The organism is Peribacillus sp. S4 (genome assembly GCF_046715815.1).
In the GTDB taxonomy this organism is placed as follows: Bacteria; Bacillota; Bacilli; order Bacillales; family DSM-1321; genus Peribacillus; species Peribacillus frigoritolerans.
Map to the genome: position 1 here is coordinate 5,124,388 of NZ_CP175708.1, position 56,809 is coordinate 5,181,196.

63 protein-coding genes and 2 riboswitches (2 of these 65 running past the window's edge) are annotated in these 56,809 nt (G+C 42.7%); of the genes, 16 read left to right on the forward strand and 47 right to left on the reverse strand.

Annotated features, from left to right (window positions below; all coding sequences use genetic code 11):
• The 3 genes in view from ACJ9PY_RS24630 to ACJ9PY_RS24640 are tightly spaced (at most 23 nt apart) and all read right to left on the reverse strand, a layout consistent with a single transcriptional unit that may run on beyond the window.
• On the reverse strand, positions 1-30 hold the beginning of the coding sequence (locus ACJ9PY_RS24630) for an FAD-dependent monooxygenase (RefSeq protein ID WP_411739205.1). 1,068 nt of this gene lie to the left of the window's left edge; only the first 30 of its 1,098 coding nucleotides appear in the window; the start codon lies at positions 28-30; the stop codon falls past the left edge of the window.
• A gap of 23 nt (positions 31-53) precedes the next feature.
• Positions 54-1,148: a bifunctional diaminohydroxyphosphoribosylaminopyrimidine deaminase/5-amino-6-(5-phosphoribosylamino)uracil reductase RibD gene (gene ribD / locus ACJ9PY_RS24635; RefSeq protein WP_098864796.1), complete on the reverse strand. Its 1,095-nt coding sequence runs from the start codon at positions 1,146-1,148 to the stop codon at positions 54-56.
• A 14-nt stretch (positions 1,149-1,162) separates the two neighbouring features.
• The gene (locus ACJ9PY_RS24640) at positions 1,163-1,912 is read right to left on the reverse strand and encodes a GTP cyclohydrolase II (RefSeq protein ID WP_057278041.1); all 750 of its coding nucleotides are present in this window, start codon (positions 1,910-1,912) and stop codon (positions 1,163-1,165) included.
• A gap of 255 nt (positions 1,913-2,167) precedes the next feature.
• Here ACJ9PY_RS24640 and ACJ9PY_RS24645 point away from each other — a divergent pair, with 255 nt between their 5' ends.
• Positions 2,168-2,539 (forward strand): hypothetical protein, encoded by a 372-nt coding sequence (locus ACJ9PY_RS24645; protein ID WP_214806988.1) that lies wholly within the window; start codon positions 2,168-2,170, stop codon positions 2,537-2,539.
• A 63-nt stretch (positions 2,540-2,602) separates the two neighbouring features.
• Here ACJ9PY_RS24645 and ACJ9PY_RS24650 read toward each other — a convergent pair whose 3' ends face one another.
• Positions 2,603-4,108 carry a leucyl aminopeptidase gene (locus ACJ9PY_RS24650; RefSeq protein WP_145506548.1) on the reverse strand — a complete coding sequence of 502 codons (1,506 nt, stop codon included), beginning with the start codon at positions 4,106-4,108 and terminating at the stop codon, positions 2,603-2,605.
• Between the two features lie 268 nt (positions 4,109-4,376).
• Here ACJ9PY_RS24650 and ACJ9PY_RS24655 point away from each other — a divergent pair, with 268 nt between their 5' ends.
• Both ACJ9PY_RS24655 and ACJ9PY_RS24660 read left to right on the forward strand, forming a co-directional pair.
• A complete protein-coding gene (locus tag ACJ9PY_RS24655; RefSeq protein ID WP_034310222.1) occupies positions 4,377-4,859 on the forward strand; it encodes a divergent PAP2 family protein in 483 nt (160 codons plus the stop codon).
• A 9-nt stretch (positions 4,860-4,868) separates the two neighbouring features.
• Positions 4,869-5,657 carry a cobalamin-binding protein gene (locus ACJ9PY_RS24660; RefSeq protein WP_063574764.1) on the forward strand — a complete coding sequence of 263 codons (789 nt, stop codon included), beginning with the start codon at positions 4,869-4,871 and terminating at the stop codon, positions 5,655-5,657.
• A 60-nt stretch (positions 5,658-5,717) separates the two neighbouring features.
• Here ACJ9PY_RS24660 and ACJ9PY_RS24665 read toward each other — a convergent pair whose 3' ends face one another.
• From ACJ9PY_RS24665 to ACJ9PY_RS24680, 4 genes are all read right to left on the reverse strand, one after another.
• Positions 5,718-6,410, reverse strand: coding sequence for a 3D domain-containing protein (locus ACJ9PY_RS24665; protein ID WP_048687644.1), 693 nt, complete (start codon positions 6,408-6,410; stop codon positions 5,718-5,720).
• A gap of 355 nt (positions 6,411-6,765) precedes the next feature.
• On the reverse strand, positions 6,766-7,083 hold the full coding sequence (locus ACJ9PY_RS24670) for a YuiB family protein (protein ID WP_034310217.1): 318 nt from the start codon (positions 7,081-7,083) through the stop codon (positions 6,766-6,768).
• A gap of 107 nt (positions 7,084-7,190) precedes the next feature.
• Entirely contained in the window at positions 7,191-7,670 is a 480-nt protein-coding gene (locus ACJ9PY_RS24675; protein WP_053537405.1) for an NUDIX domain-containing protein, read from the reverse strand.
• A 202-nt stretch (positions 7,671-7,872) separates the two neighbouring features.
• The gene (locus ACJ9PY_RS24680) at positions 7,873-9,087 is read right to left on the reverse strand and encodes an NAD(P)/FAD-dependent oxidoreductase (protein ID WP_268591430.1); all 1,215 of its coding nucleotides are present in this window, start codon (positions 9,085-9,087) and stop codon (positions 7,873-7,875) included.
• A gap of 474 nt (positions 9,088-9,561) precedes the next feature.
• On the opposite strand from ACJ9PY_RS24680, the gene ACJ9PY_RS24685 reads away from it, so the two are divergent.
• Together ACJ9PY_RS24685 and ACJ9PY_RS24690 are read left to right on the forward strand one after the other, a co-directional pair.
• Positions 9,562-10,554, forward strand: a complete 993-nt coding sequence (locus ACJ9PY_RS24685) for an NAD(P)/FAD-dependent oxidoreductase (protein ID WP_034310210.1) — start codon at positions 9,562-9,564, stop codon at positions 10,552-10,554.
• Between the two features lie 133 nt (positions 10,555-10,687).
• Positions 10,688-10,996, forward strand: coding sequence for a hypothetical protein (locus ACJ9PY_RS24690; protein WP_411739206.1), 309 nt, complete (start codon positions 10,688-10,690; stop codon positions 10,994-10,996).
• Positions 10,997-11,084: 88 nt separating this feature from the next.
• Here ACJ9PY_RS24690 and ACJ9PY_RS24695 read toward each other — a convergent pair whose 3' ends face one another.
• Positions 11,085-11,447 carry a HesB/IscA family protein gene (locus ACJ9PY_RS24695; RefSeq protein ID WP_063574759.1) on the reverse strand — a complete coding sequence of 121 codons (363 nt, stop codon included), beginning with the start codon at positions 11,445-11,447 and terminating at the stop codon, positions 11,085-11,087.
• Between the two features lie 353 nt (positions 11,448-11,800).
• On the reverse strand, positions 11,801-12,037 hold the full coding sequence (locus tag ACJ9PY_RS24700) for a YuzB family protein (protein ID WP_034310204.1): 237 nt from the start codon (positions 12,035-12,037) through the stop codon (positions 11,801-11,803).
• A 289-nt stretch (positions 12,038-12,326) separates the two neighbouring features.
• On the opposite strand from ACJ9PY_RS24700, the gene ACJ9PY_RS24705 reads away from it, so the two are divergent.
• Positions 12,327-13,394 (forward strand): NAD(P)/FAD-dependent oxidoreductase, encoded by a 1,068-nt coding sequence (locus tag ACJ9PY_RS24705; RefSeq protein ID WP_048687320.1) that lies wholly within the window; start codon positions 12,327-12,329, stop codon positions 13,392-13,394.
• A gap of 71 nt (positions 13,395-13,465) precedes the next feature.
• Here ACJ9PY_RS24705 and ACJ9PY_RS24710 read toward each other — a convergent pair whose 3' ends face one another.
• The gene (locus tag ACJ9PY_RS24710) at positions 13,466-13,795 is read right to left on the reverse strand and encodes a YuzD family protein (RefSeq protein ID WP_411739207.1); all 330 of its coding nucleotides are present in this window, start codon (positions 13,793-13,795) and stop codon (positions 13,466-13,468) included.
• 164 nt (positions 13,796-13,959) lie between these two features.
• Between ACJ9PY_RS24710 and ACJ9PY_RS24715 the strand changes: the two genes are divergently transcribed.
• Positions 13,960-14,196 (forward strand): NifU family protein, encoded by a 237-nt coding sequence (locus tag ACJ9PY_RS24715; RefSeq protein WP_034310199.1) that lies wholly within the window; start codon positions 13,960-13,962, stop codon positions 14,194-14,196.
• Positions 14,197-14,391: 195 nt separating this feature from the next.
• Here ACJ9PY_RS24715 and thrB read toward each other — a convergent pair whose 3' ends face one another.
• From thrB to yutH, 5 genes are all read right to left on the reverse strand, one after another.
• Positions 14,392-15,336: a homoserine kinase gene (gene thrB / locus ACJ9PY_RS24720; RefSeq protein ID WP_095679236.1), complete on the reverse strand. Its 945-nt coding sequence runs from the start codon at positions 15,334-15,336 to the stop codon at positions 14,392-14,394.
• On the reverse strand, positions 15,333-16,394 hold the full coding sequence (thrC, locus tag ACJ9PY_RS24725; protein ID WP_053536744.1) for a threonine synthase: 1,062 nt from the start codon (positions 16,392-16,394) through the stop codon (positions 15,333-15,335). The genes thrB and thrC overlap by 4 nt, the downstream gene beginning before the upstream one ends.
• Positions 16,391-17,689, reverse strand: a complete 1,299-nt coding sequence (locus tag ACJ9PY_RS24730) for a homoserine dehydrogenase (protein ID WP_034310194.1) — start codon at positions 17,687-17,689, stop codon at positions 16,391-16,393. Before ACJ9PY_RS24730 ends, thrC begins: the two co-directional genes overlap by 4 nt.
• Before the next feature lie 191 nt (positions 17,690-17,880).
• Positions 17,881-18,795 carry a L,D-transpeptidase family protein gene (locus ACJ9PY_RS24735; RefSeq protein WP_411739208.1) on the reverse strand — a complete coding sequence of 305 codons (915 nt, stop codon included), beginning with the start codon at positions 18,793-18,795 and terminating at the stop codon, positions 17,881-17,883.
• A 105-nt stretch (positions 18,796-18,900) separates the two neighbouring features.
• The gene (gene yutH, locus ACJ9PY_RS24740; protein ID WP_057278053.1) at positions 18,901-19,902 is read right to left on the reverse strand and encodes a spore coat putative kinase YutH; all 1,002 of its coding nucleotides are present in this window, start codon (positions 19,900-19,902) and stop codon (positions 18,901-18,903) included.
• Positions 19,903-20,108: 206 nt separating this feature from the next.
• On the opposite strand from yutH, the gene ACJ9PY_RS24745 reads away from it, so the two are divergent.
• A complete protein-coding gene (locus ACJ9PY_RS24745; protein WP_034311650.1) occupies positions 20,109-20,606 on the forward strand; it encodes a phosphatidylglycerophosphatase A in 498 nt (165 codons plus the stop codon).
• Positions 20,607-20,667: 61 nt separating this feature from the next.
• On the opposite strand, the gene ACJ9PY_RS24750 is transcribed toward ACJ9PY_RS24745, so the two are convergent.
• The gene (locus tag ACJ9PY_RS24750; protein WP_411739209.1) at positions 20,668-21,435 is read right to left on the reverse strand and encodes a TIGR01457 family HAD-type hydrolase; all 768 of its coding nucleotides are present in this window, start codon (positions 21,433-21,435) and stop codon (positions 20,668-20,670) included.
• A 24-nt stretch (positions 21,436-21,459) separates the two neighbouring features.
• Positions 21,460-21,897 carry a DUF86 domain-containing protein gene (locus ACJ9PY_RS24755; RefSeq protein WP_048688255.1) on the reverse strand — a complete coding sequence of 146 codons (438 nt, stop codon included), beginning with the start codon at positions 21,895-21,897 and terminating at the stop codon, positions 21,460-21,462.
• 345 nt (positions 21,898-22,242) lie between these two features.
• Here ACJ9PY_RS24755 and ACJ9PY_RS24760 point away from each other — a divergent pair, with 345 nt between their 5' ends.
• Positions 22,243-22,509 (forward strand): DUF3055 domain-containing protein, encoded by a 267-nt coding sequence (locus ACJ9PY_RS24760; RefSeq protein ID WP_034310182.1) that lies wholly within the window; start codon positions 22,243-22,245, stop codon positions 22,507-22,509.
• Positions 22,510-22,579: 70 nt separating this feature from the next.
• Positions 22,580-22,867 carry a cytosolic protein gene (locus ACJ9PY_RS24765; RefSeq protein ID WP_170946935.1) on the forward strand — a complete coding sequence of 96 codons (288 nt, stop codon included), beginning with the start codon at positions 22,580-22,582 and terminating at the stop codon, positions 22,865-22,867.
• 30 nt (positions 22,868-22,897) lie between these two features.
• Here the strand turns inward: ACJ9PY_RS24765 and ACJ9PY_RS24770 are convergent, their stop codons facing one another.
• Positions 22,898-23,173 (reverse strand): YutD family protein, encoded by a 276-nt coding sequence (locus ACJ9PY_RS24770; protein ID WP_034310177.1) that lies wholly within the window; start codon positions 23,171-23,173, stop codon positions 22,898-22,900.
• A 113-nt stretch (positions 23,174-23,286) separates the two neighbouring features.
• Here ACJ9PY_RS24770 and ACJ9PY_RS24775 point away from each other — a divergent pair, with 113 nt between their 5' ends.
• Positions 23,287-23,949, forward strand: a complete 663-nt coding sequence (locus tag ACJ9PY_RS24775; RefSeq protein WP_191929980.1) for a YhcN/YlaJ family sporulation lipoprotein — start codon at positions 23,287-23,289, stop codon at positions 23,947-23,949.
• 39 nt (positions 23,950-23,988) lie between these two features.
• Here the strand turns inward: ACJ9PY_RS24775 and lipA are convergent, their stop codons facing one another.
• Positions 23,989-24,903, reverse strand: coding sequence for a lipoyl synthase (lipA, locus tag ACJ9PY_RS24780; RefSeq protein ID WP_034310172.1), 915 nt, complete (start codon positions 24,901-24,903; stop codon positions 23,989-23,991).
• Positions 24,904-25,090: 187 nt separating this feature from the next.
• On the opposite strand from lipA, the gene ACJ9PY_RS24785 reads away from it, so the two are divergent.
• Both ACJ9PY_RS24785 and yunB read left to right on the forward strand, forming a co-directional pair.
• The gene (locus ACJ9PY_RS24785; RefSeq protein ID WP_400450178.1) at positions 25,091-26,077 is read left to right on the forward strand and encodes a M23 family metallopeptidase; all 987 of its coding nucleotides are present in this window, start codon (positions 25,091-25,093) and stop codon (positions 26,075-26,077) included.
• 86 nt (positions 26,078-26,163) lie between these two features.
• A complete protein-coding gene (yunB, locus tag ACJ9PY_RS24790) occupies positions 26,164-26,913 on the forward strand; it encodes a sporulation protein YunB (RefSeq protein WP_063574753.1) in 750 nt (249 codons plus the stop codon).
• Between the two features lie 22 nt (positions 26,914-26,935).
• On the opposite strand, the gene ACJ9PY_RS24795 is transcribed toward yunB, so the two are convergent.
• The 21 genes from ACJ9PY_RS24795 to ACJ9PY_RS24895 all read right to left on the reverse strand — a co-directional run bounded on the left by ACJ9PY_RS24795 (position 26,936) and on the right by ACJ9PY_RS24895 (position 50,381).
• Positions 26,936-28,033: an HD-GYP domain-containing protein gene (locus ACJ9PY_RS24795; protein ID WP_411739210.1), complete on the reverse strand. Its 1,098-nt coding sequence runs from the start codon at positions 28,031-28,033 to the stop codon at positions 26,936-26,938.
• Between the two features lie 171 nt (positions 28,034-28,204).
• On the reverse strand, positions 28,205-28,507 hold the full coding sequence (locus ACJ9PY_RS24800) for a YunC family protein (protein ID WP_034310161.1): 303 nt from the start codon (positions 28,505-28,507) through the stop codon (positions 28,205-28,207).
• Between the two features lie 61 nt (positions 28,508-28,568).
• Positions 28,569-29,957, reverse strand: coding sequence for a bifunctional metallophosphatase/5'-nucleotidase (locus ACJ9PY_RS24805; RefSeq protein WP_411739211.1), 1,389 nt, complete (start codon positions 29,955-29,957; stop codon positions 28,569-28,571).
• A gap of 13 nt (positions 29,958-29,970) precedes the next feature.
• The gene (locus ACJ9PY_RS24810) at positions 29,971-30,798 is read right to left on the reverse strand and encodes a sulfite exporter TauE/SafE family protein (protein ID WP_411739212.1); all 828 of its coding nucleotides are present in this window, start codon (positions 30,796-30,798) and stop codon (positions 29,971-29,973) included.
• Positions 30,799-30,882: 84 nt separating this feature from the next.
• Entirely contained in the window at positions 30,883-31,731 is an 849-nt protein-coding gene (locus tag ACJ9PY_RS24815; RefSeq protein WP_063574749.1) for a DUF72 domain-containing protein, read from the reverse strand.
• A gap of 199 nt (positions 31,732-31,930) precedes the next feature.
• Positions 31,931-33,328: a Fe-S cluster assembly protein SufB gene (sufB, locus tag ACJ9PY_RS24820; RefSeq protein ID WP_053536753.1), complete on the reverse strand. Its 1,398-nt coding sequence runs from the start codon at positions 33,326-33,328 to the stop codon at positions 31,931-31,933.
• A gap of 55 nt (positions 33,329-33,383) precedes the next feature.
• Entirely contained in the window at positions 33,384-33,812 is a 429-nt protein-coding gene (sufU, locus tag ACJ9PY_RS24825) for a Fe-S cluster assembly sulfur transfer protein SufU (protein WP_034310148.1), read from the reverse strand.
• A complete protein-coding gene (locus ACJ9PY_RS24830; RefSeq protein ID WP_048688225.1) occupies positions 33,802-35,031 on the reverse strand; it encodes a cysteine desulfurase in 1,230 nt (409 codons plus the stop codon). The genes sufU and ACJ9PY_RS24830 overlap by 11 nt, the downstream gene beginning before the upstream one ends.
• Positions 35,031-36,332: a Fe-S cluster assembly protein SufD gene (sufD, locus tag ACJ9PY_RS24835; RefSeq protein WP_034310144.1), complete on the reverse strand. Its 1,302-nt coding sequence runs from the start codon at positions 36,330-36,332 to the stop codon at positions 35,031-35,033. The genes ACJ9PY_RS24830 and sufD overlap by 1 nt, the downstream gene beginning before the upstream one ends.
• Positions 36,333-36,347: 15 nt before the next feature.
• Positions 36,348-37,133 carry a Fe-S cluster assembly ATPase SufC gene (gene sufC / locus ACJ9PY_RS24840; protein ID WP_034310141.1) on the reverse strand — a complete coding sequence of 262 codons (786 nt, stop codon included), beginning with the start codon at positions 37,131-37,133 and terminating at the stop codon, positions 36,348-36,350.
• A 1,412-nt stretch (positions 37,134-38,545) separates the two neighbouring features.
• Positions 38,546-39,382, reverse strand: coding sequence for a MetQ/NlpA family ABC transporter substrate-binding protein (locus ACJ9PY_RS24845; RefSeq protein WP_403187630.1), 837 nt, complete (start codon positions 39,380-39,382; stop codon positions 38,546-38,548).
• Between the two features lie 15 nt (positions 39,383-39,397).
• On the reverse strand, positions 39,398-40,066 hold the full coding sequence (locus ACJ9PY_RS24850; protein WP_034310130.1) for a methionine ABC transporter permease: 669 nt from the start codon (positions 40,064-40,066) through the stop codon (positions 39,398-39,400).
• Positions 40,059-41,093: a methionine ABC transporter ATP-binding protein gene (locus ACJ9PY_RS24855; protein ID WP_057278064.1), complete on the reverse strand. Its 1,035-nt coding sequence runs from the start codon at positions 41,091-41,093 to the stop codon at positions 40,059-40,061. Before ACJ9PY_RS24855 ends, ACJ9PY_RS24850 begins: the two co-directional genes overlap by 8 nt.
• Before the next feature lie 153 nt (positions 41,094-41,246).
• A riboswitch (SAM riboswitch) is annotated at positions 41,247-41,359 on the reverse strand.
• A gap of 117 nt (positions 41,360-41,476) precedes the next feature.
• Entirely contained in the window at positions 41,477-42,787 is a 1,311-nt protein-coding gene (locus tag ACJ9PY_RS24860) for an O-acetylhomoserine aminocarboxypropyltransferase/cysteine synthase family protein (RefSeq protein ID WP_239859716.1), read from the reverse strand.
• A gap of 100 nt (positions 42,788-42,887) precedes the next feature.
• A riboswitch (SAM riboswitch) is annotated at positions 42,888-42,995 on the reverse strand.
• A gap of 145 nt (positions 42,996-43,140) precedes the next feature.
• The gene (locus ACJ9PY_RS24865; protein ID WP_411740331.1) at positions 43,141-43,449 is read right to left on the reverse strand and encodes a thioredoxin family protein; all 309 of its coding nucleotides are present in this window, start codon (positions 43,447-43,449) and stop codon (positions 43,141-43,143) included.
• Positions 43,450-43,452: 3 nt separating this feature from the next.
• Positions 43,453-43,818 (reverse strand): toprim domain-containing protein, encoded by a 366-nt coding sequence (locus ACJ9PY_RS24870; RefSeq protein WP_057278065.1) that lies wholly within the window; start codon positions 43,816-43,818, stop codon positions 43,453-43,455.
• Between the two features lie 94 nt (positions 43,819-43,912).
• A complete protein-coding gene (gcvH, locus tag ACJ9PY_RS24875) occupies positions 43,913-44,296 on the reverse strand; it encodes a glycine cleavage system protein GcvH (protein WP_034310122.1) in 384 nt (127 codons plus the stop codon).
• A gap of 95 nt (positions 44,297-44,391) precedes the next feature.
• Positions 44,392-44,748, reverse strand: coding sequence for an arsenate reductase family protein (locus ACJ9PY_RS24880; protein ID WP_034310119.1), 357 nt, complete (start codon positions 44,746-44,748; stop codon positions 44,392-44,394).
• A gap of 141 nt (positions 44,749-44,889) precedes the next feature.
• Positions 44,890-46,677 carry an acyl-CoA dehydrogenase family protein gene (locus tag ACJ9PY_RS24885; RefSeq protein WP_057278067.1) on the reverse strand — a complete coding sequence of 596 codons (1,788 nt, stop codon included), beginning with the start codon at positions 46,675-46,677 and terminating at the stop codon, positions 44,890-44,892.
• Positions 46,678-46,746: 69 nt separating this feature from the next.
• Positions 46,747-47,925, reverse strand: a complete 1,179-nt coding sequence (locus tag ACJ9PY_RS24890; protein WP_048688201.1) for an acetyl-CoA C-acetyltransferase — start codon at positions 47,923-47,925, stop codon at positions 46,747-46,749.
• 71 nt (positions 47,926-47,996) lie between these two features.
• Positions 47,997-50,381, reverse strand: coding sequence for a 3-hydroxyacyl-CoA dehydrogenase/enoyl-CoA hydratase family protein (locus tag ACJ9PY_RS24895; RefSeq protein WP_063574747.1), 2,385 nt, complete (start codon positions 50,379-50,381; stop codon positions 47,997-47,999).
• 208 nt (positions 50,382-50,589) lie between these two features.
• Between ACJ9PY_RS24895 and ACJ9PY_RS24900 the strand changes: the two genes are divergently transcribed.
• Entirely contained in the window at positions 50,590-50,724 is a 135-nt protein-coding gene (locus ACJ9PY_RS24900; protein WP_072273724.1) for a YuzL family protein, read from the forward strand.
• A gap of 49 nt (positions 50,725-50,773) precedes the next feature.
• Here the strand turns inward: ACJ9PY_RS24900 and ACJ9PY_RS24905 are convergent, their stop codons facing one another.
• Positions 50,774-51,691, reverse strand: coding sequence for a proline dehydrogenase (locus ACJ9PY_RS24905; protein WP_328177766.1), 918 nt, complete (start codon positions 51,689-51,691; stop codon positions 50,774-50,776).
• Positions 51,692-51,836: 145 nt separating this feature from the next.
• On the opposite strand from ACJ9PY_RS24905, the gene ACJ9PY_RS24910 reads away from it, so the two are divergent.
• Positions 51,837-52,118 carry a hypothetical protein gene (locus tag ACJ9PY_RS24910; protein ID WP_411739213.1) on the forward strand — a complete coding sequence of 94 codons (282 nt, stop codon included), beginning with the start codon at positions 51,837-51,839 and terminating at the stop codon, positions 52,116-52,118.
• 13 nt (positions 52,119-52,131) lie between these two features.
• Complete coding sequence (locus ACJ9PY_RS24915; protein ID WP_063574745.1) at positions 52,132-52,467, forward strand: spore coat protein; 336 nt, start codon at positions 52,132-52,134, stop codon at positions 52,465-52,467.
• Between the two features lie 84 nt (positions 52,468-52,551).
• Here the strand turns inward: ACJ9PY_RS24915 and ACJ9PY_RS24920 are convergent, their stop codons facing one another.
• The 5 genes from ACJ9PY_RS24920 to ACJ9PY_RS24940 form a co-directional block, all read right to left on the reverse strand.
• Positions 52,552-53,724 (reverse strand): FtsW/RodA/SpoVE family cell cycle protein, encoded by a 1,173-nt coding sequence (locus ACJ9PY_RS24920; RefSeq protein WP_063574744.1) that lies wholly within the window; start codon positions 53,722-53,724, stop codon positions 52,552-52,554.
• A gap of 146 nt (positions 53,725-53,870) precedes the next feature.
• On the reverse strand, positions 53,871-54,752 hold the full coding sequence (locus ACJ9PY_RS24925; RefSeq protein ID WP_034310101.1) for a metal ABC transporter permease: 882 nt from the start codon (positions 54,750-54,752) through the stop codon (positions 53,871-53,873).
• Positions 54,749-55,672, reverse strand: coding sequence for a metal ABC transporter permease (locus tag ACJ9PY_RS24930; RefSeq protein ID WP_411739214.1), 924 nt, complete (start codon positions 55,670-55,672; stop codon positions 54,749-54,751). The genes ACJ9PY_RS24925 and ACJ9PY_RS24930 overlap by 4 nt, the downstream gene beginning before the upstream one ends.
• Positions 55,673-55,682: 10 nt before the next feature.
• Positions 55,683-56,438 (reverse strand): metal ABC transporter ATP-binding protein, encoded by a 756-nt coding sequence (locus tag ACJ9PY_RS24935; RefSeq protein ID WP_336058423.1) that lies wholly within the window; start codon positions 56,436-56,438, stop codon positions 55,683-55,685.
• A gap of 12 nt (positions 56,439-56,450) precedes the next feature.
• A protein-coding gene (locus ACJ9PY_RS24940; RefSeq protein ID WP_098864814.1) for a metal ABC transporter solute-binding protein, Zn/Mn family crosses the window boundary here: on the reverse strand, positions 56,451-56,809 show its end. Its footprint extends 565 nt past the window's final position; only the last 359 of its 924 coding nucleotides appear in the window; the start codon falls outside the window, past its right edge; the stop codon is at positions 56,451-56,453.

A 56,809-nucleotide genomic window follows, 5' to 3' on the forward strand; every position in this document is an offset into this window, starting at 1 on the left:
GACTATGCATACATCTGATTTAACCATCATGCCTCTTCACCTGTTGTCTATTTTTATTTAGGATAAGCCGTGATGCGTATGTCCTCACCAAACGTTTCCACGCCAGAAAAGGAAACATCCATCGCTTCATCCATCGTATCCACATTCATGCCAGTATACGGTGTCAGTGAGTTTCTGCCGCCCAATAGTTTAGGGGCTATATAAATCAAGTATTTATCGATGAGCCCTTCCCTGAGGAATGAGGCATTCACTTCGCTTCCGCCTTCCAGCAAGACATCCGTAATCCCCTTTTTATACAGCTCTTCCATTAATGCCGTTAGATTCAGTCCCGTCTCGTTTTTGGGGACGAAAATGAATTCGATCCCTTTTTCACGTAAAAGGTCCATTTTATCCGCAGGTGCATTTTCCTGCGTTACGATCAAGGTCTTCGCATCTGATACCTCTACAACTTTGGCATCCAATGGAACCCGTAATTCACTGTCTAAAATGATCCGGATCGGATTTTTCCCTCCGCCCTCCGGAAGTCTGGTCGTCAGTGATGGATCATCGGCCAACACAGTCCCGATACCAACTAGGATGGCATCCACCTCATCACGGAGCAAATGAACGGAATGACGTGACTCTTCCCCTGTTATCCACTTTGAATGGCCTGTGTGGGTTGCAAGTTTTCCATCGAGCGTCATCGCATACTTCGATATGACAAATGGACGATCCGTCAGCATATTGTGAATAAAACGCTCATTCAGCCTTTGAGCTTCCTTTTCCAGGACGCCGACTTCAACTTCAATGCCTGCATCCTTTATGATCGATATTCCTCTGCCGGCCACTTCCGGATTCGGATCTTGAGTCGCAACCACGACTCGCCGGACACCTGATTCTTTCACCAAATTTGCACAAGGAGGTGTCTTTCCATAATGGGAACAAGGCTCAAGAGTCACATAAAGCGTTGCACCTTCTGCATACTCACCCGCCATTTTAAAAGCATGTACTTCCGCATGCGGTTCACCCGCTTTACGGTGGATCCCTGTCCCGGCTATCACACCGTCTTTCACTATGACTGCCCCGACCACTGGATTGGGATTCGTCTTTCCTTTAGCACTGGCTGCCAAATCCAGTGCCAGCTTCATGTAATATTGATCATCATTCATTCTATAGCTCTCCTTTATACAATCAAAGTTGGCTTCTTTGTGGGTATATGTCCAGACTTCTTGACCTTTGTATCGAGATAGAAACTATTATCTTCCGTCAAACCGCCCCATAGCGGAATATGGTCCTTTGCCGCAAGTCCATGCTTCATGAGGGCATCCAGCTTTTTGGGGTTGTTCGTGATTAAAGTAACCGGATCCTTACGAAGTTCCCTCAACACGCGAATGGCTCCCTCGTAAGATCGCGTATCGTCTTCGAATCCTAAAGCCTCATTCGCCTCGACCGTGTCATAACCTTCCTGCTGTAGCAAATAGGCAAGAGATTTGGAAAACAGGCCAATCCCTCTTCCTTCATGGTCCGCAAGGTAAAAAATGGCCCCGCACCCATGCTCGGCTATCATCTTCATCGATTGGTGGAGCTGGTAGCCGCAATCACAGCGTTTACTGCCGAAGATATCACCTGTGTGGCAGATGCTATGCATCCGGACAAGTGCATCCTCCGACTTTTCAAAATCACCATAAACCAATACGGAGGATTGCTGTCCAAAAGCGAGGTTCGCTTCCGAAAGCGAATCAAGCACCGTATCCTTGTCATTATCCGCACCGTCAAGCTGAAGCCATGTATACCATTGGAAAACCGTTGAGAAATCTCCTTGTTCAACCGGCAGGTTCACAGGTCCCACAAGGCATATATCAGCTTTACCGGGGGTTTGGATGATATTCATTTTATCTATTAAAAGGTCTTTTGTTTCCTGGGTTATTTTCATGTTAACATCACCTATTTTATAATTTATAGTGTGCCTTCTCCTTACTTTAGGTAAGTAAGTATATTACTATACACTATACCTGTCAATGAAGCAGTTTACAAATAATAGTGTGTCTTTGATCATAATTTTCAAGAAGTTTTTTTGCAGAAAAAGGTCATTCACAAACCGCTATCATATCGGCTGGCCTTTATACATATTTTAACGTATAACGAAAACGTGTCTATAGACAGACCTTAATGAAAGGAAGGAAACCTTTTGGAGGATTTCCCTTATTTTTTATATGATCCCATCCTATTTCCGCCTCACGCCAGGAATCGGACATTGCGTCCCTACTTGGCAACCAATCCAGATCTGCTAGTCAAATCGGCAAATACCTCGCAATCATTGATGCTTGATGTAAAAAAGGTCATGGATACCATAGCCACATCCAAGCCTTTCTCGAACCGGTTGATGACTGCTGCCCAAGCATCGCAAAAAAATGTCGTGATCGATATGATCCGAAAGATAGGAATTAAGAACGAACCTGATATCACGTATAACCCCGATGGGATCCGTTTTGATTTCTATCCTAAAGCAGGAGAAGAAAATTGCCATATCATCGTCAGCTTGAAGTGGAGGGAGGCATAACGTCCGTCCAACACCTTTTTGGTAAAAAAACCGAAGCCTATTTTCGGCTTCGGATATTTGGGTTCATCTTGTTTTCGTTTCAAAGGTTTCAACCAATAGTGCAAGCGTCCGTGCCATGACACCGGTAGCCCCCGATGGGCACAATTCGGAGTTGCTCGAGGTTGTGGAAGTTCCGGCAATATCCAGATGGACCCACGGAGTGTCTTCGGCAAATTCACCGATGAAGGCGCCGCCCATGATCGCATGTCCCGCCCCTCCAGGTGAATTATTCAAATCCGCTATTTTACTATTGCGTACCCGCTCTTTATCCTTTTCCGTAATCGGCAATCTCCAAATGGGCTCCCCGGCCTCCTCTGAGGCTTTGACCACTTGCTCATAGAATTCCGTGTCATTTGTCATTGCACCCGTCATATCCATGCCCAGCGCCGTTATGACACCACCCGTTAAAGTGGCAACGTCAATAAGATAGTCGGCACCATGATGTTTAGCGTATGTCATGGCATCCGCCAAAACCAGACGGCCTTCCGCATCCGTGTTCAATACCTCTATCGTCTTGCCGCTCATGGCAGTGATCACGTCATCGGGCTTGAATGCATCACCGCTGATCATGTTATCAGTGGAAGGAATGACCGCCACGACATTTTGGTCCGGTCCCAATTCGCCGATGATTTCCATTGCACCTAAAACGGCTGCCGCACCGCCCATATCCGTCTTCATTCCAACGATACCAGCCTTCGTTTTCAATGAGTATCCACCCGTATCGAATGTGATCCCTTTACCGACCAACCCGATAACATCCTTCCATTCATCCTTACCTTGATACTTCAGGACGATCATTTTCGGAGGCTCGACCGAACCTTTATTGACAGCAAGGAGTGCGCCCATTCCCAACTTGAGCATGTCCTCCTTCTCGAGGATCTCCACTTCAAACCCATAACGTTCGCCCAAGGCAGATGAATAATCCGCCAAATCCGTGGAAGTCAGCAAATTGCCCGGTGTATTGACCAATGTTCTGGCTGAGTTCGTCGCCCTTCCGAAGATCCTCCCTACATGAAGCGCGGCACCGACCTCTTCTTGATCAAATTCACTGTAAACCGTAATCGATTCAAGGCTTTTTTCGACCTGGTTCGATTTTTGCTTATATCCGTCAAATTTATAGGATGCAAGTTCAAAAGCTTCGGAACAAGCATGCGCTGCATCCAATGCATCCAGATTTTCAGTCGTGAATGTATCCAACGCGATCGAAAGTGTCGTAATCTTTGATTCTTTAATCGTCTTACGCGCTTTTCCCAACGCTTCGCGGAGCGTTTCAAAAGATAGCTCCTTTTCCTTGCCCAACCCTACAAAAATCAATCTCTTTACGCTTAATTTACCTAATGTATGTATTTTGACCACTGATTTTTTCTTGGAAGAGATTTCACCGGCTTTCACCAACTCTGTCAGCTGGCCATCCAATCGTTCATCCGCTTCTTTTCCTATCCCTGTGAACTTTACGGGTCTGTCAAATACGCCTAGAATCAGGCATTCGTCAATCAAATCTATATTTAAGGAATTTTTTACTGTGAACATTCTGATACCTCCTCCATTCTATTACATTCATTATAACGAAATCTTCAAAAATTTTCGAATAAGCCGCGAAAATAATAATAACAAGGGATATTGTTTAGAATGGGTGACTTTAGAGTAATAGTATAAGAAAGATCATATTTATACTTATGCCGGCAGGGAATCGACAGGACTGAATGGAACTAATAATAAGGGCCTTATTCCGAACAGGATGCATTTACCCATATATGGATTTCATCTTTACTTATAACTAGAAAGAAGGCTGATACTCTTGGAATTATTACTCAACTTCCCTTTAATCGCAGCATTGATTGCCATTTTCTTTGCTCAATTCATCAAAGTGCCCATCCACTTCATAGCATTTCGCAAAGTGAATTGGTCACTCATTAACTCCACAGGCGGTATGCCAAGCTCCCACTCTGCGGCCGTGTCAGCCCTGACCGTAGCGGTAGGGATCGAAACCGGAATGGATTCCCCTGTATTTGCCGTTGCCGCGATCTTTGCAATCATCACGATGTTCGACGCGACAGGAGTGAGACGGCAGGCAGGAGAACAGGCAGCCGTCTTGAACCAGCTCGTTACCGACTTCAATACCTTTGTCGAGCAAGCAAAGAACTGGCAGAAAAAAGCAGATAAACAGAAACAGCAGCAATTAAAGGAACTGTTGGGCCATAAGCCAATCGAGGTATTTTTCGGAGCCTTGACCGGAGTATTCATTGCATTGGCACTTCACTTTTTCATCTTTCAAGGGTAGGTGTTCAATTTGAAAATAATCTCTCTTTGCCCCAGCAATACGGAACTATGCACATATCTAGGAATCGAAGATCAGCTGATCGCCATCGATGACTACTCTGATTGGCCTGAAACCCTACAGCATCTTCCTAAGGTGGGGCCCGACTTATCGATCGATATCGATCATGTGGAATCACTAAAACCCGATTTGGTGCTGGCTTCACTGAGTGTACCGGGCATGGAAAAAAACATTGAGGGGCTAAAAGAACGGAACATCCCCCATATCATCTTCAACCCGCAATCGCTTGAAGATATCGCAAAAGATTTACTGACCTTGGGCGAGGCGATGGATCTTAAGGAAAAAGCAGAGGAACAGGCTGCCAAATTCCGTGATGCCATCCTTCAATATAAAAACATCGCCGATAAAATCGAAACAAAGCCGTCCCTGTATTGGGAATGGTGGCCTAATCCCTTATTCAGCCCCGGGGGAGTTAATTGGTTATCCGAGATCAGTACGCTTGCGGGAGGATATAACCTTTTCGAGGATGTCGACATGGCAAGCATTCAAGTCACTTCCGAAGAGGTCCAAAAAAAGGATCCCGACCATATTTGCTTAGCTTGGGTCGGTGTCCCTTTACGTAAAGTAAACCCGGCGCTTGTCAAGAAACGGCAAGGGTGGACTGATATGAAGGCCGTCCGGAATAACCATATTCACATCATGGAAGAACCTTTATTCTGCCGGCCTTCCCCGCGTTTGCTGGATGGGCTGTCCATATTGGCAAAGACTCTGCATCCTGAAGCCTACAAAGGCATGCCCTAAGGGCGTCCCAAATGAAACAGAAAAGGCTGCCTCAATTGAGGCAGCCTTTCACTTTCCTCTTTAAAAAGCAAAAGAAGCTACATTCTCATTCAATGTTTTCTCAGCGATTTTCGGCTTGAATACCTGCTTGATCTTGGTTTCATTCAACCTGCTTAACTGTTGTTCGGATAACTCGCCGTTCCCTTTTTGGACAACATATACTTCAAGGGTTTTCTTTCCCCAGTTCTCGTACACATCCTGTACCGTTTCGTAGTATAGATCCAGATGATTCCCTTTGATCGCACCACCCTTGTCCGCTACAACCCCATATCCATAGCCCGGAATCCAAAGGATGGTTCCGAGAGGGAATATGGCAAGATCGGCGGCAATGGTGGAAAACAAATCCCGTTTCACCTTCACCCCTGAATATGTGATTCCATAAGATGGGCTTTCCGGGTACTTTCCGGTTGATTCATACCCTGCTGTATATCCTGTAGCCAAAACTTCATGCTTCGGGTATTTCGAAAGCTCGATTGCCTCCGCTATCGTCGTGGGACCATTGCTCGCAGATGCCGATGCCATTAGCGTTGCCACTTGCCCCCCACTATGAATCGCTTTATATTCGAGACCAAGCATTCGATGCTGTCTCATTGCCTCTTCAAAAGGATGATCTTCAGGAACTGCCCCAAAAACATGATTCAAGGTCGATTCGATGGCCAAAATAAATAATATGATAATAGCAACCCTCAAAAATAATGCCTTTACAATCTTCATATGTATCAATTCCACTCCTCTCACAAGGATATTTGTTCCCTTTACGGAGTGAAAGTATTCATAAAGCATGGAAAGAACCAATTTTTCATACAAAAAAGGCTCTTTTCGTAAAGATCGTTGTTTTTAAAACGAAACTATTTAAGGTTGATTGGAGCGGAAGTGCCAGACTGCCTGCGGGAGCAGCGGGACAGGTGAAGACCCCACAGGGTTTACGCCGAGGATGCTCACCGCCCCGCGGAAAGCGAGCATCTGGAGGGGAAATCAACCACACCGCACTACTTGGTAAATAGCAACAAAGTATGCGAAAACAGCCTACAAAAAAAAGGACCGTCCATAAATGACGGCCCTTCCCTTATTAAAACATTTGATATCCTTTATTCCTTAGAATCCTGATGACCACACCAGCTAAAACCGCGCCAAGCAGCCCGCTTGATAAAATAATGATGTCTGCCGTATGCAGGGATGTAAGGTTCGTACCAAGATTGGAAAAAGATATTCCCGGATTCCTAAAATATTCTATTAGCTTTGTTTCATTGACAATGATGATGAAGACGATTGGAAATAAGAAGACCATGATCCACGAAGAACGAAAGAGCATATTCAGCAAAAAGCCAATTCCGAAAAACAATATGAAAAATAAGAGTATTGAGATAATTAAAACAGGCAATGGCATGTTATTCTTGACCCTCCTTAAAAGCGACACCTTTAGTTTACTGAAAAAATAATTGCTGCGTCAACGACTTATACCAAATAATACCGAAGAAAAGATAATTACCCAAATTACAAGAATAGTTTATATGATGTATATCCAAATTGATCTCCCGGATTCAACCCGTCAAGCATCGTCTGCATTCTTTCCTTTTTAAAAGCTAAAAGCTGTTCCAATAGTAACGATTGCTTCCCCTCCTTCATGAGTAAATCAGGGTGATAAAATTTAGCTTCATATAATTCATCCAATTGAGCATTTACTTCAAAGCTGAGCGGTTTAAGTAAAAATATCAACATATTATCACTTATATCCCCTTTGATGACTCCGCTTCTCACTCCTACGATGCCTTCGATTTCTGTATGAATGCCCGTCTCCTCCAACACTTCCCTTACGACAGCTTCATCGACGGTTTCATCATTTTTGACAAAACCTGCCGGAAGCGACCATTGCCCTTTCAATCCGCCATACCTTTTGTTCACGACAAGCCACTCACCTTTATCCGATATCACAAGGCCGGACACTGCAAGCCAAACATTTTTGCAACGTTCCACCAAAACCCACTTCCCCTACAATCATTATTTAGTAAAGATGATGCCAAAGATAATTTCCTTGATCAAACTTCGTCATCCCCATTATATTCCACACAAAAAAATTGCATACTCCGCTATGACACACTCATCGATGGATGGGCTGCCAATGAAAAAGCCATTCAGGGACAATCCCCAAATGGCCATTATTGATCTATCGAAAAAATTAAAGGACGTTGAATTTACCTTTTTTAGCAACAAGTGAGGCTCCGCCAATCATTAACAATGCCCTGTTATCAACCATTTTCTTCATGAATGATGCAGTCTTACCTGTAACTTTCTTGCCGAAGACAACACCAATCGCATTATCTTCACCGAGTGAACATACCGTTCCTTTGTTTTCGAAGGTGAACGTTTCCAGGTCGCTTTCGTTACGAACCAATTTAGTCAGGTTCTTCGCAATGACTTCACCTTGCTGCATCGCTATTTGTGCAGTTGGTGGATATGGACGATTAATTTCCTCGTTGATGATCAAAGCGCAATCCCCTACGATGAAGATATCGTCATGCCCCGGTGCCCGCATGTCAAGATTCACTTTAATACGTCCGCGCATAGATTCAAAACCGGAAGCCTCTATCACGGAGTTTCCACGTACTCCAGCTGCCCATACAACGGTGCCCGCTTTGATTTCTTCCACTTCATCTTCGCCTTTTGCCACGATGATGCCTTCAGGAGTCGCCCCCTTGATCGGTGTGCCGATTTTGAATTCCACACCTTTTTTCTCAAGGTAAGATACTGCATAATCCACCAATTCCGGATCGAAGCCAGGAAGGACGGCTGGGGCTGCCTCCACACAGTACATGCGGACCTTTTGGAAATCGATGTCGTATTCTTTACAAAGTTCAGGGACACGGTTAGCCAATTCGCCAAGGAATTCGATACCCGTAAATCCTGCTCCTCCAACAACGATCGTCAAGCGGTCTTCATTCTTTTCAGCCTCAGTACTGTACGTCGCGAATTGCAATTGGATATGGTCACGGATTTTACGTGCCGTGTTCACGTTAGAGATAGAGAAAGCATATTCTTTTAGCCCCTGGATTCCGAATGTTTCCGATTCAGGTCCAAGACCAATCACTAAGTAATCATAAGAAATTTCGCCGTTTTGAAGGATGACTTTTTTGTTCTCCGTTTTAACTTCCAAAACTGAATCCTGGATGAATTTAACTTTGCTGTTAATGACACTTTTGATTGGATAGCGCACACGATCATGATGAAGCGTTCCAGCTGATGCTTCATGCAGCCATGTTGTTTCATAGTGGTAATCATTTTTGTTAACTAATACGATTTCTGCTTCATTTTGACCTAACGCCTTCTGTAAGCGAGTAACAGTCATCAATCCACCATAACCTGCTCCTAAAACAACGATTGTTGGCTTTTTCAAAAGTATTCTTCCACCTTTACGATATTTTCTTGTGATGCTTTCCATAACTAAAATATATTGTCTATCTTTATAATTTCCATTATAAAAAGCACTCTTATACATTTGTGACGTATTTCACGTAACACTTCATAAATGTCATAAAAAATTCATAAAAAATTTACCAAATGATATCTAAGTAAATATTAGTCTTTTTCCTTACCTTTTTCAAGTAACAAACCGAACTTTTCCGGGTTAAAATATAGCCGAAAAACATTACTTTCCACCCAGTTGCAACCATATTTATACGATATGCCCAACATTGGCAAAGGGTAATTTCACCCGGATTTGAAAGCGGATACAGAACATTCATCAGGAAACTGCACAAATATAGTCAAAACTTTCCCACTTTTCTAACTTTCTCCGTTTTTTAAAAGATCATCTATGTTAAAATAAGAGAATAAATTTCAGCAAACCTAGTATATCGGAGGGATAACGTTGGAAGTTAATGAAAAAGTTTATGATATTACAATCATTGGCGGAGGCCCGGTTGGATTATTCACTGCATTTTATGGAGGAATGAGACAGGCATCCGTAAAAATCATCGAGAGCCTGCCACAATTAGGCGGACAATTGTCGGCCCTTTATCCAGAGAAATACATCTATGACATCGCTGGTTTCCCCAAAGTGCGCGCTCAGGAGCTAGTGAATAATTTGAAAGAACAAATGGCAAAGTTCGAACAGGATGTCGTCCTGGAGCAAGCCGTTCAAGAAGTGGAAAAGCAAGCCGATGGAGTGTTCAAGTTAACGACTGATAAAGAAATCCATTACTCCAAAACGATTATCATCACAGCTGGAAATGGGGCTTTCCAACCCCGCCGCATCGAAATTGAAGATGCAAAAAAATATGAAAACGGCAACCTTCACTATTTCATCGATGACCTCAATCATTTTGCCGGCAAAAAAGTGGTCGTCTTCGGCGGTGGGGATTCAGCAGTGGACTGGGCCTTAATGCTGGAGCCGATTGCCGAGAAAGTGAGCATCATTCACAGAAGAGATAAGTTCCGTGCCCACGAACATAGTGTAGAAACACTTAAAAATTCAAAAGTGGAAATAAAGACTCCATACATACCTGCAGAGTTGATTGGTACAGACGGCCGTATCCATACAATTGTCATCAAGGATACAAATGGTGACGATACAGAGACCATGGATGTAGATGCAGTCATCGTCAATTACGGCTTCGTTTCTTCTCTTGGTCCCATTAAGGAATGGGGACTTGATATCCAGAAGAACAGCATTTTGGTGAATTCCAGAATGGAAACGAATATCCCGGGGATTTATGCAGCAGGCGATATTGCAACCTATGATGGCAAAGTAAAATTGATTGCCAGTGGTTTTGGTGAGGCACCCACTGCCGTCAATCACGCCAAACAATATATTGACCCAAAAGCAAAAGTTCAGCCGATGCACAGTTCTTCCATGTTTTAATTATATTACGCAAAAACCGGCTTTCATGGCCGGTTTTTTTTGTCCCCAATTCGATGATTGTGGATAAGTTTTTTCAATTAGTTATCCACAGTGCTTACCCTTTTCATTCTATGGGTAAAGAGTAGAAGAAGCCATGAAAGGGGAATGCATCCAAGAATATTTTAATTGCAGGGGCCAACGGAACGAACGGAAAGCAGATCATTGGGGAATTATCAAAAAATTGCAAATGACCGTATACGGGATGATCAGGAAAGAGGAACAGGCTCAAACGATAAAAGAACTCGGCGGGCATCCAATCCTTGCAGATTTAGAGGGAAATGTGGATAAAGCAGTGGATAACATGGAAGCCATCATTTTTGCCGCCGGATCCGGACCCAAAACTGGGCCGGATAAAACGACAGCTGTGGATAAGAATGGAGCCATTAAACTGGTCTCGTGTTAGGATGAGACCATCCTAATCCCTCTTGTAAAAAACAAACAAAGGAGGCACTTATTAAAGTGCCCCCTTTTTCCGATGTATTGGAGTTTACTTAGCAGTTCTCCGGCGTACCGGCATTTTTAGCCGTTTTGAAGGAAGACCCGCAACCGCATGATGCGATGGCATTTGGGTTTTCGATCGTAAAGCCTCCGCCCATCATCGTTTGCTTATAATCAATTACCGTTCCATTCAATATATCTGCATCCTCGGCATTAACAAGGATCTTAATTTCAAACTGTTCCAACTGGCTATCTTTTTCTCCGGGCTCTTGTTCAAAGCCCATTCCGTAGGATAATCCACTGCAGCCTCCGCCTTTAACGGCCACTCTTAAAAAGGAACCCTCTTCACCATTATGTTTCATCATTTCTTTTATCTGAAAAGCGGCAGCTTCCGTTATTTGAACAACTTCACTCACAATAAATCCCTCCTTCTTCTGAATATGTGAGATAGAACCATTTCTCTTTATAGTATATACCAAAGAAATTCCCGCGCTCAATTTTCCAGCTTGGAAAAATTCATATTCCCCCACCTATTTTACCAACTAAGATTAGTCTACAACAATAGGTATAGGTATAATGAACCAACTCATTGAACCTTATCCTAAAATTCGTATCCCAAAAAAAGGCCCGGAAAGCCTCCCTTATCCAGATGGCCAGACACCGCTTTCAGGAATTCAAAAGGACCCAGGAAACAATCCACCCTTTGCTGCAGCACTGATAAAAAAAGGGCTGTCCCTTCCAGGAACAGCCTTTTATCCGCCGTTGATGATTAAGACATTTCAAATTCATCAATGTATTTATATATTTTATCTACCAATTCATCCGTTGTGTCACCAAAAACCACTTCACCGTTTACAAGTGCATATAAGTTACTGGAGCATCTGCCGCAATATCCCAGGCAACCATATTCTATGATATCCAAATTCGGATCCCGCTCCAATCTTTCGAGAGCCTCCTGAGCCCCGCTGGCTAGATTGCTTACGCAAAATTCAATAATCGGGTACATTGTTTCACCTCACAGTTACTAACAACCCATCTTATTACTTTTCCCATTAACAGTCAATATTTACGCATAAAAAATAAGCCTATTTCAAGATATCGGTTGTGATTTCCTTTTATATTCGTTATACTTTTGTCGGGGTACGTAAAAAAAGAAAATTATCTAATTTTTTATTCTTACTACAAAATTGGGGTATATATATTTAATTAAACTTTTAAGGGGACCATTTGGGGGAATCCTATAGTTAAGTGCTAATCAAATTTTTCAAGAGATCAAATAAAGGGGAAAAAATCATATGAAGAATCTAGTCATACTTGGTGGCGGGTATGGTGGTATGCGCATGTTGCAAAGATTGCTGCCTAATCAGCTTCCTGAAAATGTGAGCATCACGCTTATCGACCGTAATCCTTATCACTGCTTAAAAACGGAATATTATGCTTTAGCAGCAGGTACCATTCCAGATCAGCACATCCGTGTTGCATTTCCTGAACATCCTCGCTTGAAGAACGTATACGGAGAAGTACTTTCCATCGACATGGAAAATAAACAGGTCATTATAGAAAATCAAGATCCTGTCGTTTATGATGATTTAGTCATTGGCCTTGGCTGCGAAGACAAATACCACGATATTCCTGGTGCAGACATACACACTTACAGTATCCAAACAATCGATAAATCACGCCGCACATATTCAGCTTTGAATAATTTAGGTGCCGGTGCAACCGTTTCTATCGTTGGTGGCGGACTGAGCGGTGTTGAGCTTGCAAGTGAATTGATTGAAAGCCGTTCAGATTTAAACGTTAAGCTATTTGACCGTGGACCGCATATTCTATCTGCTTTCCCAGAAAGATTAAGTACTTTTGTCGAATCATGGTTCGATAAACATACCATCGAAATCGTCCATCATTCAAATATTACGAAAGTTGAACCAAACCTTCTTTACAATGGCGACGAAGCCGTTCAAAGCGACGTCATCGTATGGACAGCTGGAATTCAGCCAAGCAAGATCATCCGCGATATGGATATTGAAAAAGACCGTCAAGGAAGAGCCGTTCTGACTCCTCAGCATTTCCTTCCTAATGATGACAGCATCTTTGTAGTCGGCGACTGCGCGAGCCTGCCTCATGCACCTAGTGCTCAATTAGCGGAGTCCCAAGCTGAGCAAATCGTCCAAGTCCTTGTGAAGAAATGGGCAAATGAACCACTTCCTGAAAGCTTCCCTACCATGAAATTAAAAGGAACATTAGGTTCCCTTGGGAAGAAACAAGGTTTTGGTCTTGTTGCAAATCGCCCAATCACCGGCAGAGTGGCACGCCTAATGAAATCAGGCATTCTGTGGATGTATAAATACCATAACGGTTGATTATAAACTGGCCCAATGAGCTGCATGCAGCCCATTCATGGGTCAGTTTTTCTTATTTCTTCCATTATATATCACACTCGCACTGAGTATCCATATTTCTCCATCGTTTCCACCACTTTTTTGAGACGGACATTTCCTTCCGCAATGATTTCACCTTCGATGAGGACCAGTGGATAAAATAAATCTTCCTTGATCATTTTCTCGGCAAAGCTCTTTTGCTTCAATGTTTCTGGTGGGTTATACATATCTATATAGGATATTTTGAATGGCTGCTCAGGAAATTTTCTCGTTAAAGCGGCTTCAAGCCACTCGCAGGTATCTTTCGAAGAGGGGAGATTCACACAACTGGCGCAAATTTGCTCCGCTCCATACACTTCTATCTCAATATCTTTCCTTACCATACTCTTCCTCCTTCAGTTTATTATAGTTGCTTCATTTGAATAATGTTTAAAACTTCACCTGTTTCCATCATACCAGAATAATATAGATTATATTTCCGCAAAGTTACAGTTGGATTTTTTATTACCTTCGCATTATAATATGATTAGGAAAGGAGTCGATTGCAATGTCTGAACAAACAATGGAAGTTCAAGTTCAAGAAGTCCTAGATAAGCTTCGTCCGTTTCTTCTTCGTGATGGCGGTGACTGTGAACTAGTTGACGTAGAAGATGGAATTGTAAAATTACGATTACTAGGAGCTTGCGGAAGCTGTCCTAGTTCGACCATTACGCTAAAAGCTGGGATTGAGCGTGCCCTTCTTGAAGAAGTTCCTGGTGTAGTGGAAGTTGAACAAGTTTTCTAATAGCCCTTTAAATAACATGCAGCGTATGGATGAAGGATCACTTCATCTATACACGTTCAACCTTTTTTCATGCAGGCCGGAATCTTTTTGCGGACTGTAATAAAAATAAAGCTGACTCCGCTTTTGCCCTATCAAATGAATTGATACGGCTTGACACGGGTCAGCTTTTTTATATGGACGGCAAATGAACACGGCTCACGATTTCAAAAACTTCAATTCCTTTTTTTCCTGTTCAGAAAGGATTGCCGTATAACTTCCATCATTATCGATTTCCAATTCCCTCACATGGAATTCCGGAAATCTATCCTTCAATCCAGTGAGCAAACCTTCACTTTTTTCTGGAGATGCCAAGCATAAAACAGTTGGTCCTGCTCCGCTTAGTGCCGCACCAAATCCGCCTTCATTGTGGACGACTTCTTCTATAAGCGCTAAATGAGGGACCAACTCCGCTCGATATGGCTGATGGAAACGATCACTTTGCATCATTTCACCAACAAGTTTCCAATCTTTCGATAGAACTCCTGCAAGCATTACATTTGCGGCTGCGCTCCCGCTTATCGCATCTTTATAGGAAAGCGAATTCGGAAGGACATTTCTTGAATCCTCAGTAAGCAATTCAAAATGGGGAATGACAGCGATCACCTTAACTCCCTCGATCGGAAATGACACGACATCCGTCCTTTCCTCCGTATGAAGGCCCACAACCAATCCACCATAGACAGATGCCCCCGCATTATCGGGATGCCCTTCAAAGAGGGAAGCATGCCTATTCTTCTCCTCATTTGATAAATGAAGCTCACCAACGATGTTTGCCAATTCAATTCCCGCCACAATGGCAGATGCACTGCTTCCAAGCCCGCGCGCCAGTGGAATTTCACTAGAGACGAAAAGCCGGCATGGGGAAAGTTCCTTTCCATAGGAGGCCGCCGTTTCCTTGGCAATTTGGACGATATAATTATTATCATCCCTTGGAAAAACAGACATTTCCTCTGAAAGCGGGACGACTTCCCAATGATCTGATGGAGATCCGTGTATTTCCAAGTAAAGTCCTAGCGCCAAGCCGATGGAATCGAAACCTGGCCCTAAGTTGGCCGTACTTGCTGGTACACGGATCAAGAACATCTCTGATTCCGCACTCATGCCTGTTTCACACCTTGCAGATGTTCTAAAATGACTTCTTCATCCATTGGCAGCAATGTAGGTTGAATCGTACTTGTATTGACTGCCACATTCGGATCCTTCAATCCATTTCCAGTCAATACAGCAACAATCTTACTTCCTTTTTTGATTTCACCGCTTTTTAATTGTTTATAGATACCTGCAATGGAAGCACATGATGCCGGCTCTGCAAATACCCCTTCTTTTTTAGCAAGGAAATGGTAGGCTTCCAGAATTTCTTCGTCTGTCACCTCATCAATTTTGCCTTTGGATTCATTTGCCGCTTCCACAGCAAACTTCCAACTTGCAGGATTTCCAATCCTGATGGCCGTTGCGATCGTTTCTGGATTTTCAATAATGCTATCCCGGACAATTGCAGCCGCTCCTTCAGCTTCGAACCCTCTCATTTCAGGAAGGCCCGTTTGTTTCGATTCGTTATATTCCTTAAAGCCTTTCCAGTAAGCCGTTATATTCCCTGCATTCCCGACTGGCAGCGCCAAAATATCCGGTGCGGAGCCGAGAGCATCACAAATTTCGAAAGCCGCTGTCTTCTGCCCTTCAATCCGGTATGGGTTGACCGAATTCACAAGAGTTATCGGTGAACTCTCACTAAGCGAACGGACGATTTTTAAAGCTTGGTCGAAGTTTCCTTCGATCGAGATGATTTCCGCTCCATACATAACGGCTTGGGCAAGCTTGCCCATGGCTATTTTACCTTCCGGGATGACGACGATACAGCGCAGGTTGGCACGGGCCGCATAAGCTGCTGCAGCTGCTGATGTATTCCCTGTGGATGCACAGATGATTGTGTCGCTGCCCTCTTCTATCGCTTTGGCGACGGCCATTACCATTCCGCGGTCCTTAAATGACCCAGTTGGATTTGCCCCTTCATATTTTACATGTAAGTCGATTCCCCACTCTTCGGATAAACGATTCAGTCTGATTAAAGGTGTATTGCCCTCCAAAAGGGTTAGTGCAGGTGTGTTTTCATTGACGGGTAAAAAATCTTTATACGTGCTTATAAGTCCTTGCCAGCTCATTTGATGTCCTCTCCTTCAACTCTGTATGTGCTTTTCACTTCTCTTACCATATTGTAATCATGTAATTTCTGTATTATTTGCTCAAATGCTGCCTTTGTTGCAGTATGCGTAACTAATACGATTTCGGAAGATTCCTTTTCATCCAGCGGCAATTGAAGGATTTTATCGAATCCTACCCCATGCTCGGCAAATAAATTCGTGATTTTGGCTAAAACGCCAACTTCATCCTGAACATGTAACCGAATGAAGAATTTAGCGAAAATTTCAGTGGCATCTTTTAATTGTTTCGGGTATTGAGGTGCAACGGCACTGCGGCCATTTACGCCCAGCCTCATATTCTTGATGACCGTCACCATATCCGAAACGACTGCAGTCGCAGTAGGAAGACTGCCAGCCCCCGGTCCGTAAAACATCGTTTCCCCTACGGCTTCCCCATAAACGTATACAGCATTATACTCATTATTTACCGATGCCAACGGATGTGCTTCCGGAAGAAGTGCAGGCTGGACACTTACGTCGACCCTATCCCCTGCCCTGGAAGCGACCCCGATCAATTTCATTGTATAACCAAGCTTCTTGCTATATCTCAAATCCTCTTCGGATATCTCGGTAATGCCCTGTACCTCAACATCATTCAAGCCAATGTTCATTGAGAACCCGAGTGTTGATAGAATCGCCATTTTACGGGCCGCATCCAATCCGCCTACATCGGCTGTCGGATCGGCTTCAGCAAATCCCAGCTCCTGGGCTTCCTTCAATACGTCATCATAAGCTCTGCCTTCCTTGCTCATTTTCGTTAAAATGAAGTTTGTCGTTCCATTGACGATTCCCATCATTTTCGTGATGCGGTCAGAAGATAACCCATCGACAAGACCGCGTAAAATCGGAATTCCCCCTGCAACACTTGCTTCATAGAACAAGTCACATTGATTATCGGTGGCCAATTCCAACAGTTCCGGTCCATGTAAAGCCATTAGGTCTTTGTTCGCCGTAACGATATGCTTTTTATTTTTTATCGCTTCTATTAGATAGCCGCGTGTTTCTTCGATTCCGCCCATCACTTCTATTACAACATCAATCTCGGGATTCGAAAGGATATCCTCAGGATTGTCCGTTAACATTCCTTTTTCGACCGCGACAAGCCGCTCCTTCGTCGTGTCTTTCACTAGTATCTTCTTAATGGATATGGAACAGCCCACTTGATGCATGAGCTTGTCCTGGTGGCTTTCAATGATTTGTACGACTCCTGATCCGACTGTACCTAAACCCAATAAACCGATCGAGATGGCTTTCATATTTTGGTTCCCCCTTAAAACTGTTTGCCTGTAGAAAACATTTGTATTTGTATAGTAGACATTATAAGTTTAATTCACATAATTATCAATAGTTAGAAAAGATGGATGCACGAACTTTTTTCGTCCATCCCTTGAACGAGTAAGAACGGGTAACGTTTATTTTTTTTATGGGAAAACCATTTTGATGATTATTACTTAACGCTCTTCAATGAATCATTTGTACCCATTACAATATGTGGCTTTTGCACGGGATCCATCCATTTCAGTAAACTGAGGACATTCCTTTCGGCCGTGGCTGTACATCCCGCCGTCGGTTTTGTACCCCCTCTCCATATATGGAGAAAGATTGCACTGCCTTTTCCTTTTATGATGGGATCCGTATTATAATTGATGACCGCTCCATACCTATACAGTTCATGATTCATCCTTTCAAAAGACTTCCATTTAACTGCAGGATTTCCTTTATAGGTTTTCCACTTGTTATAATCCTTGGATGTCTGATCATCAATCCAGTAGTCATATTTGGTCGTTTTCTTATAACCCATTTTCATTCCGGCCGGCTTCGTTTCGCTTCCAAAGGCCGTACCAAAGGAATAAATTCCAACCGGGGATTTCCCATCCCCCTCTTTTTTGCTCTTCGTGAAGCCGTTCTTCCCAATGACACCCTCCATCTTCTTCAATGCCCGGCGCCATTCCCCTTGTTTCTTCTCATAAGTTTGGATCGTTACCTTCGTATCACTCATCGATTTACCTGTCGCCGATATAACTTGGTTAACGCCTTTCCTCCTATCGAATTTCTTCAGAAGAGCTTTTTCATCAGTACTGAAAACCTCATTTACATCTGCCATATTGATATATGCGGCCTTATTTGCGTGACAGATTTCATACCAATTTCCAGTTCTCCCGCTTGCCGATAATTCTTTATTTTTCTTATACGTTTTTAACGTTTTACTTGCAGCCGACGCCTTTTCTTTCACATCCGCTTCAGACTTCATGACAATCTTGAATTGAGTCGATTCGCAACTTGTTTTCGATTCAGCTTTCGCAAGATTCGCCGTTTGGATGATTAAAAAGGCTATAACGGCGGCCATCATCAATCTTTTCATGATCCCATCCTTCCGCAGTGATTAAATATCTAATTATTCTAAAAAATCTTGTTATTATCATAACATAGTAAGTAAGAATGAATCATATTTCTTTCCCGTTTTTATCTAAATCCAGTCAATTTTAGGCAAATCATAATGCTTGGCAGGGACCTCTGCCAATTCATAAAAATGTTTGAGGAAGGACTCATATTGTTGGGAGGATTTCGTGATCGAAGCTATTTTATCCTCCAATTCATTCGACCTTGATTCCGTCGTTTTTGAAAAATACTCTTCCACCGTTTCAAAATAATGAATGGGAAACAGCATCCTCGAATATAACAACCGGGCTGAAAAACTGGATAAGGGTTCTATGGACTGATATTCGTGAAAGAAATGGCCAATGCCCCGCTGATGGGTATGCACATTTTGAAAATAATGTTCCCTCACCCATTCCGCGACATCCCTGGTTCCGTGGTCGAATACCCAATCGAACGGATTTTTCATCCACTTATTGCTTTTCCAGGTATCATGTAAAAAACGTTCATAACATACCGTTCCGCTATCGACAATTTGCGGGGTATCATCAATTTCCGTGTCGACTAAATATTGAATCGCATTTTCACCTAGGACCATATAATAGGGAAAGGTTTCTATAAATAATTTTTCAAACTGGTTATCAGGATGGGCGTTGAGCTTATCCCGCCAAATCTTTTCTAACTGATCGATCCTTTGTTCCCAGAGTTCTTTCCATTTACCGATCCTTGAACAAGTTCGAATCGTTTCATTAATCGTTCTCCCACGCTGATGGAATCTTGCCAGACGTCTTCCCGGATTGAAATTTCTCGGACCTTCCAATGCCTGATTGGCGAGAAGGATGAATAATTGTTCATCCGCTTCCGAAACATAACTTCCATGATTGGCAAGGACAAAGGCGGATACGTGACGATCACCTTGTGAAATCAGATGTTGAGACATTTTATACCGTTCCACTAATTCCTCCTGCTCCATATTTTCAATGGGAACAATACTGTACACCATATTTCCTGAGCGGAAGCTTGGAAACCTGACATTGGCTTCTTCAAGCTCCACCTGTATGCCATAATTATTAAAAATGATTTCTTCTATCATGGAATGGCCTCCTTCATCAAATGGATATAATAGAAATATTGGACATCATATACTTATATATATGTGGAATAACCCGTTTTCTGAATGATTATCGAAACCTTATTAGAAATTCCAATCAAAACATCCTCCATAGGTTTTCAGTTTAATCAAATCAAACTACCTGCTTTAGAACTATCCCTTTAAAATATAGAGAAATGGGTGATGAAATGGCTAATATTGAACAATCAATGTCTGAAAAAACAGCTCGGAAATGGCTAATTGAACGAGGAGTGAAATTGGAGGATATCGCTGAGCTTGTCATGTATTTACAATCCGGCTACCATGAAAATCTCCAAATGTCCGATTGCCTTCACAATGTCGAACGGGTCCTTTCAAAACGCGAGGTCCAAAATGCCATCCTTACCGGCATACAGTTGGATATTCTGGCTGAGAAAAAACTGCTCGAGGAGCCTTTGCTGAGCATCATTGAAATAGATGAAGGCCTATATGGGGTCGATGAAATATTGGCTTTTTCAATTGTGAATGTTTATGGATCCATCGGCTTTACCAATTATGGTTTCATCGATAAACAAAAGCCGGGTATCTTAAAATATTTAAACGATAAAAGCACAGGTAAGGTGAACACCTTTTTAGATGATATTGTTGGGGCGATTGCCGCTGCCGCTTCAAGCCGGCTTGCCCATAGAACCGAAAATGCGGAATAGTAAACGAATGATATTGACGACATGAAAAAAACCAGGGCTGCATTCGCAGACCTGGTTTTTTTCATTCAAAGCGCCATAAGTCAAGGGTGTCCACCACATGCGTAGGCTGCTCCTTATATTGCTTTAAACGTTCTTTTGTCGTTACGCCAGTATGTACAAGCAGTGTATCGATCCCAGCATTAATGCCGGCAAGGATATCCGTATCATAGTTATCTCCAACCATGATTGTCTCTTCTTTAGGAACCCCCAATACTCTTAGGGCTTGCTCCACTATGACGGATTCTGGCTTTCCAATGAAAATCGGCTGTACCTGGGTCGAAACGGAAACAACGGAAGTCAAGGAACCATTCCCAGGCAAAAGGCCTTGCTCGGTAGGAATGGCAATATCACCATTGGTCGAAATGAAAACAGCACCATTTCTTACAGCTAGACAGGCTTTTGACAGCTTTTCATAATTGATGCCGCGGTCGATGCCCATGACCAGATAATCGGGATGATCTTCCACAAGCTTCATTCCTTTTTCCTTAAGAGCCTCGATGATGCCTTCTTCACCCACCACATAGACCGTTGCACCTTTCTTTTGTTCAGCTATGTAATTGGCAGTGGCCATGCTTGTCGTGAAAACCTGGTCATCCTCCGTCGATATGCCGATGCTTCTCAATTTATCCGCTACCTGTGCCGGAGTCCGGGATGAATTATTGGTGACGAATAAATAAGGGATATCCCTTTTCCTTAAGTCATTAATAAACCCTGCCGCTTCCGCAATTTGTTCCGTTCCGCGATACATGGTGCCATCTAAGTCAATTAAATATCCTTTATACGACTTCATTTGAAATTCGCCTTCCTAACGCTGCTAGTTTTTAAAAGCTGAAACAGGTCCCAATTCATTCGTTAAATAGTTCCTCACCAAATCAGGGAATTGCTTGAATGCCTCGATATTTTCCGAAAATACGGCATGCAGTTCTTTGTGATCCACTTCAATGAAGTCTTGAACCAGCATTTTCCTTAATGGCAAAACCTTTTTGAATTGCATCGCTTTTTCTTCTGAAATCACTTTTTCATCTTGAAGGATATCGATAATATCCTCATAACTTCCTGGATCACGCATAATGAAACCATCAATTACCGCATTTCCTACATCCAACACGGAATCGATGGAAGTTTGTATAAGCCTTTCAGCGATAAGTTCCGAATGGTCTCCATCCCAATTATCCTGCCCCTCAAAAAGTCCAAGCTGCTTTTCAAGAAAACCTAATATTTGTTCAATCTTTTGGCGGTCTACAAAGTACATTTTTTCCAGATCCTTTCTGATCTAAGATGATATAGGGAATCATTGGTTGGATGAGCGGCATAGTTAAAAACGCTGTACCGAACCAACCTTATTCCTTGATAATACCATAGCTTCTCCCTTACTCTCAATTCCTTCAACTACACATTGCCTTTTCTACGGGGGTGCATTTCCAGACGTACACTCCCCGATTCCATTTATATTCTTGCCATTTTCATTTAATCGATGAATGCATTTATGCTTGAGCGAAGTTCTTCAGCCGGAAGCCCCGAAAAATGTCTGTTCCCCTATTGAAGTCACTTTGTTATGATGGAACTACAAATGTGAAGATACGAAGGGAATGATACTATGGAAGATCGCTTTTATTTATACAATGACGTCGTTGATTCAAAAACCCGGTTCATAAGCTTCATGGGAGAGGAATCAAGATTCGATCTGGCCATTACGGCAACCGATCGTTTCTATGGAAAGAAGCTTGTTTTAAATATGCAGAGTAACCGTTTCGCGATTATTGGGCCTGATGATTTGGAAGAGGAAGGCTATCTTGAGCATGCCTTTCAATTGTCGGAAGCGGAAGCCGAAGAACTTCGTCACTTTTTAATGGAAATCGTCTGAGTGCTGAAGTTTTTTAGCTTAAACGGGAAACCTACTGAGTGTAAGACCGATTACATGAGGGGGGATTATCTTGGACAAAGAAGAATACCACGATTTTTCCAATGTCGAAAAACAGAGGGATTATTTAATTCCTGAAGAATTTCCCGAAGGACCTTTTGGATCAGCCATAGCAAAAGATGAACCAGTTCAGAATAAAAACACCCCGTGGCAGGAAGGGCAACGATATCAAAGTGCCTTTAATTATGAAAATAAATCGTTACATGAGGGTATGCCTCGACAATATCCTGGGGCACATCCGACACATGATGATTCAGAAAAAGACGAACAGCCTCCATATAAAGGATATGGTAACTCTTAACATGGAAGGCCAGAGTGAATTCTGGCCTTTTTATTTCTTTATTTTCTTCACGACGAAATAAGGACAGCCAAAATTGCAGTATTCATATAAATATTCACTAAGCGTGCTTATTTTCGTATCAAAGGTGGCTTTCTGATTGGAATCATCAAAAAATCCACGCAGCCTCAATTGCCCGTAACCCCAATCGCCCACTATATAATCATACTTCGTTAAAATCTCACTGTATCTGGCTTTAAACGCTTCTTCGTTATAGCCTTCCCTTTCATCCTCAATTATTTCATAGGTCATGTTATTGATGTTAATCATTGTTTTCACCTCTCATATATACATTCCTTCTTTAAATTATAACTGATTCCCCATCAATTACTAAGCGAAAAATAGAGAAATATGTTCATCCTAAAGTTATGGGGGTGTTATTGATGAAAAAAACAATAATAACGATAGGTTTAAGCTCGATTATTGCACTAACCGGATGTGCTGATAAAGATAAAGATCAGGGTCTCGGGGCAAAAAACAATGCCGGTAACCCAACAAACGTAAATAATCCAACTCAATATTATGACGAGGATTATCGTAATAATGACAATAAAAGTGATGATTTCGGTTTTACCCGCACAAATAGTGCAACCATTGACGGCCGTAACATTTCCAACAAAGCTGCTTCCATTGACCGTGAACAACTTTCTGATGTCATCTCTAAACTGAGTGTTCAGATTCCAAATGTCAATGATGCCGCTACCCTTGTTACTGATGAGGAAGTGCTTGTCGTATATGATACCAATGCAAAGGATCGGACGGAAACCGCAGACCAGGTTAAACGTACTGCCATGTCCGTCGTGCCTCGCTACTATCATGTCTATGTCAGTGATGATTATCAAACCCTTGCCCAAGATGTCGAGAACTTCGCTACAGTGAAATCCGGTAGCAGAGGGATTGACTATACGATTGAACAGACCATCAAAAGAATGCTGAAGTCGCCTCAAGGATACAAAATGAGTGAAGGTGAAAATGAAAACGGCGAAATGGTTAACGATAAAAGAGATCATCACGATAACATCCATCAAAAAATGGATAACCGTTGAATACAAAAGGACCGAATTTTTTCGGTCCTTTATTTCACTCTATTTCAATAATTCTTCACCTTTGCTCTGCTTATGTTTTGCCGCAGCATTAACCTGTTCATCCGCATGGTAGGATGAACGGACAAGCGGACCTGATTCACAATGGCTGAATCCTTTTTCCAATGCACGTTCTTTCAGTTCGGCAAATTCTTCAGGCGTGTAGTATTTCAGCACTTTTAAATGCTTTTTAGTCGGCTGCAAATACTGGCCGATCGTCATGATATCCACATTATTGGCCCTTAGGTCATCCATTGTCTCAAGGATTTCCTCACGCGTTTCACCCAGCCCCACCATTAAACTGGACTTTGTCGGTATTTCCGGATACAGTTCCTTGGCTCTTCTTAAAAGCTCCAATGAACGATCATACTTGGCCTGAGCCCGTACACGGTCGGATAAACTTCTGACAGTCTCTATATTATGGTTCAGGATATCCGGTTTAGCATCCATCAAAGTCTTGATATTTTCAAACACCCCGCCCATATCAGACGGCAATACTTCAATTGATGTAAATGGATTTTTGCGACGGATGGCACGGACCGTTTCAGCGAAAACTTCAGCGCCTCCATCCTTTAAATCATCACGGGCAACAGCTGTAATGACGACATGCTTTAAATTCATCAAAACAACGGAATCGGCAACACGCTCCGGTTCAGCCCAGTCCAATTCATTCGGACGTCCGGTTGTTACTGCACAAAAACGGCAAGCCCTTGTACAGATTTCACCTAGAATCATGAAAGTAGCCGTCCTTCTCACTGCCCAGCATTCGTGAATATTCGGACATTTTGCCTCTTCACAGACTGTATGAAGATTTTTCTCGCGCATCATATTTTTTAAACCGAGGTAATTTTCGTTAGTATTAAGCTTTATTTTCAACCAATCTGGTTTTCGAAGAATTTCTTTATTTCTAGAAGACATGAAAATGCCACTCCATTCTATAGAAATTAACACACCCTACTTTAACAATAAAAAAGCATTTATACAAGTTATAGTTGGTTTCCCATTATTTATTTTTCATGTTTATTGCCAAATCAGCAAAACTATAAAAGATGGATGGACTGATGTCTTTTAATAACGGAGAATATCATGAAAGGAGCCTGCCCCGTTGAAAAAATTATTCCTTCTAACGATAACTTGTTTGTTTATCTTGGCACCAGGCCAAGTCGCCAATGCTGCCGATACCCCTGATGTTTATGCCGGGAGAATGGCGCTATATAAAAATATGGAGGCTGCCCTCCAAATCCCGTGGTATTACCTTGCTGGAGCAGATCAATATGAGCACAGCCTAAGGGCCGCAAGAAGGGATTTAGAGCCGGCAAAGGGTTTTATAGGCATCCACATCGAGCCTTCAAAGTGGAGCGGGGCTCTCAATCCTGACTTAAACGATGTGAACCCGCTCACGATCACATTTTTTGATGGGTTGGGCCAGGATGGCAATGGTGATGGCAAAGCGGATATCACTAATGATACCGATCGATTGTATGCTTTTTCTAAGCATCTCCAAGCATATGGTGCAGATGAAGATAATATCCGGATCGGCTTGTGGGATTATTATAAACGCGATAAAGCCGTCAGCATCATTATGGGCAATGCCGAGATTTATAAGAAATACGACCGGTTGGATCTACATGAAAAAGCCTTCCCGGTTCCAGTACGGACTCATTATACGTACTTGAATACATGGGGAAGCGCTCGCGGATGGGGCGGAAGGAGAATCCATGAGGGCACTGATATTTTTGCGGATTATAGCCTTCCCGTTCGTTCCACGAGCTATGGAATCATAGAAATGAAAGGCTGGAATAAATTCGGCGGTTGGAGGATTGGGATACGGGATTTAAATAATACCTATCATTACTTTGCCCATTTAAGCGGCTTCGCCAAAGGGTTGAAAGTCGGTCAAATCGTTGAGCCCGGACAAGTCATCGGGGGTGTCGGCAGTACGGGCTACGGTCCTCCAGGAACTTCCGGAAAATTCCCTCCTCATCTTCATTACGGAATGTACAAAGACAACGGAATCACAGAATGGAGCTTTGACCCTTACCCCTATTTAAAATTGTGGGAAAGGAAAGATCTGGCCAAAAAGAAATGGTGAGCGGCGTGAATTTTACGCTGCTTTTTTTTGATTCGAACATAAACCCCTGAACTTGATGCATAGTTATTAGTAAAGGGGGCTAAAGCGTGTTCCGAAAAAGATTTCGAACGAAGAAATTCCGAAAAAAGGGGCCTCTTCCCACCCGAAAAGTATTTCTCTATTCATTTATCCTGTTCATCATATCAAGCATCATGACTCTTTGGTACGTGGACAAATCGATCGAACCCGTGATCATGAGTGTAGCCGAATATGAAATCAAACGGATTGCAACCGAAACGATTCATGAATCGGTTGATGAGAATATAGCCAAGATTGACATGAACAAAATCATCACCAACACCAAGGGTGGTGAGGACTCCAGTTCTTCCTATAGCTTCAATCCAGTCATATATAGTGAATTGCGGGCTAACATCACGAAGGATATTCAAAAGAAGCTTGGCATCAAACAGGGAAACCCTTTTAAAACAGGATCATCCAAAATAAATGATGAACAATATAAAAGTGTGGTGTATTATATACCATTTGGTGTCGTAACCGGGAATAACCTCCTTTCCAATTACGGACCTGAAATCCCAGTGAAAATGTCAGTCATCGGGAATGTTGAATCGGATTTGAGGACAAAACTGACAAACGCAGGCATCAATAATGTTTATTATGAATTGATTGTGGACTTTGATGTCAATATTCAAATCGTCATCCCCTCTTTCACGAAGGAGACCAAGGTAAGCCAGGAAGTGACAGTCGGAAGCCTGCTGATCGAAGGTGATGTTCCAAGTTATTTCAGTAACGGAAACGGCTCGGTTGCACCTGCCATCATGAAGGAAAACAAGGAATGAAAAAACCAGCTTATCCTTGAGGTTAGGCTGGTTCTTGTATATCGAGACATTTCATGATGAGCAAATGCAGGTTTTTATTCAAGTCCACTTCGTAGGGCTCTTTTATCTGCTCTCCATCTTCTTCAAGTATCCTTATCATGGGGCGGTCTCCTATCCCTTCATTTTGAGAGGATACTACCCCTTTCCTCCCATCATTCAATTCGACGGATAGACCATTGGGATAAATGGCAACCGCCCTGCGGAAAGCCTCGATGATCGTATTGTCGAACTTTTTCCCGACTCCGGAATAAAGGACTTCCAATCCTTGATGCGGCAGCATGGCCTTACGGTAAACCCGATTGGAAGTAACTGCATCAAACACATCGGCAACGGCAATGATCTTGCCGAAATAATGGATTTCATCCCCTTTTATCCCACGGGGATATCCAGATCCATCTAACCTTTCATGATGCTGATAGGCACAATTCGCAACTAAAAGTGAAACGGTATGAACATTTTTAATTAGATGAAATCCGTAATCGGCATGTTTTTGGATTTGTTCAAACTCCTTTTCCGTCAGCTTACCGGGTTTACGGAGGACTTCCAAAGGCACGAGCATTTTGCCGACATCATGTAAAATCGCTCCAAGCCCAAGAATTTCGAGATTCTTATCATTGATATTCAATTCCACCCCGATCGCCAAGGTATATAAGGTCACATTGAAGGAATGTGTGAAGATATAGTCATCGTATGTATAAACGTCGGCCAATAAAGTCATTAGCTCTTTATTCCTTTTCAGCTCGCCCATGATGTTCCGGACTATTTGAGTTAATTTGACGTTAGCCTGCTCTATCGTGAATGATCCATCCAGGTTCATTTTATTTTTCATGTCCAGGAAAGTGGTTTCAATCATATTAATGGCTTCTCTTCTAAGTTTCCCGGAAACTGGGGGCTTCGGAATAATGTCATCCGTCCTGGAATCTTGAATGTAAACATAGGGAATATTAAGGGAAACCAGTCGATTGATCATCTTCTGCGTTAATCTAAGACCCTCGCACAATAGGATATGGCCCCGATCATTATAAATGCTTTTACCGAGCCTTGCTCCAGGTCTTAGGGACTTTGTGATAGCTAGCCTCATACTTGTACTCCGTTTCCCCATTCAATATTTGTAATTCAAACCGATTCTTTCTTTTATAAGTTTTATCGGAGCATATTTTTATAAATGAATCTGTTAGAACATATTTATTGAAAAAATATTTACTTTGATAAAAAAATAAGGCCCCCTTCGGAAGAAAGAAAGCCCACCTTTTCAAATCATTTTGATTAATGCCTCTTTACCAATCATTCCTGGATGTATGCCCTTTTCCACAGCCTCCCAGGTGACTGATTCAAGCGGCGCTTCCAATAACTCTTCAATCGATTTAACTCCTGTGGCCCTCCCTGCAAGGATTTTACGATCTCTCAATTTATCGTTCAGCAGTCCAACATCTAACGCACCGCACATTATATACCCTTTTTCGGACGCGACAGCAAGTAAATTCGTTTTCGGCAGTCGGACAGAAATGGCTAGGAATGTATGATTATCAAGAATTATTGGGATCATGTTAATCAATTGGTTTCGCCCCTTCCTTCCCCATACTTTATGAAAAAAAGGGCAAAACCGTGATTTTGTATCAGGGGTTAGTGTATATTTTTTTCAGCTTCCATAAAAGGATATCCCGTAAGAATTCCGGCAGTAAGTATTCCTTGCGATTGGAGCGATGGATACTTGGAAAGAAGTGCCCGAACGTGAACATATCAGGTATTGCCAATTTATAGGACTTATCCGCCTGCAGTTTCTCTCCTTTTATAAGGATCCCTTTTACGATTCCATTCTCCATTTCGTTAAATTCAATTTGATCATAATGCATGACTCCCATGATTTTTCCGCGAAAACCAAAACCTTTCACCTGAATATGAGGCCACTCTTCATTTCTCGATTGCATCAAGATTTCCTTTAACTCATTCCCATCTACTTCAACGACACAAGGATTGATGGGATGTGGGCAGATTCTGTGAATATCCCCTTTTGTGACAGATCCCTTCGGAAGCCCCTCGAGCAGAAGACCTGCATTCAAAAAGGAACAATCCGCCTGACTCCACTCCCTTAGGGCCTCCACAAGGATTTCCGTCAAAGGACTTCGTTTGAACCAATCATTATCCAGTGCCATCGGTAAATCCACAGCAACCTGTTTTAGCGTTTTTCCTCCGGCCTGGTATATTTCTTCAATCCATGACCTTTCATTCTCCAATTCCAAAAAGTCATTGGTATCATAAAGAATGGCTCTCTTCTGGCTAATTTTCTTTTCCTGATTGACGGTCATTTCCACCTGTCCAACAAAAAAACCATATTTCCCTGCCCCGCAAAGGAGTGTGCCATTGATCAATTTACCTTGGTGGAGGATGTGGTGGGTATGCGCGCCAAGTATAATGTCAATCTCCGGAAAGTCCCTTGCCATCCTCTCATCATCGTGGATGCCCAGGTGGGAAAGGATGATGATTACATCCGCCTCTGTTTTGACCCTTTCGAGCTGCGCCTTTAACTCCATGAATGGTTCCGTTATTTCCCAGCCCATCGCAGAATAAAACTTTTGAAAAAAGGCTGTCAAACCTATCATCGCGATTTTGGTGCGTTTTGCCGTTGTATGTATCCAAAATGGAAGCGCCCATTCCGGCCTTTCATTATCACCGTAATAAATATTGGCTGCCAAGACCTTGAACCTTGCATGATCATATAAGGAATCCAATGCATCATGAGGTAAAGTGATCCCTTCATTATTGCCGATGGTCACATATTGGTAGCCCGCTTCATTAAGCAGTTCAATATTTCCTTTACCCAACGTACCTTCTGTATATGGATGCCAGCGGTCCACATGATCGCCTATATCCAGTATGATCGCTTCTTCTCCCGTTTCTTGATGAAGTTGTCTTCTTTCTTTAAGAAACTTATCAATACGAGGCCAATTCTCAAAATGACTATGGAGATCATTGGTGTGATATAAATGAATGATTTCTGACATCATTTTTCCTCCTCGTTTATCCTGTAATGCCTTGGTATATAAGACGTAAACCAATGATTATCAGCACTATTTTCAACATATTCTCCAGCGACGCACTCTTTAGGCGCGTATTTATGAATGCGCCCAATTTAGCACCGAACCACGCACCCGGAATCAGGGCAAAAGCATATGGCCAATTTACATTTCCAAGGGAAATATGCGTAATCGAATTAGTGATGGAAGATAGGAATACCATGAACATCGAAGTCGCTACAGCCATATGCGGAGGAAAGAAGAAAAGAAGCATCATGACGGGTACCATTAAGGCTCCGCCGCCAATTCCAAATAACCCGGAGCTGAATCCCACGACAAAAGAAATAAATACAGCTAAAAGGGGGTGGTAACCATAGGAAAATGAATGTCCATTTTCGGTTTTATACGTTTTCACTATTTTCCCTTTTCCAGGCTTGAAAAGCATGGGCTTCAAACGATTTTTCACTAATAACACGATGGCCATGAAAACCATGAAAATTCCAAAGTACAATGAAAAAGCTTCGGCGTTAAGGTTTTTATTCACATGGGCCCCCATTATTCCCCCAGGTGCACCGCCAATAAAAAAGATTAAGCCGGCCTTATAATCCACCACCTTATGTTTTAAATAAGATAGAGTGGAAGATAAGCCGGTAAAAATCATGATTACGGTTGAAACACCAACGGCGACCTGTGGAGTCAGCTCATCGATAATATTTGTAGATGTTCCTAAATATAAAAGGTAAGGCACAATGATGATGCCACCTCCCAGACCGACAAGAGCGCCGATTGATCCCGCTAATAATCCAATACCCACTAATACTAACCATACCATGAAAAAATCCGCCTTTACCTGTTTGTGAGGATATTACCTCTACTAGCTTGTCACATCATCTCATTATTCATTATATAATCCCTCTTAAAACAAACCAAGCTGCTTAGGAGCCAGTCCTTCATATTCTATACCAAGCAGCTCGATCATTTGTTTGGCATTATCAGCTGCATCCCCGCCTGAGTTATTATTGAATAGGACATATAACTCCTTGGATTCCTTTTCCAATACCCTGATTTTCTCCACCCATTCAGTCAATTCCTGATGATTATATCGATATAGGTACCTGACCTCACGCCAATTATCCCCCGAAGCAGGCCTTTGCCAACCATGCAGGTTACGGCCATGAAAGCGTACCAGGGTTTTATCTTTATCGGTGGCATGCAGAACGACAGGAATGGATCCCTCACCAGCCTGCGGCTCATCGCATACAGTATGGATCCAGCCTTCCTTTTCGATAAAATCCAAAGTTTGCTGGACTACGTTGGGCCTGTACCAGCTTTGATTCCGGAACTCTATGGCAACTGGGATATCGCCCATTTCAGCTTTGCACCATCGCAGGTAATTCACATTTTCACGTTTACAATCAAACCATGGCGGAAACTGAAATAAAACCATCGCGAGCTTGCCGGACTTCCGATATGCTTCCAGTGAGTCGCAAAACGCCTTGAACATCTCCTTCTTACTTTCAAATGGGATTTCCCCACGTTGATGTCCTGTCATCCCTTGGTAGGCTTTAACGACAAACCGGAATGATGCTGGCGTCTCGGATACCCACTTTTCACTGTTCCTCTTTGGCTGGACTGCATAGAATGAAGCATCCACCTCCACAATGGGAAAATGAGCGCCGTACTCTTTGAGTTTATCACGTTGGGAAACACCTCCATGATATAAACTATCATGATCACCCCAACCGGTCACACCAACATAAATCATCTGCATCACCACTCCTTTGGGACAGGACCATTTCCTGACTTCTTCTTTTATTTTTTTTACCCTCATTGAGCCATATCTAATCTTTCGTATAAGGGTGTGGAATATCAAAATATCAAAACAAAAAGCCTGCCAGTCAAACCCGGCAGGCTTTTGTATGAATGATTATTCTAAATCGCCTTACAGGCAGGCCAGTCGGTTATTATCCGATGGAGCCTTCCATTTCGAACTTGATCAGACGGTTCATTTCAACCGCATATTCCATTGGAAGTTCTTTTGTAAATGGTTCGATGAAGCCCATTACGATCATTTCCGTTGCTTCTTGCTCAGAAATTCCGCGGCTCATCAAGTAGAACAATTGTTCTTCAGATACTTTGGAAACCTTCGCTTCGTGTTCAAGGGAAATATTATCATTCAAGATTTCATTGTAAGGGATCGTATCAGATGTAGACTGATTATCCATGATTAATGTATCACATTCAATGTTGGAACGAGCTCCATCCGCTTTACGTCCAAAATGAACGATACCACGGTATGTTACTTTACCGCCCTGTTTAGAAATTGATTTAGATACAATCGTTGAAGATGTATTTGGCGCTAGGTGAATCATTTTCGCACCCGCATCTTGGTGTTGGCCTTTACCTGCAATGGCAATCGATAATGTCATACCGCGAGCGCCTTCACCTTTTAAGATGACAGCAGGATATTTCATTGTCAATTTCGAACCGATGTTACCATCAATCCATTCCATTGTTGCATTAGCGTCACAAACCGCACGTTTCGTAACCAGGTTAAACACGTTGTTTGCCCAGTTTTGGATCGTCGTGTAACGGCAGTAAGCATCTTTCTTGATGACAATCTCAACAACCGCACTATGAAGGGAGTTAGTTGTATAAACAGGTGCTGTACAACCTTCTACATAGTGAACGGATGCGCCTTCATCAACAATGATTAGCGTACGTTCGAATTGCCCCATGTTTTCAGAGTTGATCCGGAAATATGCTTGAAGCGGAGTATCCACTTTAACGCCTTTTGGTACATAGATGAATGATCCACCTGACCAAACTGCCGAGTTCAATGCAGAGAATTTATTGTCAGTAGGCGGGATCGTTTTCCCGAAATGCTCACGGAAGATATCTTCATTTTCACGAAGTGCTGAGTCCGTATCTTTAAACACGATACCCAAGTCTTCCAATTCTACTTTCATGCTATGGTAAACCACTTCAGATTCATATTGGGCAGATACACCGGCAAGGTATTTTTGTTCGGCTTCAGGAATTCCCAATTTATCAAAAGTCTGTTTGATTTCATCAGGAACTTCATCCCAAGACTTCTCTGATTTCTCTGATGGCTTAACATAGTATGTGATTTCATCGAAGTTCAGGCTCTGCATGTCGCCGCCCCATTGAGGCATTGGCATGTTATAGAAATGCTCCAATGATTTCAAACGGAAATCAAGCATCCATTGCGGTTCATCCTTCATTCGAGAAATTTCTTCCACGATTTCTTTTGTCAGACCACGCTTTGAACGGAAGATGGAAACATCTTTATCCGCAAAGCCATATTTATAATCGCCGATATCAGGCATTTTCTTTGCCATAGCTCGTATTCCTCCATTTCAAATGGCTGAATTACAACAGCTCATTTTAATTTAATTATTCCTTCAATCCCTTTTCCATGGCTTTCCAAGCTAGGGTAGCACACTTGATTCGGGCAGGGAATTTAGAAACACCCTGAAGGGCTTCAATATCCCCAAGGTCCATCTCATCGTCGTATTCTTTCCCCTGAATCATTAAGGAAAAAGTCTCGGACATCGCTAGGGCAGTATCAACGTCTTTGCCCTTAATGGCTTGCGTCATCATGGAAGCCGAACTCATCGATATCGAACAACCATCACCATCGAATTTAACATCGCTGACCTTGCCGTCTTCAATCTTCATCGTTAAACGAATCCGATCGCCGCAAGTTGGATTATTCATATCGATTGTCATGCTTCCATCTTCTAGCATGCCCTTATTACGAGGTTTCTTATAGTGATCCATAATGACTTGACGGTAAAGTGTATCAAGGTTATCAAAAGACATTACTGAAATACTCCTTCGTTTTAACAAGCCCGGACACAAGCTTATCAATATCTTCTTCCGTGTTATATAGATAGAAACTTGCTCTTGCTGTCGCTGATACGTCAAGCCATTTCATTAATGGCTGTGCGCAGTGGTGACCGGCACGGACAGCAATTCCATCTGCATCAAGAACGGTAGCGACATCATGTGGATGTACGTCATCAATATTAAAGGTTATTACACCAGCACGCTTTTCTGCATCTTTAGGACCGTAAATGGTCAGCCCTTCAACTGCTGACATTTTCTCCATTGCATAAGCGGCGAGCTTATGTTCATGCCGTTCAATATTATCCAAACCGATTTCCTCCAAGAAATCAATGGCAGCCCCCATGCCGATGGCGCCGGCGATGATTGGGGTACCGCCTTCGAATTTCCACGGGAGTTCTTTCCATGTAGACTCATACAACCCTACAAAATCAATCATCTCTCCGCCGAATTCGATCGGTTCCATTTTTTCCAGAAGATCTTTCTTGCCATATAATGCGCCGATGCCCGTTGGACCGACCATTTTATGACCTGAGAAGGCAAAGAAATCACAATCCAAATCACGGACATCCACTTTTAGATGCGGCGTGCTTTGTGCCCCGTCGACTACCATTACAGCATTGTGATCATGGGCAATTTGGGCGATTTCCTTCACAGGATTGATAACGCCAAGCACATTCGAAACCTGCATGATGGACACGATTTTCGTTGCTTCCGTAATTGTAGCCCTCGCATCGTCAACGGAAATCGTGCCATCCTCCTGAAGCGGAATATACTTCAATACAGCGCCTTTTTCTTTGGCAAGCTGCTGCCACGGAATGATATTACTGTGATGCTCCATGTAAGAGATGACGATTTCGTCACCCTCTTTAATATTTGCACCACCGTAACTTCTTGCTACAGTATTTAAAGCAGTCGTTGTGCCTCTGGTAAAGATGATTTCTTCTGTAGAAGAAGCATTAATGAATTTACGTACCTTTTCACGAGCACCTTCATACGCATCCGTAGCTTTTGTTCCTAGTGTATGCACCCCGCGGTGAACATTCGAGTTATAGCCGCGGTAATATTGCTCAATCGCTTCAATCACTGCAGCCGGTTTTTGAGAGGTTGCAGCACTATCTAAATAAACTAATGGCTGACCATTGACTTCTTGATCTAATATTGGAAAAAGCTTACGAATTTCGTATGGGTTCATTACTGTACTTTCCTTTCAATGACCGCTACTAATTGTTTTTTGACTCCCTCAATTGGAAGCTCGTTAACAACAGGGGCCAAGAATCCGTGAATGACAAGTCTTTCTGCTTCTTTCTTTGTAATACCACGGCTCATTAAATAATACAGCTGAAGCGGGTCGACACGGCCGACTGAAGCAGCATGACCAGCCGTTACATCATCTTCATCGATCAAGAGGATCGGATTGGCATCTCCGCGTGCTTTTTCACTTAACATCAATACACGTGACTCTTGTTCAGCATTGGCCTTTGTAGCACCATACTCTATTTTCCCAATGCCATTAAAAATGGAGGATGCGGATTCTTTCATGACACCGTGCTTAAGGATATAACCCTCAGAGCGTTTGCCATAATGAATGATGGCTGTCGTGAAGTTCTGCTTTTGTTCCCCGCGTCCGACTACAACGGTTTTTGTATCACCGTGAGAGCCATCGCCCATTAGATATGTTGTATTATCTGAAATCGTATTTCCGTCGTTCATCAGGCCAAGCGCCCACTCAATACGTGCGTCACGTCCTGCTACTCCACGGCGGTTAACATATGTCGTGAAGCCTTTTGAAAGGGTATCGACCGCACCATATTGGACTTTGGCATTCGCATTTGCAAATACTTCAGTTACGATGTTGGCAACACCTTCGTTAGACTCAACGGTTGAGAAATAGTTCTCTACATATGTGACAGAGCTATTATCTTCAGCTACGATCAAGACATGGTTGAAAAGTGTAGTATCCGGATTATCCAGAAGGAATACCGATTGAATCGGCTCTTTGATTTCTACATTTTTCGGAACATAAAGGAATGCTCCCCCATTAACCAATGCAGCATGAAGCGCTGTTAAACGATGCTCATCTATTTTAACGCCGTCTTTCATGAAATATTTTTGCACAAGCTCAGCATGATCGCGGGCCGCTGATAAAATATCCGTAAAAATGACGCCTTGTTCTTTCACATTTGCTGACAGATTGATATGTGCCGGCGTATTATTGCGTTGGATGTATAAGTTTTCATTTTCTTCAATGATGGACTTAATTTCTTCCGGAAGCTCCTCTAAAGAGGCAAAAGCTTCACTCTCAACCGTATGAGTTTGGAAAGAAGTGAAATTCCATTTATCGATTTTCGTTTTATCCGGCTTTGGCATCGGGAGCTTTTCTAATTCAGAAAACGCTTGAATCCGAAGCTCGGATAGCCAAGCTGGATCATTATTTTTAGTTGAATAGGAGCTTATATCCTCTTGTTCAAACGGTAATTTCGTTTCTGTAGTCATTGCAAATCCTCCTACTTACGCTTCTTCGCCAACAGTTTCGTCTTCAATGCCCAATTCTTGTTTAATCCAGTCATAACCTTCCGCTTCCAAGCGGGCAGCAAGTTCAGGACCGCCTGATTTTACGACACGTCCTTGCATCATTACATGTACAAAATCAGGAGTGATGTAATTTAATAGACGTTGGTAGTGAGTGATGATCAAGCATCCAAAGTCTTCTCCGCGCATTTCGTTGATTCCTTTTGAAACGACTTTAAGTGCATCGATATCTAGACCTGAATCAATCTCATCTAAGATTGCAATTTTAGGTTGGATCATCATTAATTGAAGAATCTCGTTGCGTTTTTTCTCTCCGCCTGAGAAACCTTCATTTAAATAGCGTTGCGCCATATCTTCATCCATTTCAAGGAATTCCATTTTTTGGTCCATTTGACGAATGAATTTCATCAATGAAATTTCATCGCCTTCTTCACGGCGTGCGTTAATGGAAGAACGTAAGAAGTCTGCATTTGTAACACCGCTGATTTCACTTGGATATTGCATAGCTAGGAATAGACCGACACGAGCGCGCTCGTCTACTTCCATCTCCAATACATCTTCACCATCGAATGTGATGCTTCCGCTAGTTACCTCATATTTAGGGTGACCCATGATTGCTGATGATAAAGTTGATTTACCAGTTCCATTTGGTCCCATGATCGCATGGATTTCCCCACCTTTAACTTCAAGGTTTACCCCTTTTAAAATCTCTTTGCCTTCAATTGATACGTGCAGATCTTTAACCGTTAATGTAGAAGCTGACATAATAATACCTCCGTGAACTAATTCCAATTTTATTACCAGAAAGTAAAGATTACTTTCATTACTATAATTTCCGTAAAAGCATTCTCACTTTATTCTCATTCCAATTTTATAACAAATCCAATTTGGAATCAACTAAATAGATAGAGGTTTCCACTTCGGCCATGTTAAAAACCTGTCCGATTCTTACAATACTAACAGATATGGCCTGTTTACTGCATATTCATACTTATTTTAGCTTTTGTTAAAATTATCTTATTATTCGGCAAATCTTCGTCCTTATTACTATATGTTCAAAGGATTCGATTGCAAGGTATGAACGTTCCGCTTAAAAAGAAAAAAATCGGACTGTCAGGTATTATGTAAGTTTATCCAATAAGGAAACCCTTATTTTATGGACCACTTTCCATTTTACCTCTACAGACCGATCTTTTAAAGAACTCTTTTATATGCTTAGCCGTGAATTTTGCGTTGTAGGTCCTGGACCATTTTGTTGCACTTTACATGTTCCCTATCCCGTTCTTTCTCAACCTCGATACGGAGGTCTAAGTCTCTACTGTACTCACTGTAGCCAATCCCATGTGAAGACTGCATCGCCTTTTCCATTTCGCTTGTTACATTTAAATCCAGAGTATTGATAGTGAACCATCCTTTCAAATTTGTGTATCATTTTTTCACCTTCATTATCTCTATACCCTTTCCTTTCCTGATTAAACATGAAAGGAATTAAAATTAAGCCGCAGACTGAAACAACCTGGATCATCATTATAGCGAGCTGGTTTGTCCGTTCAGCTTTTACATAGTGCGTCGCTCATAATTTTTAGTTTGTATACAGTTTTTTAGATTTTTAGGTTTTCCAAATTTGAACGTTACTTTCCACTTCAGGCACTCGCTTTCCGCGGGCGGTCCGGAAGCCTCCTCGGCGCTTTTGCGCCTGCGGTGTCTCCCCTTGACTCGCTTTTCCCGCAGGAGTCTCGTATCTTCCGTTCCAATCCACTAAGACTACACAATCAGATAGAATCACTTTCACCTACATTCTATATTCCGTTCAATGCCGGTTAGGATTTCCGTGATAAAGTGCTTCACTTCTCTAAGTTCGGCAGCTTTATTAATCATTTGTTCAATCAGAGGCTCTTAATCGAGTATTTCCGGGTGTTATTATCGTCCCAACACAAATCCGTTACTGTCTGCTGAAGCATACATGAATAAAACCTGAAGCTGTTGACGCAGATTCCGCAACCATGGCTATGTGTAATATGAGCGTTTTGGTTGTTATCCCTGCCCATCGGCACTCAATAACAAATGTAGAGGGCTATTATGATTTTAAATCCAATAAAAAAAAAGGTTTCAAAATGAGACCATTCCGAAACCTTTTTAAACTGCGACCTGAATAAAATCAGGTCGCCATTCTCGAATTATTTATCCGCCGGTACAACTGCACCTTTGTATTCTTTAAGAATGAAATCTTGAATTTTTTTAGAATGCAATACTTCTACAAGCGCTTTGATTGCTTCTTTATTTTCGTCACCTTTGTTTACGGCAATGACATTCACATAAGGTGATTCGGAATCTTCAATCGCAATTGAATCTTCAAGCGGATTCAAACCGGCGTCAATTGCATAGTTGGAGTTGATCAAGACTGCATCGCCTTCGCCGCTCTCATAAATTTTAGGAAGCAGGGCCGCTTCATAATCTGCATCGAATTTAAGGTTTTTCTTATTTTCAACGATGTCTTTCGTTGTAGCCGTCGTTTTATCGATGCCTTCTTTCAAAGTGATCAGGCCATTCTTTTCCAAAAGGGATAAAGCGCGTCCATGATCAGCAACAGAGCTGCTCATAATAATTGTTGCGCCTTCCGGAAGTTTATCAATGCTTTTATATTTTTGTGAATATAGAGCAATCGGCTCGATATGGATTCCGCCAGCATTGACGAAGTCATATCCATTTTCTTTAATTTGCCCCTCTAAATATGGAATGTGTTGAAAGTAGTTAGCATCCAATTCCTTATCATTCAACGCCTTATTCGGTAAAACATAGTCCTGGAACGTTTCAATTTCCAAATCGATTCCTTTTTCTTTAAGAAGCGGTTTAGCTTCCTCAAGGATTTCTGCATGAGGAACATTGGATGCTCCTACAACTAATTTCTTCGATTCTTTATCCGTATCGCTGCCGCTTTTATCCTTTTCACTTCCACAAGCAGCCAAAGCGATAGATAACACTAAGATTAATGCAAATCCTAAAAACTTTTTCATCCTATTCATCTCCCTTTATCTTTTGTCCAATTTAGATGTAATCACATCTCCAATAATTTGAATTATGAAGACGATAATTAGAATAACGATTGTCGCTACAAGCGTAACGTCATTTTGATTTCTTTGATAGCCGTCCAAATAGGCTAGATTACCAAGCCCCCCAGCGCCGATGACCCCGGCCATTGCGGTATATCCAACCAATGCAATCGATGTTACCGTAATCCCGGAAATAAGGGCAGGCATCGACTCTGGAAGAAGGACCTTCCAAATGATCGTGCTCGTTTTTGCCCCCATCGATTTAGCGGCTTCAATTACACCTTTATCGATTTCACGAAGGCCGATTTCAACCATACGCGCATAAAATGGGGCAGCACCGATAATAAGTGCCGGCAGTGCAGCATTCTCACCGATCATGGAACCGACAAGCGCTTTAGTGAAAGGAATGAGCAGCACGATCAAAATAAGAAATGGAATGGAACGGAATATATTGACGACAGCACTCATGACTCCGTTAACAGCCCGGTTTTGCCACATATTACCCTTTCCTGTCAGGAAAAGGATCAATCCTAGTATTATGCCTATAAAAAAGGTTGCCACTACAGAGACGCTTGTCATGTAAAGCGTTTCTTTCGTAGCTTCAATGATGTCTTCCCAATCAACATTCGGCAATAATTCTTCAAGCATGAGTAATCACCTCCACGCCTACCTGCTGTGCTCTAATGAATTCGATTGCGCGGAGCATTTCATCCTCTTTGCCATCTAGATGGATAAACAATGTTCCATATGAACCGCTTCTTGTTTGGGATATCTTACCTTGAACGATATTGACATCCAACTCGAAGTTACGTACAAGCTTGGTGATCAATGGGCTTTCTGCATGATCACCTACAAAGGTCAATTGAATCACTTTGCCTGCTGGATAGCGTTCGAGCAAATGGTCCATCGTTTCTTTCGTTTCTTCCGGTTCCGTTACCTGTTGCACGAAACGCTTCGTCATTTGTTCTTTAGGATTCTTGAAGACATCCAGGACAGGACCCTGTTCAACAACCTGCCCGCTTTCCATCACGGCGACGCGATGGCAGATTTTACGTATTACATGCATTTCATGCGTAATCAAGACGATCGTCAATCCCAAACGCTGATTGATGTCAACAAGCAATTCGAGTATGGAGTCGGTAGTCTGCGGATCCAATGCAGAAGTCGCTTCATCACACAGCAGCACTTTAGGGTCATTTGCCAGAGCCCTGGCTATTCCCACCCTTTGCTTTTGCCCTCCGCTTAATTGCGAAGGATAGGCCTTTTCCCTGCCTTCAAGTCCGACTAACTTGATCAATTCGTTCACACGCTTGGTGCGTTCAGGTTTAGAAATACCTGCAATTTCCAACGGGAAAGATATATTCTCCTGAACGGTCCTTGACCATAATAGATTGAAATGCTGGAAAATCATGCTGATTTCTTGACGGGCCTTACGGAGCTGAGCCCCTTTAATTTTTGAAATTTCCTTTTCAGCCACCACAACGGATCCCTCTGTCGGTGTTTCCAATCCATTGAGCATTCTGATCAAAGTACTTTTCCCCGCTCCACTGTAACCGATGATCCCGAAAATCTCGCCTTTATTTATTTCAACATTCACATTATTTACAGCCTTGATCGTCTCACTGTTTCCTTTTCCTGTTCGGAACAGCTTACTGACTTTCGTCAATGTAATCATTAACCCTCACCTCTTTTATCCAATAAAACCTATGAACTTAGTTGATTTCTCTACATTATTAGTCTGTTTCTCCTATCATGTAAAAGTTTTCCCAATTAAAATAGAAAAAACCTTTCTGCATGAGCAGAAAGGCAGGTGAAGAAACAGGCCTTCCTCTCATCTTCCAAAGTGATTAAACTTTGTGTGAATTGGCACCTTTCCAAGGAAATCTCCTTGTCGGTTGCCGGGTTTCATCGGGCACATCCCTCCACCTCTCTTGATAAGAGCTAATATATAGAATATTTGTACATCATTAAGTTCTTTAGTATGGAGAAATTTTATCATAGATAAAAAAGGAGCGCAATGTATATTATTTCTAGTACAAGAATGAACAGGAACTTTGCTTAAAGCGTTTTGGAAGTCAAGGAGACGATTTTCGTCGCCTTTTCAATTGCCTGCTCCAAATCTTCTATTAAGTCGTCTACATTTTCAATCCCAATCGATAAACGGACTTGATCGGCACCTACACCCGCTTTCGCAAGACCCGCCTCATTCAATTGTTGATGGGTCGTACTTGCTGGGTGGATGATCAAGCTCTTCGCATCCCCTACATTCGCCACATGGGACCATAATTCCACCGAATTGATAAGTTTTGCCCCAGCTTCGCGATTACCTTGAATCCCAAATGTCACGACAGCTCCAGCTCCCTTTGGCAAATATTTATCCGCAAGGGCTTTATCGGGATGATCCTCATCACCAGGATGTGAAACCCAGGTCACGGCAGGATGGTTTTTTAAATATTGGATGACAGACTTGGTGTTTGATAGATGCTCTTTCATCCTTACATGCAGCGTTTCAAGTCCAAGCGTAAACTGGAATGCACTTTGGGCACTTAGCGCAGGGCCCAAATCACGTAGTAACTGGACCCGGGCTTTCGTTATGAATGCGGCAGGGCCAACTGCCTCGGCGTATACCAGACCGTCGTAACTTGGGTCAGGCTCCGTGAAGCCAGGATAGTTCGGCGAGTTCCAATCGAATTTCCCTCCATCCACGATGACACCGCCTAGCGTCGTTCCATTTCCAAGAAGCCATTTTGTAGCGGAATGGATGACAATATCCGCTCCAAAATCAATTGGTCTGCAAAGATACGGTGTCGCGAAGGTATTATCAATGATTAAAGGTATGCCGGCTTCGTGGGCGATTTCCGCTACCGCTTCAATATCGAGCACCCTCAAACTTGGATTTCCGATCGTTTCAGCAAAAATGGCTTTAGTTCTTGGTGTAATCGCCCTTTTGAAATTCTCAGGGTCATCGGGAGAAACGAACTTCACTTTGATCCCATATTTAGGAAGAGTGTTTTCGAAAAGGTTATACGTACCGCCATATAATGTAGAGGCTGAAACAATCTCATCCCCTGCAGCAGCAATATTCAGGATTGAAAGTGAGATGGCAGCCATTCCGCTTGCCGTTGCCAATCCGCCGATACCGCCTTCCAATAAGGCCATTCTTTCCTCAAAAACGCTGACCGTGGGATTATGAAGCCGTGAATATATATAGCCATTCTCCTTCAGGCCAAATAAATTTGCTGCATGGTCGGTGTCCTTGAACAAGTATGCATTGCTTTGGTAGATAGGAACGGCACGGACACCTGTTTCATCAGCTTGCAGACCGCCATGAACACTCAATGTTTCGAAACGCAACTTTTTCTCTGACATATAATTTCACCTTTTTTCTATGGATTTAGTTGGATTTATATGAAATCTGGCTTTTTATAAACAAAAAAACCACTTCTATAAGAAGAGGTTTCAAGAACACACCTCATCTACCAGAGCCAACACTCTGCTGGAATTAGCACCGTATATAAAAATTTATACCGGTTGCCGGGCTTCGTCGGGCCAGTCCCTCCGCCACTCTTGATAAGAACTATTAAATTCTGCCATTACTTAATTCAAAATATAGCATTTTAGATTAAATCAGTCAATGAATTGTTAGAATATTCTTTGTTTATTTCCTGCTCTCATTCAAATGTCAGCAACAAAGAAAACCAACCGCGGTTCTGATTGGTTTCCTAACTGATTTCCTTAAGCAATCCGTACAAATTAGGAACGGATTGAAAGGCATATATTTTTTTGTGCAGCTGCCCTTCTTTGAAAAGCAATAAGCAAGGAACACTTTCGATTTCATATGATTCGGCAATTGCTTGGATATAGTTCATATTCATTTTGCCTGCCTTCAATTCGGGGAAAAGCTCCAAGGATATCGTCAGCATCTTGGAGGCCACCTGACAGGTTCCGCATAAAGGTGTATATAAATATAAGCAAAAAGTTTCCCCATTTTCAACAGCAAGCTTACACTCTTCTTCTTTCCATTCCTGCATCAATTAGTCGTTCACCCTTTGACTTAAAAATTTCATTTTCACATTCATATTGGCAGATAGGAGCACAGTTGCGATATGATGTTCGGGTGAGCTCTCCACTTCTTTGTACATTTTATTAATATACAGGTGGTTCGCTTCCGGCATTTCCCTTCGGAACTGCTTCCGCAGCTTTTCTCCTGATTCATCTGCGTCAAAAAGGAGATAAACATCACGGTCCATCAATTCATCCACTAATTCATCCAGCTTAGTTAATGATATGGTCCCATTCGTACATCTTATTTCCACATCTTCATTTAAAACGGAGGCAACTTTTCTTTTATCGGAACTGCCTTCTACAATGATCACTTTATCGAATTCGCCCCACTCCATGTCATCACTCCATCTCACGAATTATGTGCGCAACTCACCCACTGTACAAATGAAAAAGAGAGCAGGCCTTTTCAGTCCCCCCTCTCGTTTCTTTTTAACCGTTGATTAAACTCTCATACTCTTCAGCGCTCATCAAGTTTTCAATATCACTGCTATTAGATGGTTCAAGCACGACCATCCATGCCTTTTCATAAGGAGACTCATTTACATATTCAGGGTTGTCACTTAAATCTTCGTTCACTTCAACAACCTTGCCACTGATAGGTGCATAAAGTTCAGAAACGGTCTTAACGGATTCAACGCTTCCAAATGGTTCGTTCGCTTTCAATTCATCGCCGATTTCCGGAAGCTCAACGAATACGATGTCCCCTAGCTCGGACTGTGCGAATGCCGTAATTCCAATGCGCACTGTTCCATCTTCCGTTTTGACCCATTCATGTTCTTTAGTGTAACGAAGTTCTTTTGGTGTTGTTGTCATAATTAACCCTCCATATGTACATCTTATTTTATCTATTCCATTATAAGGTAGATTGTTTGTTTAAGTAAGGAATTAACCAAATATTTTGTGAAATTTCAGTTCCAAACCTGTTCGAATTGCTCTTCTTTGAATCCTACCGTCACTTTGGTGCCATCCGTAACAATCGGCCTTTTCAGAAGCATTCCATCTGTGGACAATATATCAAGCATCTCTGCTTCAGAAGCTTCTTTCAGCTTATCCTTTAAGCCCAGCTCCCGATATTTTTGACCGCTAGTATTGAAAAACTTCTTCAACTCCAAATTGCTGTTTTTATATAGTTGTTCTATTTCAGTTCGCGAAGGGGGATTATCCGCTATATGGATCGCTTCATATTGCAGTTCATGATTATCCAGCCACTTCTTCGCATTACGGCATGTACCGCATTTTGGGTACCAATATAATGTTAAGCCCATCATTTCACCACCTATCAATAGAATACCCGTTTTTACCACGCAATACAACGAAATGTCTTTTGAATTTCCAATGCGATTTCATCAAAGGAAATAAAGGGAATGCCTTTACGGGCATTCCCTTTACGGATTCTGACTCATTGCTTAAAGAGCATATTTTTCCGTTTCGATTACTTTGACGGATGCTTCGCGTTTTTTCGCAATGACATTGATCGGAGTGTGTCTTGTCAGCTTACGGAGCGACGAAAGCATGATGCGAAGAGTATCGCCTGTTTCCACCGCAATTAACGTTTCCTTTGCATGCTGTTCTATTTCATTGAAAGCTTCCTGAACGAAGATTTCAGTGTAAAGCACTTTTTGTTTGTTCTTCTCAAGACCTGTAGCTGCAATTGCTTTTTCCGTACGCAATACCACGGATTCAGCTGCATAGGCAAGGGATGCGATATCAGCAATGTTGGAGAGGATTTCTTGTTCTTGATCAAGATTTTTTCCGTATTTCTGTGCCGCAAGCCCAGCTGCCAGAATACCGATTTTCTTAGCGTTCCTAACAAGCATTTTTTCTTGTGCCAGTGGCTCATCGCCAGGTTCTTCCGGCATCATCATCATTAATTCCTCTTGCAGGCCTTGAGCTTTTTGAAGTAGCGGCAACTCCCCTTTAAGTGCTTTCTTTAGGAATGTTCCCGGGACAAGCAATCTATTGATTTCATTTGTACCTTCAAATATTCGGTTAATACGGGAATCGCGATATGCTTTTTCAATTTCATACTCCTGCATGAAACCGTAACCGCCATGAAGCTGTACGCCTTCGTCCGTAACGTAATCCAATACTTCGGAAGCAAAGAATTTATTCAATGAACATTCGATGGCATACTCAGCGATTGCAGCCGCCATTGATTTCCCATCTTTCACTTGCTCATCCGTCAATTTGCTTTGTCTTTGATCATAAAGGCCAACCGTACGATATACAGAACTTTCTGCTGCATAAATTTTAGCTGCCATTGTTGCAAGTTTTTCTTTCGTCAAGTTAAAATCGGAAATTTTCGTTTTGAACTGTTGACGTTGATTCGTATAAGCAGCTGTAATCTCAAGGGCACGTTTAGATCCGCCGACAGCACCGACGCCTAATTTATAGCGGCCGATATTCAGGATATTGAAAGCGATGATATGACCTTTTCCGGCTACACCCAAAAGGTTTTCGACTGGTACATGGACATCTTCGAGGATTAAAGTACGTGTAGATGAGCTTTTGATCCCCATTTTCTTTTCTTCAGCCCCAGTTGATACGCCTTTATAATCACGCTCAACAATGAAAGCGGAGAATTGTTCGCCGTCGATTTTGGCGTATACACAGAAGACATCTGCAAAACCTGCATTTGTAATCCATTGTTTTTCACCATTTAAAATATAGTGTGTTCCTTCTGCATTCAATTTCGCTGTCGTTTTTGCTCCCAAGGCATCTGAACCTGAGCTTGGTTCCGTTAAGGCATACGCAGCAATCTTCTCACCCGTTGCTAGTAAAGGAAGGTATTTTTTCTTTTGGTCTTCATTCCCGAATAATACGATTGGCAAAGAGCCGATACCTACATGTGCACCATGCGTAATTCCGAAACCGCCTGCAAGTGCCATTTTTTCCGTAATCAATGCCGAACTGATTTTATCGAGACCCAATCCGCTGTATTCCTCAGGGACATCAGCACCAAGTAAACCGATTTCACCTGCATGCTTCAGTAATTTAACGGAACGGTCAAACTCATGGTTTTCTAAATGTTCAACCTGCGGCAGAATTTCATTCACTACGAATTCCTCGGAAGTTTTGGCAATCATTTTATGCTCATCAGAATAATCTTCCGGTGTAAACACTTGATCATACGTAATATCTTCTATTAAGAAGGCCCCGCCTTTAATGAGGTTATCTGTAGTTTGATTTGACATGTTATTTCCTCCTATGTGTTTAAGATAGTAAACCCGCCGGAAGCATGACAGCTTCCGGAAGGGGTCGGATTACGCCATTAATTCAAACACTCCGGCAGCACCCATCCCGCCGCCGATACACATTGTCACGACTCCGAACTGTTGGTTTCTGCGCTTCATTTCATGAAGCAGGCTTAATGTCAATTTCGCTCCCGAACATCCTAGTGGATGGCCTAGGGCGATGGCTCCGCCATTTACATTGACAATCTCTTCATTCAATCCGAGCTCACGAATGATTTGAATGGATTGGGAAGCAAAGGCTTCATTCAATTCAAATAAACCAATATCCGATAATTCAAGACCCGCTAGCTTCAAAGCTTTAGGTATGGCTGCAATCGGTCCGATGCCCATAATTTCAGGCGGTACTCCTGCTACAGCAAAGGAACGGAACTTACCCATCGGTTTCATCCCCAAGGAAGAAGCCTTTTCCCCGTCCATGACCATGACCGCGGCTGCACCATCACTCGTCTGTGATGAATTCCCTGCTGTTACGGATCCCGTAACGGAGAATGCAGGTCTTAATTTTTTCAGCACTTCAGCAGTCGTTCCTGGACGAACGCCCTCATCCTGTGTAAAAGTAAATGATTTTTCCTTTAACTTAAGATCTGGCCCCACTGAACGAAGGGTAACGTCAACCGGTACGATTTCATCGGAAAACTTTCCTTCTGCAATGGCCTTAGCCGCCTTCTGATGACTTCTAACAGAAAATGCATCTTGATCGTCACGGGAAATGCCGTATTTCTTGGCAACGGCTTCAGCAGTGTGACCCATCCCCATATAATATTCCGGTGCCGTTTCCGCAAGTCTCGCGTTCGGTCGTGTTACATGGCCCATCATTGGCAAAAGGCTCATGGATTCCGCTCCGCCTGCAATGACTGTATCACTTTGGCCGAGCATGATCCTTTCCGCTCCATATGCGATACTTTGCAGCCCGCTTGAACAGTAACGATTAATCGTTATGGCCGGTACTGTATAAGGCAATCCTGCCAATGCTCCAATGTTACGCGCCATGTTCAAGCCTTGTTCCGCTTCAGGCATTGCACAACCGATAATCAGGTCATCTATCGTTCCTTCATAATTCCCTGCACGCTTTAACGTTTCCTTTACGACAAGAGCCCCTAAATCATCAGGGCGTACACTAGCAAGAGAACCTTTTTTCGCTCTTCCTACCGGAGTCCTTGCTCCAGCTACTATTACCGCTTCTTTCATGAGGATCCCCCTTACTCATTTTTAAGCTATCGATCTATTGATCTCGTTTTGGCCATATCTTCATCTATTCATCAATTACGGAGTGGTTTACCTTTAACGAGCATGTGCTGCATCCTTGCCTGGGATTTCGGAGTCGAAATCAGTTTTAGGAATGCCTGTTTTTCCAGGTTCAAGATATACTGTTCATCTACTTCCGTGCCAAATGGGAGTTTCCCCCCTGCCAGGACGTATGCCAGCTCTTTGGCTATGACAAGATCATGTTCAGATAAGAATCCTGAAAGGCGCATGGATTCCGCCCCTAATAGCAGTGCGGCATATCCAGTTTCACCTACGACAGGGATCTTTGTGCGTGCTGGAGCGGTATAGCCTTGTTCATGCATGGAAAGTACCGCCTGTTTCGCATCATATAGCTGATGATCTGCATTCACGCTTATTCCATCAGCTGAATCAAGGAAATTATTACCTCTCGCTTCCTCGGCGGAGGTCGAAACTTTTGCCATGGCGACCGTTTCAAATACTTGGTTGGCCACTTTCTGTAAGTCGAAGTCAACGCCCTTCGGCATATTCCTCAACGTCTTCACATAAAGTTCTTTAGTCCCGCCGCCGCCTGGGATCAAGCCGACACCAGGTTCCACCAGTCCCATATACGTTTCAGTCGTTGCCTGGATGCGCGCTGCCGGAAGGGACACTTCAGCACCCCCGCCAAGTGTCATATTAAACGGGGCAACCACTACAGGAACTGCACTGTACTTAATTTTAAGCATCGCCTGTTGGAATTGGCTGATGACCATATCGAGTTCAAAAATATTGTCATCCTGCGCTTCCATCAGCATCATTGCAATATTAGCTCCGACACAGAAATTCTTTCCTTGGTTTCCGATGACCAGGCCTTTAAAATTCGTTTCCGCTTCGTCAACCGCGGCATTGATCATTTGTATGATATCCAGACCGATTGCATTATTCGGCGAAGTGAATTCAAGCAGAGCCACTCCATCGCCGATATCGATCAAGCTTGCGCCACTGTTTTTCTTGATTACGCCTTTTTGCTTCTTGATCGCTTTAAGATTGATCACTTTAGGATTTTCGACAAGCTCTTTATATTCACCATTATCATAATAGTGAACTATGCCATTTTCTTCTTTATAGAAGGACGTGATGCCTTTAGCGAGCATATCCTTCACCCATTGCGGAACGGTGATGCCTTCCGCTTCCATTCGGGCTGCCGATTTTTCTACACCTATCGCATCCCAGGTTTCAAATGGGCCTGTGGACCATCCAAATCCCCATTTCATCGCTTGATCGATCGCCACGATGTCATCCGCGATATCCCCAAGCAGCTGGGCAGAATACACAAGCGCCGGATTCAGGACATTCCATAGCAATTGGCCGGCACGGTCTTCGCTATAAACAAGCGCTTTCATTTTATTATCCAAGCCCTTGGCCTGTTTAGCCATTTCGATGGAAGGCGTTTTTAATCTTTTTCGTGCAGCATATTCAAGGGTTTCGGGATTCAGTTCAAGGATTTCCTTGCCTTTTTTCAAGAAGAATCCTTGTCCTGACTTGCTTCCAAGCCACCCATTCTTAAGCATTTCATTCATGAAATCAGGTATCTTGAAAACTTCTTTTTCTTCTCCGTCCACCTGGTCATAAACGTTTCTGGCAACATGTGCAAAGGTATCCAATCCAACGACATCAAGTGTCCGGAAAGTGGCGCTAGTTGCCCTTCCAATCAACGGACCTGTAACCGAATCGACCTCACCGACACTGTATCCGCCTTTTTGCATTTCCCGCAAAGTGACCAATAAACCATAAGTTCCAATGCGGTTTGCGATGAAGTTGGGGGTATCCTTGGCTTCGACAACACCTTTTCCAAGAACATCTTCGCCAAATCGTTTCATATATTCGAGCACTTCTGGTGAAGTTGCCTTAGTAGGGATGATTTCCAACAATTTAAGATAACGCGGCGGATTGAAGAAGTGAGTTCCCAGGAAGTGCTTTTGAAAGTCCTCCGAACGTCCTTCTGCCATCGCTTCGATTGAAATTCCGGATGTATTCGATGAAACGATGCTTCCTGGTTTACGATGCTGATCAACCTGGGCGAATACGCTTTGCTTAACCTCAAGCTTCTCAACGACCACTTCGATGATCCAATCGACATCCTTTAAACGACTTATATCATCTTCCAGGTTTCCAGCCTCGATCAACGCGATGTTTCCCTTAGCCGAAAGCGGAGCTGGTTTCTGTTTTAAAAGTTTCGTAATCGCCGTTTGGCTGATGCGGTTACGCACTTGTTTATTATCTAATGTCAGTCCCTTTTTCTTTTCATCCTCAGTGAGTTCACGAGGTACAATATCCAATAATAAAGTCGGAATGCCGATGTTAGCAAGGTGTGCAGCAATCCCTGATCCCATAACTCCTGACCCTAGAACAGCAGCCTTTCGTATTTGTCGAACCAAGTTTATATCCCCCTTACACAATTTATTGAATGAATGCTCATTCATTTTTAATTCAAAAAAATTTTGAATATTTTTTCTTATTACTAATATAGAATATATTTGGAAATTCCGCAATGATTAAACAGGAAAAAATATATTTTTTTCTCCGCATTCTTTCGGTTATTTCTTCTCCGTTCAGTAAAAAATAACCGGGCAGGAGGTGACTTATATAATGAAGCGTAAAGATAATCCTTCTAAAGCAGCCGTGAGCGCAGCAAGTGTTAAAGGCAATGCCGGCCCTGGCGCTGAACGTCAACATGGAATCAATAAAGTGAACAGCCAGAACAATCAGTTCAAAAGATAATCCTTCTTGATTTGAGCAGCCGTCCCTTTTCCGGGGCGGCTCTCGCTTCCTATTTCTTGAATAGGCCTTTTAAAACGAAAGCAATATTGGCCGGCCTCTCCGCAAGGCGGCGCATGAAATATCCATACCAATCCGTACCATAAGGAACATACACCCTTACCTTATATCCTTCTTTAGCAAGTTCAAGCTGCTTTTCAGTGCGGATGCCATATAACATTTGAAATTCAAATGAATCCCGGGGTATTCCCTGATCTTTGACTAGGTCCCTCGTATAATCAATGATACTATCATCATGTGTGGCAACGGCTGTGTAATTTCCATTTTGCATATGCTTCTTGATGATTTTCTTGAAATTCTCATCCACATCTTTTTTTTCAGGAAAAGCCACGTCCCTTGGTTCTTTATAAGCCCCTTTAACAAGCCTTAAATTCGGATGGTATGCATCCAGCTCTTCAATATCCCTCTCAGTACGATACAGATAAGCTTGAATGACAGTCCCCAATTCATTATATTCAGACTTAAGGGTTTTGAATACATCCAAAGTCGGCTGACAGCGCGGAAAATCTTCCATATCAAGCGTCACGAAAACTCGATGGGCTCTAGCTTCATCCAAGATTCTCCGCATGTTATTCATTACGACTTGTTCGGACACATCCAAGCCCATCGAGGTCAGCTTCAGGGATAACTGTGAGTCCAGTTCATTTGTGCCAATCATCCGGATGGCTTCGATGCACTCTTCTGCCATCTTCCCTGCTTCTTGTTCATCTTCAATGAATTCACCCAAATAATCAATGGTGACAGCAAGCCCCTTCCGGTTAAGTTCAGCAATCACATCACATGCCATATCCAAGGATTCTCCTGCCACGAAGCGAGATGCACCAAACCGCAGCCCGTATTTTTTCGCTGCCTGTGTCATAGCTTTATTCTTTGATAAAAAAAGGAATAGATTTTTCAAAATCCTTTCCATCTGCATTCCCCTCCAAATCATTTTGGAAAATAGATGCACAAGATTATTTTACCATTTAATTCATTTTTCAGATATTTAGAATCAAGAATAAAAAATTTCATGAAGGGAAAATTAAGCCCGATTAAAGAACACATGAGGAGGTAGAATGATGGAACAGCAAAATTCGTTTAATAGCCAACAGCAGTCGACCGGCTTTATGAAACAGCCGCCGGAGATGGTTTCGGTGAAAGATAGCTTATACTTAACCGATATGCTTGCATGGAATCTGAATGCGGTTAAAAAAGCACATTTTTTTGCCACACAATGTAAGGACCAGCAAATCATTGATGCGTTAAATCGGTGCGGACTCATGCATCAACGCCATTACGATACCATTTTGAAACATTTGAACCCGGACCAAAATCAGAGTCAACAACAATATCAATAAAGGAGGGTTCTTGATGCCCAATGAAAACAAAGTCCAAAACCCTGAATCTCCCGTGGCAAAAACACCGCAAATGAATGACAGGGATTTTATAAATGATATGCTCACAACTGAAAAGTACTTTTGTAACTCCCTTTCCGTTGCCCTGCATGAAATGAGCAATCAAGCATTATTCCAAGACATTTTCTCCATTTCCAAAGAAAATCAGGAGATGCAGCGTGAACTCTATAACCTTATGTTCGAAAAAGGCTGGTATAGTTTAGAAAAGGCGCAAGCTTCCAGCTTAAGCCAATCGCATCAACAATTTTCCGGTTATAAAAATCAATTTCCATCTGGAACGAACATTCAATAAACAAACATTCAGGGGGGGTGGATACTGCTCCTTTTGTTTTTTTGCTACAAATAAAGCCGGCCCATCGGGGGCCGGCTTTAATTATTAGATATCCGTAGAAAACATATACTTCTTATAGTGATACCGAATGCTGAATATTAAGCCCATCGCCATCATGTTCCCCATGAGCGAGCTTCCTCCATAACTGACAAATGGAAGCGGAATCCCCGTAATCGGCAAAAGGCCTACAGTCATGCCGATATTTTGAAAAACGTGGAACGTCAACATGCTTATAACGCCAACACAGATATATGTATAGAAGTTATTTTTCGTGTCCATTCCCGTTTTTGTTATGTGGTAAATCAATAAGAAAAACAAGGAAATGATGATACTTGATCCGATGAAGCCGAATTCTTCACCGATGATGCTAAAAATGAAATCCGAATGACTCTCAGGCAAATACACTTCCCTCGAACCGATTCCCTTGCCCGTTGTCTGACCGGAGCCAATGGCCAGTAAGGATCTTGTTAGGTGATACCCTTCGGAGCTGGCATAATTATATGGATCCAGCCAAGAATAGATACGTCCGAATTGATAGGTTTTTACCCCTAAGTATTTTACCAGGATCTCCGGCTTCCAAATAACAAAGTAAAGGACCGTTGAAGCGACGACAATCCCTCCCGAAACGATTGGCAGCAGGATCTTCCATGATATCCCTGATATGAAAATCATTCCGAGCATGATTGACATGATGACAAGCGAGGTGCCCAAATCCGGCTGTTGCATGATTAACATTAAGGGCGCACCGGTCACAAGACCGATTTTAATAAGCAGCCAAATATCCGTTTGAATCGTTTTCAGCGTGTTTTTTAGATGATGGTTCGATATGACATTGGCTAGAGCCAAAATCAGGAAAACCTTCATGAACTCCGATGGCTGAATCGAACCGATTCCCGGAATGATGAACCAACTTTTCGCACCATTCCGGACAGGAACGATGCTTTCCGGCATAATGATCAGCAAAAAAAGTAAAAATAATCCGAAGCCATAAGCGTACCAAGAGATTTTCTTCAACTGGTCCGAATCCAGTGTAATGAACCCTAATACGATTCCAATCCCCACTATATACCAAAAAATTTGTTTAATTAAGAAGTTTTCAGCGTACTGTCCAGTCGTTTGGGCACTATAGATTGCCAGGCAGCTTCCAACGCATAATAACAGCAATATTGTGACCAAAGAAAAATCTATTCGAGATGAAAATTTATTTTGTTCTTCCATACTTAACTCTCCCTTAAAAAGGCTCCTGCGATACATCTATAAATACACTTATTCATTATACTTTAAACAAATAAAATCACAACTATATAGAAGAATAGTTTACAGGCTTCATGGAGTTATTTCCATGAAGCCTGCAGGCATGGGAGCTATGCGTGTGATTCCTTTGATTTTCTCCGTTTCAGCAATAGGCTGACCAATCCATTGCCTGGGGAGAAGAGAAAGGCCAATCCGAATAATATGGCGGCCGACCCCACCATGCAACCTGATATCGAGGCATCCAAAATGGTGGCTGAATAGTAGCCGATGACGGAACTTAGCACCCCGACCCCGATACTGACCAATATCATGCGGCTTAAACGGTCTGACAGCAGATAGGCCGTTGCCGCAGGTATGATGAGCATTCCAACTACTAAAATGGAACCTACACTATCAAAAGAAGCAACAGTTGTCAGTGAAATGAGGCTCATCAATAAGTAATGAAAGAACAGTACAGGAATTCCCATCGCGGCAGCAAGTGCTGGATCAAATGAAACGAGTTTAAACTGTTTGAAGAACAGGAAAATCAGTATGAGATTCAGGATAAAACAACTGCCGACTATCCAAACAGCTTTTGGTCCAGCCTCGATTCCCCCGATTGTCATCGTGTTCCACGGAGTATAGGCTATTTCCCCATAAAGGACATGTTCCAGGTCAAAATCTATTTGTTGCGTGTACAAGCTCACAAGTACGATCCCCGTAGCAAAAAGGGAAGTGAATACAATCCCGATAGCAGCGTCGGATTGAACGCCCGACGATTGGAAAAGCTGGATCAAGAACACGGTAAGCAAGCCGAGCGCAGCAGCCCCGATAAGCATGGGAACCGAATCACGGGTTCCGGTTATTAAAAATGCCAATACGATTCCCGGCAAAACGGAATGACTGATTGCATCCCCAATCAACGTCATTTTCCTGACTATCAAAAAACACCCTAATACACTGCAAGAACCCGCCACTAATGCTCCGACTAAGATAATCCAAAAATCATTCATGATGAGTGGCTCCCTTTCCTTCTATCCTGTTCGAGAGAATATTTCTTTTTTGTCGAAACCCTTCTCCATATAGATGAAAGCACTCCGCGTTTAGGTGCAAAAAGCATGGAAAAGAAAAACCATACCGTCGCGGATAAGACAATTAACGGTCCTGTCGGCAAATCATTGACAGATGTACTGATCAACGTTCCAGACACACCGCTCAACATTCCGAATATACCAGACAGGATGACCATGATATGCAGGCGCTCCGTCCAATATCTTGCGGATACCGCAGGTGTTATCAGTAAAGATGCCATCAATACGACGCCTACAGCCTGGATACCGATCACTACAGCCGCCACGATCAGCATCATTATGAAATAATCCAGAAAAACCACCGGCAATCCCATCCCCTTAGCAAACCCGGGATCAAAGGACAGTAATTTGAATTCTTTAAAAAATACGGTACAAGTGAAAATGAGAATGAAGGAAACCGTCATCATCATATATACATCGGACATGACCATTGACGCCGTCTGTCCGAATAAAAAGGTATCCAATCCACTCTGGTTTCCATACTCGCTCTGCTGGATTTGCGTAAGCATCACAATTCCGAAACCAAAGAAAGAAGTTAAGACGATTCCCAAGGCCGCATCCTGCTTGATCTTACTGTATCTCGTAAGCACACTGATCAAGAAGACAGCGACTAAGCCAGCCAGGGCGGCACCTATCAAAAAGTAGGAAGTGGATTTCACTCCAGTTAACATGAAGGCGACACAGATACCGGGTAACGCTGCATGTGCGAGCGTGTCGCCAAGCAAAGACTGCTTTCTGAGGTAGGCAAAGCTGCCGATGACCCCGCTGCTTAATCCGAGGAACATCGTGCCAAGCAATATCCACCTTGTATTTGGATCGGTGATAATGTCCATTATATTCATCGTGTACACCTCATTTTAATAAAAGGCCGGACTTTGTGTCTGATAGTATCGCTAGGCGGCCTCCATATGTTGCCTGTAGGTATTCGGGAATGAACACTTCTTCTGTCGGACCTATTTTCATCACCTTCTTATTCAATAACATCGTCCAGTCGAAATATTCCTTCACGGTGGATAGGTCATGGTGCACAACCAGAACGGTTTTGCCTTTTTCCTTCAATTCCATCAGCAATTGTATGATCGCTTTCTCTGTTGCGGCATCCACCCCTACGAACGGTTCATCCATAAAATAAATATCCGCTTCCTGTGCCAATGCCCGGGCCAGGAATATCCGTTGCTGCTGTCCGCCTGATAGCTGGCTGATCTGGCGGTTTGCGTATTCAGCCATCCCCACCTTCTCCAGGCACTCCATCCCCTTCTGCCTTTCGGACTTGCCTGGTCGCCTCAGCCATCCGAGATGACCATATCTGCCCATCATCACGACATCAAGTGCGTTGGTCGGAAAATCCCAATCCACTGACTCCCGCTGTGGTACATAGCCGATACTCTTCCTCATCGATTTATAAGTAGAGCCCTTGATAGTGATTTGCCCCGATATTTTCGGGATCAATTCGAGTATCCCCTTTATCAATGTGGACTTCCCTGCTCCATTGGGGCCAATGATACCGATTAAATTTCCTTCCGGCACCTCAAATGAGACATCTTCGACAACCGGCTTCTTATGATAAGCAATCGTTAAATTCTCGACCTTCAAAGCTGTTAGATTCATAGTTTCTCCCCCTTATTTCAAAGCACGGACGATGGTGTCCGTATTATGACGGACCATTCCGATATATGTTCCTTCTTCCGTCCCTTTTTCACCCATGGCATCCGAGAACAATTCACCGCCGATTTTCACCTTGTGCCCCTGCTTACCTGCTCCTTGAATGACAGCCTCGATGGCCTTCCTCGGTACGCTTGACTCAATGAAAATCGCTTTTATTTTGTTCTCCACAAGATAGTTCCGCATATCCGTCACATCTTTCGATCCATATTCCGATAATGTATTGATCCCTTGGAGCCCTCTTACGTCCAGGCCATATGACTGCCCGTAGTACCCAAAAGCATCATGTGCCGTAACGAGCACCCGTTGGTCTTCTG

Coding starts and splice junctions, on each gene's coding strand:
- ACJ9PY_RS24890 (WP_048688201.1), bottom strand. CDS start 47,925: ATGAAAGAAGCGGTAATAGTAGCTGGAGCAAGGACTCCGGTAGGAAGA.
- ACJ9PY_RS24860 (WP_239859716.1), bottom strand. CDS start 42,787: ATGTCAGAGAAAAAGTTGCGTTTCGAAACATTGAGTGTTCATGGCGGT.
- sufD (WP_034310144.1), bottom strand. CDS start 36,332: ATGACTACAGAAACGAAATTACCGTTTGAACAAGAGGATATAAGCTCC.
- ACJ9PY_RS24810 (WP_411739212.1), bottom strand. CDS start 30,798: ATGGTATGGTTAGTATTAGTGGGTATTGGATTATTAGCGGGATCAATC.
- ACJ9PY_RS24865 (WP_411740331.1), bottom strand. CDS start 43,449: ATGCAGGAATGGAAAGAAGAAGAGTGTAAGCTTGCTGTTGAAAATGGG.
- ACJ9PY_RS24760 (WP_034310182.1), top strand. CDS start 22,243: ATGGAAGATCGCTTTTATTTATACAATGACGTCGTTGATTCAAAAACC.
- ACJ9PY_RS24815 (WP_063574749.1), bottom strand. CDS start 31,731: ATGATTTATGTTGGTGTGACCGGTTGGGGTGATCATGATAGTTTATAT.
- ACJ9PY_RS24830 (WP_048688225.1), bottom strand. CDS start 35,031: ATGAACCCATACGAAATTCGTAAGCTTTTTCCAATATTAGATCAAGAA.
- ACJ9PY_RS24730 (WP_034310194.1), bottom strand. CDS start 17,689: ATGAAAGCCATCTCGATCGGTTTATTGGGTTTAGGTACAGTCGGATCA.
- sufC (WP_034310141.1), bottom strand. CDS start 37,133: ATGTCAGCTTCTACATTAACGGTTAAAGATCTGCACGTATCAATTGAA.
- ACJ9PY_RS24665 (WP_048687644.1), bottom strand. CDS start 6,410: ATGAAGATTGTAAAGGCATTATTTTTGAGGGTTGCTATTATCATATTA.
- sufB (WP_053536753.1), bottom strand. CDS start 33,328: ATGGCAAAGAAAATGCCTGATATCGGCGATTATAAATATGGCTTTGCG.
- ACJ9PY_RS24705 (WP_048687320.1), top strand. CDS start 12,327: ATGAAGAATCTAGTCATACTTGGTGGCGGGTATGGTGGTATGCGCATG.
- ACJ9PY_RS24845 (WP_403187630.1), bottom strand. CDS start 39,382: ATGAAAAAGTTTTTAGGATTTGCATTAATCTTAGTGTTATCTATCGCT.
- ACJ9PY_RS24885 (WP_057278067.1), bottom strand. CDS start 46,677: ATGTCAAATCAAACTACAGATAACCTCATTAAAGGCGGGGCCTTCTTA.
- ACJ9PY_RS24855 (WP_057278064.1), bottom strand. CDS start 41,093: ATGATTACATTGACGAAAGTCAGTAAGCTGTTCCGAACAGGAAAAGGA.
- ACJ9PY_RS24690 (WP_411739206.1), top strand. CDS start 10,688: ATGAAAGGGGAATGCATCCAAGAATATTTTAATTGCAGGGGCCAACGG.
- yutH (WP_057278053.1), bottom strand. CDS start 19,902: ATGATAGAAGAAATCATTTTTAATAATTATGGCATACAGGTGGAGCTT.
- ACJ9PY_RS24850 (WP_034310130.1), bottom strand. CDS start 40,066: ATGCTTGAAGAATTATTGCCGAATGTTGATTGGGAAGACATCATTGAA.
- ACJ9PY_RS24935 (WP_336058423.1), bottom strand. CDS start 56,438: ATGAATCTAACAGCTTTGAAGGTCGAGAATTTAACGATTGCTTATCAT.
- ACJ9PY_RS24650 (WP_145506548.1), bottom strand. CDS start 4,108: ATGTTCACAGTAAAAAATTCCTTAAATATAGATTTGATTGACGAATGC.
- ACJ9PY_RS24710 (WP_411739207.1), bottom strand. CDS start 13,795: ATGGTAAGGAAAGATATTGAGATAGAAGTGTATGGAGCGGAGCAAATT.
- gcvH (WP_034310122.1), bottom strand. CDS start 44,296: ATGACAACAACACCAAAAGAACTTCGTTACACTAAAGAACATGAATGG.
- ACJ9PY_RS24795 (WP_411739210.1), bottom strand. CDS start 28,033: ATGAGGCTAGCTATCACAAAGTCCCTAAGACCTGGAGCAAGGCTCGGT.
- ACJ9PY_RS24870 (WP_057278065.1), bottom strand. CDS start 43,818: ATGGAGTGGGGCGAATTCGATAAAGTGATCATTGTAGAAGGCAGTTCC.
- ACJ9PY_RS24905 (WP_328177766.1), bottom strand. CDS start 51,691: ATGGAAAGGATTTTGAAAAATCTATTCCTTTTTTTATCAAAGAATAAA.
- ACJ9PY_RS24915 (WP_063574745.1), top strand. CDS start 52,132: ATGCCCAATGAAAACAAAGTCCAAAACCCTGAATCTCCCGTGGCAAAA.
- ribD (WP_098864796.1), bottom strand. CDS start 1,148: ATGAATGATGATCAATATTACATGAAGCTGGCACTGGATTTGGCAGCC.
- thrC (WP_053536744.1), bottom strand. CDS start 16,394: ATGAGCTGGCAAGGACTTATAAGCACGTATAAAGATTTTTTACCCGTC.
- ACJ9PY_RS24910 (WP_411739213.1), top strand. CDS start 51,837: ATGATGGAACAGCAAAATTCGTTTAATAGCCAACAGCAGTCGACCGGC.
- ACJ9PY_RS24745 (WP_034311650.1), top strand. CDS start 20,109: ATGGCTAATATTGAACAATCAATGTCTGAAAAAACAGCTCGGAAATGG.
- ACJ9PY_RS24930 (WP_411739214.1), bottom strand. CDS start 55,672: ATGAATATAATGGACATTATCACCGATCCAAATACAAGGTGGATATTG.
- thrB (WP_095679236.1), bottom strand. CDS start 15,336: ATGAGTGCGGAATCAGAGATGTTCTTGATCCGTGTACCAGCAAGTACG.
- ACJ9PY_RS24775 (WP_191929980.1), top strand. CDS start 23,287: ATGAAAAAAACAATAATAACGATAGGTTTAAGCTCGATTATTGCACTA.
- sufU (WP_034310148.1), bottom strand. CDS start 33,812: ATGTCTTTTGATAACCTTGATACACTTTACCGTCAAGTCATTATGGAT.
- ACJ9PY_RS24735 (WP_411739208.1), bottom strand. CDS start 18,795: ATGAAAAGATTGATGATGGCCGCCGTTATAGCCTTTTTAATCATCCAA.
- ACJ9PY_RS24920 (WP_063574744.1), bottom strand. CDS start 53,724: ATGGAAGAACAAAATAAATTTTCATCTCGAATAGATTTTTCTTTGGTC.
- ACJ9PY_RS24755 (WP_048688255.1), bottom strand. CDS start 21,897: ATGTACTTTGTAGACCGCCAAAAGATTGAACAAATATTAGGTTTTCTT.
- lipA (WP_034310172.1), bottom strand. CDS start 24,903: ATGTCTTCTAGAAATAAAGAAATTCTTCGAAAACCAGATTGGTTGAAA.
- ACJ9PY_RS24640 (WP_057278041.1), bottom strand. CDS start 1,912: ATGAAAATAACCCAGGAAACAAAAGACCTTTTAATAGATAAAATGAAT.
- ACJ9PY_RS24880 (WP_034310119.1), bottom strand. CDS start 44,748: ATGGGCTTAACATTATATTGGTACCCAAAATGCGGTACATGCCGTAAT.
- ACJ9PY_RS24770 (WP_034310177.1), bottom strand. CDS start 23,173: ATGATTAACATCAATAACATGACCTATGAAATAATTGAGGATGAAAGG.
- ACJ9PY_RS24715 (WP_034310199.1), top strand. CDS start 13,960: ATGTCTGAACAAACAATGGAAGTTCAAGTTCAAGAAGTCCTAGATAAG.
- ACJ9PY_RS24750 (WP_411739209.1), bottom strand. CDS start 21,435: ATGAAGTCGTATAAAGGATATTTAATTGACTTAGATGGCACCATGTAT.
- ACJ9PY_RS24670 (WP_034310217.1), bottom strand. CDS start 7,083: ATGCCATTGCCTGTTTTAATTATCTCAATACTCTTATTTTTCATATTG.
- ACJ9PY_RS24925 (WP_034310101.1), bottom strand. CDS start 54,752: ATGAATGATTTTTGGATTATCTTAGTCGGAGCATTAGTGGCGGGTTCT.
- ACJ9PY_RS24700 (WP_034310204.1), bottom strand. CDS start 12,037: ATGTACCCGATTATTGAATTTTGCGTAAGCAATCTAGCCAGCGGGGCT.
- ACJ9PY_RS24805 (WP_411739211.1), bottom strand. CDS start 29,957: ATGATGTCAGAAATCATTCATTTATATCACACCAATGATCTCCATAGT.